The sequence below is a fragment of the Mycolicibacterium nivoides genome (assembly GCF_003855255.1).
Taxonomy (GTDB): Bacteria; Actinomycetota; Actinomycetes; order Mycobacteriales; family Mycobacteriaceae; genus Mycobacterium; species Mycobacterium nivoides.
Window position 1 is genome coordinate 4,213,920 of record NZ_CP034072.1, and the last position, 57,671, is coordinate 4,271,590.

Here is a 57,671-nt window from a genome sequence, read left to right on the forward strand (position 1 = left end):
ATCGCGGCGGCATTGGCGAAGCGGTAGGCCGGATCCCGCGACATCGCGCGCTCCAGCACCTGGATCAGCGCCGGATCGACGTCGGGTCGCAGCATCCCGATCGGCATCAGCGGGTCTTCGAGCACCGCGCGCATGGTGGCCACCGGATTGTCGCGTTCGAACGGAAGCCGCCTGGTCAATGCCTCGTAGCCGAGCACACCGAGGGCGTACAGATCGTCCGATGGCGACGCCGGCCGGCCGGTGATCCGTTGTGGGCTCAGATAATTCGCGGTGCCGAACACCATCCCGACGCGGGTGTGGGCGGCCCCGTCGGTCTTGGCGATTCCGAAGTCGGCGAGCTTGGCGGTCCCGGACGCGGTGATCAAGACGTTGCCGGGCTTGATGTCGCGGTGCAGGATGCCCGCCTCATGCGCGGCCGTCAGCGCACCGAGCAGGTCGGACAGCACCCAGCGCACGCGGTCGGCCGATAGCGGGCCGGCCTCGATCTCGTCCGCCAGGGTGGGCCCGGGCAGTCGTTCCATGACGATGTACGGCGTCCCGTTGTCTTCACCGCTGTCGTGGACCGCGACGATGTTGGGATGGTTCAGCGCGGCAGCAGCCCGCGCCTCGTTCTCGAAGCGCCGGCGCGTCACCTCGTCGGCAGCCAGGGCCGGATAGAGCAGTTTGATCGCCACCGGACGCGACAGCCTGGTGTCCCAACCGTCGTGCACCTCGGCCATGCCGCCGCGGCCGAGTACGCCGCGTAGCTCGTAGCGGCCGCCGAGCGCCGCCGTCATAGGTCCCCTCTCCGGAAATGCGCTTTGTATCCGAGTATCCCGCAGTGACGTTGTGCGGCATGCTGGCACCATGCCCCGATTCACGCTGGAATCCGCGGACGCCGATTTCTTCACGACGGCACCGCACATCTTCACCTATCAGAAGCGCTTCGCCGCACCGCCCGAAAAAGTATGGGAGTCGCTGGTATCCGACGAGTCGCTGGCCGCGTGGGGCCCGTCGATCACGGCAGTGAACTGGTTGACGCCGAGGCCCTTCGGTGTCGGCACCTCCCGTGAGGTGACACTGGCGCCCGGCGTGGTGCGGGTACACGAGACGTTCTTCCGCTGGGAGGAAGGCCGCAGGTACTCGTTCACGGTCGATCACGCCAGCATTCCGGCGCTGCGCCGGTTCGCCGAGGACTATCTCGTCGAACCCGTCGGCGACGGCCAGACACAGTTCACCTGGATCGTGGCGATCGAGCCGAAACCGTTGTTCGCGATTCCGTTCAAGGGCCTGGCGCCGGTGGTCAAGGCGGCGTTCGGGCGTCTGGCCTCCGACGGTCAGCGTTATTTCGCCAAGCAGGTGTGAGCGCCGTCCCAACCAAGCAGTTGATAGCCTCGGCCGATGGCCGCACTGAGCTGGATCGCCCAACTGTTGCAGTTCGATCGCCACGGCGATGACTTCTGCATTCGCGAGCCACGCCGAGGCGCGGTCGAGCGGTTGTTCGGCGGCCTGATCGCGGCTCAGTCGCTGGCGGCTGCCGGCGCCACGGTCGACGACGGCAAACTCCCGCAATCTCTGCACGCCTACTTTGTCCGCGGCGGACGCTACGACGCCGACGTCGAGTTCCACGTCGACCGCATCCGGGACGGACGCGCGTTCGCCACCCGCCATGTCACCGCCAGCCAGGGCGGGGCAGTGATCCTGGAGATGATCGCCTCGTTCCACCATCCCGAACCCGGACTCGACTGGTTCCCGCAAGCACCGCCCGCACTGGAGTTCGCGGCGGCAGTCCCCAAGGCCGAGGTGCTGGATTTCGGGGACAAGTTCGAACTGCGCACCACCCACGACGATGCCTCGGAGTTCGCCATCCCACCGTTCTGGGTCAGGGCCAGTACGCCAATCGAGGACGATCCGCTGATCCGCGCCTGCACGCTGACGTTCATGTCCGATCTCGGCCCGGTGCCCTCGGCGCTGCCACCGAATGTCCGGCTACGGTCCGATCTCGGCTTCGCGGCCAGCCTGGATCATTCGATCTGGTTTCACCGCCCGTTCCAGCCAGAGCGCTGGCATCGCTACGAGATCCAGCCGGCCAACCACAACGACTCGCGCGGCCTGGCGGTCGGTTCCCTTTACGACGCCGACACCACGCTGATCGCCAGCGTCACCCAGGAAGCCCTCTGGCGGATCTAGCGCGCGGGTTTGCGGCGCTCCATGGGCGGGCAGTCGGTGGCCATGAAGATCTCCGATGTCGCTTCCTGGCCAGTCCAGCTGGGTGCGGCGGCAAGGCACCGGCGGCTGTTCCACCCGAGCGGCGTACTCGCGCGGGGCAGTCTCGAGCGCACCTCGCCCATCGGCAGAGGTCTGCCGGTCTACTCGTGTGACGTCGTCGGGCGGTTGTCCAAGGGGGTCGGGACAGCGGATTCCCTGCCGGACATCGCGGGCCTGGCCTGGCGTCTGCCGCCGCAGTTGTCCGGCACGCCGTGGGATGTGCTGCTGGCCTCCACGCTGGCCGGAAATCGTTTTCTGTTGTGGCCGGCCAACTCCTGGGCGGGCATCACCTTCTCCAGCCTGATGCCGATGAGGTTCGAGGGAACGCTGTGGTGGCTCAGGGCCCGGCTCAACACGCAGTTCGACGGCTCGGGGCTGTCCCTCACCAGCGTGAATGCTCAGCTGGAACGCGGTGGCATGGAATTCGACATCGAACAGTCCTCGATCAGCGGCGAGTTCGAACCCTTGGCACGGCTGGTGCTGCGCGAGAAGCTTCCCCACGGTCGCGATGTCTCATTCGACCCCGTGCTGCACACCGCCGCCGGGGTTCGTCTGGTGCCGGATTGGTTGACCGATGTCCGGCGGGTCACCTACCATCGCAGCCGGATCGGCCGCTCCGCCGAATAGCCCGACCCGGAGTAACGCTCAGTCTGGTGGCGCGCCCCTTGCCTTTGGGCATACGCCTTAGAGCCGCGCCTTCACCGCGGCCGAAAGCCGCGCACCGTCGGCCTTGCCCGCGGCAATGGCCGTGGCGGCCTTCATCACCTGGCCCATCTGACGCATGCCGGGGCGCTCCCCGATCTGCTCGGCGACCTGCGCGATGGCGGTGTCGGCGACGTCGGCCAGCTCGGCGTCGGTCAGCGGGGTGGGCAGGTACTCGTCGATGACGCGGGCCTCGGCGTGCTCGTTGGCCGCCAATTCGCCCCGGCCGTTCTGGGTGTAGATCTCGGCGGCCTCGCCGCGCTTCTTCGATTCGCGGGCCAGTATCGCGATCACCTCGGCGTCGGACAGCTCCCGGGCCTGCTTGCCCGAGACTTCCTCGCTCTGGATCGCGGCCAGCACCATGCGCAGGGTGGCGGTGCGCAACTTGTCCTGCGACTTCATCGCGCCGGTCAGATCGGCGCGCAGCTTGTCCTTGAGGTCGGCCATAGCGTCAACCTACGCTGCGATCAGTCCTGGCCCGCTACGAATTTCGCATCGACCGACACCGCGACTTCGATATCGGCGGGTGAAAAGTCCAGTTCCGCCGCACCGCCGCCCTTGGGTGCGGCCATCGCGCGCATGGCCAACGGGGACGATGAGCCCTCCGGAGACCGGCCCAGCATGCCGGCATCGCCGATCGCCACCGGCCGGACCGGACCGAGGCCCAGTGCGTCGGAGAAGCGCTGGGCCCGGGTGACCGCGTCATGCACGGCGGCGGTGTGCACCCGGACGACGAGTTCGTCGCGATGCTTGGCGGTCAGTGCCCATTCGATTCGCGACAGCGAAAACCCGCCGGTTTCGGTGACGTGTCCGCCGACCCATCGCGCCATCGCGGTGAAATCGCTGAACTTGACCTCGAGCCCGGCGCTGGCATGGTGTACCAGGGGCAACTGCTTGCCCTCGTTGTTCCAGGGCCGGTCGGCCCAGGTGCGCACGTGGCCGGTGGACCACCAGGTGACCGGGCCGCCATCGGGGTTGTGCAGCGGTGCGATCGAGAACTTCACCGCGTCCACGTCGCGGACCACGCGTTCGTACACCGGCTCGATGGCCGGCCCCTCGTAGCCGACGGTGGCGTGCACGGTCGCACGCTCGGGCGGCTGAAAGGCGGAGAACGACCCACGCACGATGATCTCGGTCGACATGCCCACACGGTAGTTGCTGACGGGAACTACGGTGAATGCATGACGAGCGGCCGGCCATACCTTGCTCACGTATCGGCAGGGAACGTCATCCCGCTTCGTCCATTGAGCCTGACCGAAATCTTCAACGGCGCGGTCGCCTACGTCCGCACCAACCCCAAAGCGACGCTGGGGCTGGCCACCATCGTGGTGCTCGCCTCACAGATCATCACGCTTGCACTGCAAATCGGGCCGCTGTCCGCACTCGGCGAATTCGACTCCACGCTGCAGGGCGAGGCACCGTCGTCCGGGACCGTCGCGGTGTTCGCCGGTGGCGTGTTCACCGGCATCGTGGTCACGACCCTGGCCTCACTTCTGCTCAGCGGCATGCTCACGGTGGTGATCGGCCGCTCGGTGTTCGGTGGAAGCATCACGGTCGGTGAGGCGTGGCAGCGGCTGCGCGGCCGGTTACCGGCGCTGATCGGGCTGACGGTGTTGCAGGCCCTGGCTTTGGCTGTCGTCATTGCGGGCGTGGCGGTGGCGATCGCCGGTGCGGGCAGCATCGGCGGCGGGCTGGCCGCGTTCGCGATAGGTGCGCCGTTGGTGGCGCTCGCGATGGTCGGGGTGCTCTACGTGTCGACGGTTCTGCTGTTCGCCCCCGCGGTGATCGTGTTGGAACACCTAGGAATCGTCGCGGCGGTCAGGCGCTCATTCACGTTGGTGAACAAGGACTTCTGGCGGGTGCTCGGCATCTGGGTGCTGGCCACGATCGTGGCCGCGGTGATCGGCTGGGGTGTGGGTGCGCCGTTCAACGTCGCCGGGCAGATCATGACGATGATCGCCGACGGCCCCACGATGCCGGCGCTGGTCCTCAGCGCCGTCGGCTCCGCGATCGGGCAGATCGTCACCGCACCGTTCAGCGCGGGCGTGGTCGTGCTGCTCTACGCCGATCGCCGGTTCCGGGCCGAGGCGTTCGATCTGATGCTGCAGACGGGCGCGGGTGCACCGGCCGAAACCGCCGACCAACTCTGGCTGCCTGCCCCGGTACAGCTGAGGTGACGAGCATCGAAATCGACCGTGACGCCGCGCACGACGCCGCGCAGAACGAGCTGACCAAGCCGATCTACCCCCGGGCTTCACCGGCTGATCAAATCGTCGACTGGCTCAGGGATCTGCTGTACCGGATCACCGCCGCCGGCTCGGCGATCCCCGGCGGCTGGTTCACCATCTCGGTGCTGGTGATCCTGTTCGTTGTCGCCGTCGTGGTGGCCGTGCGGATCGCGCGGCGCACGATGCGCACCGCCCGCAGTGCGAACCAGGCCCTGTTCGGCAGCCAGGAGCTCAGCGCCGCGCAACACCGGTCGATCGCGGAACAATATGCCGCACAGGGTGATTGGTCGGCAGCGATCCGGCACCGGGTCCGCGCCCTGGCACGCCACCTTGAGGAAACCGGGGTACTCGACGCCGTCCCCGGGCGTACCGCGACCGAACTCGCCCGCGACGCCGCGGCAGCGCTGCCCGCTCTGTCCACCGAACTGTTCAGCGCGGCAAACACATTCAACGACGTCACCTACGGTGAGCGGCCGGGCACCGAATCGGCCTACCGGGCGATCGCGGCGCTCGACGAGGTCCAGGCGCAATGAGCCCCAGTTCGATAAGACACAGTCTCCGCACGGCCCGCTGGGTGCTGCTGACATTCGCCGTCGTCGTCGCGGTGGCTATCGCGACCGTCTATCTGACCGCACCGCGCCCGGGCGGGGCGATGGATCCCGAGTCCACGTCGCCGGAGGGCACCCACGCATTGGTCAGCCTGTTGCGCGACCACGGTGTCGAGGTGATCACCGCCGCCAACGTCGACGAGGTGGCGCGCGCCGCCCGGCCCGGCGCCCTGCTGGTGGTGGCGCAGACGATGTTCCTGTCCAGTGAGAAAACCGTTGCCCGGCTGGCCGATACCCCGGGCGACCTGCTGCTCGTCGCACCGATCGGGCTCACCCGCGAGAAGCTGGCCCCGCAGATCCAGCTCGACAAGCCCACGGAATTCGGCGGCGGAGAGCCGGATTGCGAACTGCCCGAGGCGAACCGGGCCGGCACGGCACAGTTGGGCACCACCGACACCTATGCGGCCGCCGGCGGTACTCCGGTGACCCTCTGTTACGACGGCGCACTGGCGCGCTACCACGACGGGCCACGCACCGTGACCGTGGTCGGCGCGGGCGACTTCATGACGAACTCGCGCCTGCTCAAAGAGGGCAATGCGGCACTGGCGATGAATCTGGCCGGCGCCGCACCCCGGGTGATCTGGTATGCGCCACAGCATTTCGAGGCCAGCTCGACGGCGAACGGCAAGCTGTCGGATCTGATGCCGCCGCAGGTCCGGTGGATCGTGCTGCAACTCTGCCTGGTGGTTGCGCTGCTGGCGGTGGCCCAGGCCCGGCGTCTCGGTCCGTTGGTCGCCGAATCCCTGCCGGTCGTGGTCCGCGCCTCGGAGACCGTCGAGGGACGTGGACGGCTCTACCGTTCCCGCCGGGCGCGCGACCGGGCCGCCGACGCGTTGCGCACCGCGACGCTGGGCCGGCTGCTGCCCAGGCTCGGGTTGACCACCTCGGCGGCACCGCAGGCCGTCGCGGCCGCCGTCGCCGCACGCTGCGGCACCGCCGCGAACTCGGCCGGCCACATCCTGTTCGGGCCGCCCCCGGTCTCCGACGCCGAACTCGTCCACCTCGCACACCAACTCGACGACATCGAAAGGCAGGTCGCACAGTCGTGACTCAGCCCACCTCCGAGAACGCCCGTGAAGCCCTGCTGGCCCTGCGCAACGAGATCGCCAAGGTGGTGGTCGGCCAGGACGCGGTGATCAGCGGCCTGGTGGTCGCGCTGCTGTGCCGAGGCCACGTGCTGCTCGAGGGGGTCCCCGGCGTGGCCAAGACCCTGTTGGTGCGCACCCTGGCCGCGGCGCTGCAGCTGGAGTTCAAGCGGGTGCAGTTCACACCGGACCTGATGCCCGGCGACGTCACGGGCTCCCTGGTGTATGACGCACGCACCGCCGAGTTCGAATTCCGCAGCGGCCCGGTGTTCACGAACCTGCTGCTGGCCGACGAGATCAACCGGACACCGCCGAAGACCCAGGCGGCGCTTCTGGAGGCCATGGAGGAACGTCAGGTCAGTGTCGACGGCCTACCTCGCCCGCTGCCCGACCCGTTCATCGTGGCGGCCACCCAGAACCCGATCGAGTACGAGGGCACCTATCAGCTGCCCGAGGCCCAACTGGACCGCTTTCTGCTGAAGCTCACCGTGCCGCTGCCGCCAAGGGATCAGGAGATCGCGATCCTGAGCCGGCACGCGCAGGGCTTCGATCCGCGCGACCTGTCGGCGGTGCGGCCGGTGGCCGGTGCGGCCGAGCTGGCGGCCGGACGCGACGCGGTGCGCCAGGTGCTGGCCGGTGACGAGGTGCTGGGCTACATCGTCGACATCGTCGGTGCCACCCGGCATTCCCCGTCGCTGCAGCTCGGTGTGTCACCGCGCGGCGCGACGGCCTTGCTGGCCACGGCAAGGTCGTGGGCCTGGCTGTCCGGCCGCAACTATGTGACCCCTGACGACGTGAAGGCGATGGCCCGGTCGACGCTGCGCCACCGGGTGGCGTTGCGCCCGGAGGCCGAGTTGGAGGGCGCCACCTCCGACGGAGTGTTGGACGGCATCCTGGCTGCCGTCCCGGTGCCGCGCTGATGGTTCTCACCGGCCGCGCCGGTCTGGTGGCACTGGTCTGTGTGCTGCCGATCGCGTTGGCCCCTTGGCCGGCAACGGCTTTCGTCATTCTGGCGGCGCTGTTGGCTGCGGCGGTGGCCGCCGATGTCGCGCTGGCCGGCGGCACCGGCGGGCTGCAGGTGACTCGTAGCGGCGAGTCCACCGCGCGCCTGGGTCAGACCGTCGATGCGGTGTTGACCGTGCGCAACACCGGGCGCCGCCGGGTGCGCGGCGCGATCCGCGATGCCTGGCCGCCCAGCGCGTCGGCGCGACCTCGCGCCCACCAGGTGAACATCGAGGCCGGAGAACGGGTTTCCCTGGCCACCCGGTTGCACCCCGTGCGCCGCGGTGATCAACGGTGCGAGCTGGTCACGGTGCGCTCGATCGGCCCGCTGGGACTGGCCGGCCGGCAACGCTCACGGCAACTGCCCGGGCAGGTGCGCATCCTGCCGCCGTTCCTGTCGCGCAAGCACCTGCCGTCCCGGCTGGCCAGGCTGCGGCAGTTGGACGGCGCGATCCCGGTACTGATCCGCGGTCAGGGCACCGAATTCGACTCGCTGCGTGAATATGTGGTCGGGGACGACGTCCGCTCGATCGACTGGCGGGCCACCGCCCGGCGTGCGGACGTGGTGGTGCGTACCTGGCGTCCGGAACGCGACCGGCGGGTGGTGATCGTGCTCGACACCGGACGCACCTCGGCGGGCCGGGTCGGGGTGGACCCCACCTCGCTGGATCCGGGCGGATGGCCGCGGCTGGACTGGTCGATGGACGCGGCGTTGCTGCTGGCAGCCCTGGCCTCGCGGGCCGGGGATCACGTCGATTTCCTGGCCATCGACCGGGTGACCCGCGCCGGGGTGTTCAATGCCTCGCGCACCGAACTGCTGGCCACGCTGGTCTCGGCGATGGCGCCCCTGCAGCCCGCTCTGGTGGAATCCGATGCGACCGCGATGGTTTCGGCGGTATCGCGCCGGGTGCGGGGCCGGGCGCTGGTGGTCCTGCTGACAGACCTGAATGCCTCTGCGCTCGACGAGGGTTTGATGACGGTGCTGCCGCTACTGTCGGCACGCCATCAGGTGCTGCTGGCCGCGGTCGCCGATCCGCGGGTGGACCAGTTGGCGGCCGGCCGTTCCGACGCCGCGCAGGTGTATGACGCCGCCGCTGCCGAACGGGCCCGTAATGACCGTCGCGCCATCGCGTCACGGCTGCGCGGGCACGGCGTCGATGTGGTCGACGCCCCGCCCGAAGACCTGGCGCCGGCGCTGGCTGACCACTACCTCGCGATGAAGGCGGCGGGAAAGCTCTAAGCGGTGGGAACCAGATCGGGTGCGTCTTCGAGGTCGCCGCTGTCCCCCGCCCGCACGGCCTTGCGCCCGAAGTGGAACACATAGCCCAGGAAGGCCAGTTCGGCCGCGACGCCGATACCGATCCGCATCCAGGTGGGCAGCGGAGAAGGGGTCACCAGGGCCTCGATCAGACCGGACACCAACAGCACGACGGCCAGTCCGACCGCGGCGGCGACCACTGCCCGGCCCTGTTCGGCCAGCACCTGCGCCCGCGGCCGGTTGCCGGGCGCGATCACCATCCAGCCCAGCCGCATCCCCACCGCGGCGGCCAGGAACACGGCGGTCAGCTCGAGCAGTCCGTGCGGGGTGATAAGGCCGAGGAAGAAATCCCCCTTGCCCGCGCTGAACATCAACCCGGCGATCAGGCCGAGGTTCGCCGCGTTCTGGAACAGCACGTACGGGATGGGCAGCCCGAGCAGGATCGCGAAGGCGATGCATTGGGCGGCTACCCAGGAGTTGTTCACCCAGACCTGCAGGGCGAACGACCCGGCCGGGTGCTCGCTGTAGTAGGACTCGAAGTCGTGGTTGACCAATTCGTCGATCTCGCTGGGGGTTCCGACGGCCGCGTGCACATCGGGGTTTCCCGATACCCACAGCGCCAGCGCCACGGTCACGATGAAGAATGCCACCGCGGATCCCAGCCACCAACGCCAGGACCGGTAGGCCACCACCGGGAAGGACACCGTCCAGAACCGGACGAACTCACGCCACAGCGGGGCGTGCGCTCCGGTCACCGCGGCGCGTGCCCGGGCCACCAGCCCGGACAGCCGTCCCACCAGGACCGAATCCTGCGAGGCCGATCGCACCATCGACAGGTGCGTGGAGACCCGCTGATAGAGGTCGACGAGCTCGTCGACCTCGGCACCGGTCAACCGGCGGCGTCGTTTTACCAACTGCTCCAACCGGTCCCAGGTGGGGCGATGGGCCACGACGAACGCATCGACATCCACCTGGCAAAGCGTAGTCGGTAGCGTGTGTCGGTATGGTTTGGCAGCCCGCGCCGGTGGTGACCGGGGACGCCGTCGTCCTCGACGTGGCGATCGCCCAGTTGCCCGTGCGCACCCTGGCCGCATTGATCGACATCGTGGTCATCGCCGTCGGGTACGTGGTGGGCGTGGTGTTGTGGTCGATCACCCTCACCCAGCTCGACGAGGCATTGTCGGCCGCGATCCTGATCATCTTCACGGTGCTGACCCTGGTGGGCTATCCGGTGCTGATGGAGACCGCGACGCGTGGCCGGTCGCTGGGCAAGATGGCGTTGGGCCTGCGGGTGGTCGCCGACGACGGCGGCCCGGAACGTTTCCGCCAGGCGCTGTTCCGCGGCCTGGCCGGGTTCGTCGAGATCTGGATGCTCACCGGTGGGCCCGCCGTGATCTGCAGCCTGGTGTCGGCCAAGGGCAAACGCCTCGGCGACATCTTCGCCGGGACCGTGGTGATCAGTGAGCGCGGACCCAAGCTGAACCCGCCTCCCGTCATGCCCCCGGCGCTGGCCTGGTGGGCCGCCTCGCTGGAACTGTCGGGCCTCGGCCCCGAGCAGGCCGAGTTGGCCCGGCAGTTCCTGTCGCGGTCGGCTCAGCTCGATCCGCGGATACGCCATGAGATGGGGCACCGGATCTTCGGTGAGGTGGCCTCGCGCATCTCGCCGCCGCCACCGCCCGGCGCACCGGCCGAATACGTGCTGGCAGCGGTGCTGGCCGAGCGGCACCGTCGCGCACTGGCCCGGCTGATGCCGCAGGCCCGTGCGGCGGCGTATCCGGCGGCCTATCCCGGCTATCCCCCACCACCGCCGACCAGCGGTTTCACCCCGCCCAGCTAGAGTGTGGGACATCACTGTCCCATTTTGGCCCGATCGTGCTACATTTTGATCCATGACCAATTCGGCAGCGACGCACAGCGGGCCGCGCGAGCGCACCCGCAAGGCGATCCTCGATGCCGCGATGACGGTCCTGGCCGACCATCCGACGGCGTCGCTCAGCGATATCGCGACCGCCGCTGACGTCGGCCGCAGCACAGTGCACCGGTACTACCCTGAGCGCACCGATCTTCTGCGCGCCCTCGCCCGGCACGTCCACGAGCTCAGCACCGCCGCAATCGACCGCGCGGACCCCACGCACGGGCCGGCCGACGCCGCGCTGCGCCGCGTGGTGGAATGCCAGCTCGATCTGGGCCCGATCGTGCTCTACGTCTACAGCGAGCCGACGATCCTGGCCGATCCAGAGCTGGCCGCCTATCTGGACACCGGCGACGAGGCGATCGTCGAAGTACTCAACCGAGCGTCAGTCGACAGGCCCGAATACCCCCCAGGGTGGGCCCGGCGCGTGTTCTGGGCCCTGCTCGACGCCGGCTATGAAGCCGCCAAGCAGGACGGCACCCCGCGCCACCAAATCGTCGACGCCATCATGACCAGCCTGACCGCGGGCACCATTCAATTTCCGCGCGGCTGACCCCAAACTTGCTTGGAGAAACCCAATGTCCACCTGCCTCGACGGCAGCCCGGCTGTGACGCCGACCCCGAAACGCGCCTGGGTGGCGCTCGCGGTCCTCATGCTGCCGGTTCTGCTGATCGCCATCGACAACACCGTCCTGGCCTTCGCCCTTCCGGCGATCGCCGAGGACTTCCGACCCGCGGCGTCCACTCAGCTGTGGATCGTCGACGTCTACTCCCTGGTGCTGGCCGCGCTGCTGGTCGCCATGGGCGGCCTCGGTGACCGGTTCGGCCGGCGCCGCCTGCTGCTCATCGGCGCCACGGGCTTCGCGATCGTCTCGGCCGCCGCGGCCTTCGCGCCGAGTGCGGCCTACCTGGTCGCCGCGCGCGCGGCGCTCGGCGTCTTCGGCGCGATGCTGATGCCGTCGACGCTGTCGCTGATCCGCAACATCTTCGTCGACGCGTCCGCGCGCCGGCTCGCGATCGCCATCTGGGCCTCGTGCTTCACGGCGGGCTCGACGCTGGGCCCGATCGTCGGCGGCGCGCTGCTGCAGCATTTCCATTGGGGCTCGGTGTTCCTCGTGGCCGTGCCGATCCTGCTGCCGCTGCTGGTGCTGGGTCCCCGACTGGTACCGGAATCGCGTGACCCGAACCCGGGCCCGCTGGATCTGGTGAGCGTGTCCCTGTCGTTCACCGCGATGCTGCCGTTCGTGTGGGCGATCAAGACCGCTGCCCACGACGGCTTCTCAGGTGGCGTCGTCGCGGCGTTCGCGATCGGCATCGTCTCCGGCGTGCTGTTCGTGCGCCGGCAGAACCGCAGTGCCACACCGATGCTCGACATGGGCCTGTTCTCCTACGCGCCGTTCAGCGCGTCGATCCTGGCGAACTTCCTGTCGATCGTCGGCCTGATCGGGTTCATCTTCTTCATCTCGCAGCACCTGCAGTTGGTGCTCGGCCTGTCGCCGCTGGCGGCCGGCCTGGTGACACTGCCGGGTGCGGTGGTGTCGATGATCGCCGGCCTGGCGGTGGTCAAGGCCGCCAAGCGGTTTGCGGCGGACAAACTGATGATCTTCGGCCTGGTGTTCGTCGCTGCCGGGTTCGGCTTGATCCTGGCCTTCCGTCACGATCTGTCGGTGGCCGCGGTGATCGCGTCGTTCGTGGTACTCGAGCTGGGTGTCGGCGTCTCCCAGACAGTGTCCAACGACACCATCGTGGCATCGGTGCCCGCGGCGAAAGCCGGTGCGGCGTCCGCAGTCTCGGAGACCGCCTACGAGCTGGGCGCCGTGGTGGGCACCGCGACGCTCGGCACGATCTTCACGGCGTTCTACCGCAACAACATCCAGGTTCCGGCCGGACTGACCCCGGCGCAGGCCGCCGACGCCGGTGAGAGCATCGGCGGCGCCACCTCGGTGGCCGCGGATCTTCCTGCCGAAATCGCGCAGCGCCTGCTGGATTCGGCGCGCCTGGCGTTCGACTCCGGCATCGCTCCGACGGCGATCATCGCGGCGACGCTGGCACTGGCGGCCGCCGGGATCGTAGCGGCGGCGTTCCGCAGGCAGGCTCAGCGGTAACGCAGGCCGATCAACAGCAGCACGGCGCCGACGAACCCTGATGCGGTGCGCACGTGGTTCCAGGCGGTCCAGGTGGTGAAGTAGGCCTGCCATTCGGCGGCCGCATCGGCCAGGTCGATCTGGTCGAGGTGGTTGTTGAGCGGCACGTTGAACGCCATGGTGATCACCACACCGAGGACGCCGAAGATCGCGCCGGCCAGCAGATACCAACTGCCCGGCCGGCCGATCTGGGCCACCGCGATCACGCCGACGATCACCGACAGCATCGCCGAGCCCAACAGGAACAGCAGGAACGGTGCGTTGGCGTTGGCTTCGGCGTTCATGCCGCGCATGGCGGTGACGGCGTCGACGGGGCCGGTGCGGTCGAGGCCGCGCATCACGAAAGTGGAGAACGCGTAGAAGATTCCACCGGCGGCGGCACTGCCGAGGGCGGCGGCTGCGGTGAGGACGACGACGGGGCTGATGGTCATGGCTTCAGTCAACGATGCCGAGGTGAGACGTTCCATTGCCGAGAATCCCGATTCCATACGCGATCGTCTCGCTTGCGTCGCACTGCCAAGATGGATCCGTGACGTTCGACGAATTGGTGGCCGAAGCCGACGCGGCCTCGGTGGACGGCTGGGACTTCTCGTGGCTGGAGGGCCGGGCCACCGAGGCCCGGCCGTCCTGGGGCTATCAGCGCTTGATGACCCGGCGGCTGGCCACGGTGTCCTCGGCGCTGGACATCCAGACCGGCGGCGGGGAGGTTCTCGCCGGCGCGGCGATGTTCCCACCTGCCATGGCGGCCACCGAATCCTGGCCGCCCAATCTCGACCGTGCGACCCGGCTGCTGGGACCCCGCGGCGTCGTCGTGGTCGCCGATCCCGACGAGCCGCCGCTGCCGTTCGCCGACGCGGCATTCGACCTGGTGCTCAGCCGGCACCCGGCCACCGTCTGGTGGGGCGAGATCGCCCGCGTGTTGATCCCGGGTGGCACCTACCTGGCCCAACACGTCGGCCCGGCAAGCGTTTTCGAGCTGACCGAGTTCTTTCTCGGGCCACAGCCCGAGGCTCGCAGGGCCCGTGACCCGGAAATCGAGTCCGCCGCCGCGCGGACTGCCGGCCTCGACATCGTCGACCTGCGTGCCGAGCGGCTGCGGGTGGAGTTCTTCGACATCGGCGCGGTGGTGTACTTCCTGCGCAAGGTCATCTGGATCGTGCCCGGCTTCACGGTTGACACCTACCGCGGCCAGCTCGAGGCGCTGCACCGGCAGATCCAGGCCGACGGTTCGTTCTTCGCGCACTCGTCGCGCCACCTGATCGAGGCGCGCAAGCCGGGTTGAGCGCTACCCTACGGTCGTGGACGCCCTGGTCGGACTGCTCGACGGGGTACGCGCGCGGGGCGCGTTCGTATTGCGGTTGCGGATGGATCCGCCCTGGTCACTGGCCATCCGCGACGAAGCACCCCTGGCACTGATCTGCCAGACCCGCGGTGACGCGGTCATCGTCGGCGATCACAGCGGCACGTTCCGGTTGGGTGCGGGCGACGTCGCACTGACCCGCGGCACCGAAAACTATGTCTTCGCAGAAGATCCGGCCACACCGCCGAGCGTCGTGATCAATCCCGGCCAGCGCTGCACGACCCTGTCCGGCGAAGATCTGCAGTTCGAGATGTCGCTGGGCCTGCGCAGCTGGGGCAACAGCGCGACCGGATCATCGGAGTCGATCGTCTGCGCCTACGAGGGCCGCAGCGAGGTCAGCGCCCGCCTGCTCGACGCGCTGCCGGCGGTGCTGGTGCTGCGAGCCGACGAGTGGGACACCCCGCTGATCGATCTGCTGTCCGTCGAAGCGGGCCGCGACGGACCCGGGCAGGAGGCCTACCTCGACCGCCTGCTCGACCTGCTGCTGATCGGCGTGCTGCGCACCTGGTTCGACCGGGACGGCAATGCTCCGTCGTGGTGGCAGGCCGAACAGGACCCTGTCGTCGGACCCGCGCTCAAGCTGATCTACAACAATCCGGCACATCCCTGGACCGTGGGCAATCTTGCTGCAGCCGTTGGATGTTCGCGTGCGGTGTTCGCCCGCAGGTTCGCCGATCAGGTCGGCGAACCGCCGATCGCGTTCCTCACCGGCTGGCGCCTGGCGCTGGCGGCGGACCTGCTGCGCGGCAGCGAGGCCACGATCGCCGCCGTGGCCCGGCAGGTCGGCTACTCCACACCGTTCGCGTTGAGCAGCGCGTTCAAGCGGTCCTACGGGGTCAGCCCGAACGAGCATCGGGCGGTGTGACCGCACCTGCGGCCCGGCGCGCAGCGAGCGCCCCGGCGATCGACGTGGTGGCGATGGTGAGCAGCGCACCGAGCATCAGCGCCGCGGGCTCGCCCGGCGCCAACAGGTGCTGCTCGGTACCCAGTGTGGCGGCGGCGACCGGGACGCCGAGCTGGGCAGCGGAGAACACCGCGAGTGTCACGGGCTGGCCGAACAGCCTGCCCGCACTGTGGGCGAGCACCGCACCGAGGCCCAAAGCCACACCGAGCACGATGAATTCGGGATGGTCGGCGAGTTCACGCACCTGCAGCGAGGCGCCCAGCCAGACGAAGAACAGCGGGCCGAAGAACCCGTCGGTGATGCCGAACAACTGCCTGGCCAGCCGGCGGGGCTCCCCGATCGCCGACACCACCAGGCCCAGCGCGAAACCGGCGAGCATGATCGAGACGTGGGTGGTCACCGCGACCGCCGACAGCCCGAACAGGAAGATCAGGCTGAACCGAAGTTCGAGCGCGAACTTGTGCTTCGCGGAGTAGTGGTGCACGCGGCGGCGCAGGCCCCGCGCATACCCGGCCCGCAGCACGAGGAACAGCACGCCCGCGCAGCCCGCGATGGCCAGCGCCCCCAGGGCCGCGCGCGGCGCCCGCTGGATGTCGATCACCAAGGGCAGCAACACGATCGATGCGGTGTCGGCGATGGCGATCTGAGCGGTCACGGACAGCACGGGCGGCCCCTCCAGCCGCAGGCCGTCGATCACCGGCAGGGCCAGGGCTGCCGAAGACGAGGCCATCACCACGGCATACAACGCCGCATGCCCGGTGCCGAACGCGCGCGCGATCACCACGCCGAGCACCGCGGCCACCGCACCCACGAAGACCGCCCGCAGCAGCGCCTTGGGGATCGCGGTACGCAGCGTGGCGTCGCGTACCGGGACGTGGGTGCCGACGACGAACATCACCAACGCGAAACCGATGTTGGCCAGCAGGGTGAATGTCGGGTCGCTGTGATCGACGATGCCGAATCCGGTTCTGCCGACCACGATCCCCGCGAGCAGCTCACCGATGACCACCGGGATACGCAGCCGCGGCACGGTGGCCAGCGCCGGTCCGGTCAGGCCGATGACCGCGACCAGCGCCAATGTGTCGAACCCGAACCCTGCCACGGGCTCACATTAGGCGCTGATCCAGTTCGAGTGGAACCCAATCCAGGCAGTTTGGCAGTCGGGATGGTCGACCACGACGGGACCTGTCGCGAAGGCCACATACTCAATAACGTCGGTAGACGTGTAGGAATGGTGCGCTATCCGTTTGGCTGTCGCAGATGCTGAGTGATCGCCGTGCATCACGGCACAGACGGCGATTGCGCTCACGACGAGAGTCGCCAGAATGCGGATCCTCATCGCTCGGGCCTCTCGTCGTCGTCGTTGTAGTCGAAGGACCTGGCGGCGCGGCCAGCGGCGATTGCGACATAAATGCTGATGCCGATGAATGTTGCGAACAGCGCGATGCCGATGAACATGATTGCGCCGATGGAGAATGCACGTAGAGCACCCACCAGCAATGCCGCACAGGCCACAACTGCACTCACCACGTACAGCGGCACCAGTCGAAGCGCGGCTCGATGTCCGGCGATCCAGGCATGATCACTGTGCATCGTTGACGGCGTACGGATTCCAACCCATTGATTACGCGCGAGGCTTCCAGATGCGGCACGTGCGGTGACACCGGCCATCAGTATCGTGAGGCCAAGGTGAGTGATGCCGAAGATGACCGCGACCACTATTGTCAGGTAACGGTCAGCGTTCATCGGGTACTCCTTTCGCCGGACTCGTTCCCCGGACTTGTGCAGACTGCAAATGTCTTACTGGATTGGGGGGGATTCCACCGCTACGGCAATTTGACACGTCGATGGTGCCGCTCATCGCCTGATCCGGTTGTACAGCACCGGGGTGAGGCAGTCGGCTTTCGATACGGTGTCGGCAGTGATCAGCAAGCACTGGCCGTGCGTCCAGTCGTGATCGAGACACAAAGTGCCACAACGTGAACGTCGACGCACAAACAGGACATGCACTGCAATACAACTGCACACAACGCTATCAGCGACATCGCCGCTCACTGGACCCGCCGCAGCCGCCGGCATTGCGTAGGCGTCGCAACGCTCAGACTAGTCGCGATGATCCGCTTCATGGGCGTTGTGTTCACGCAGTCAAAGCCCGAAGATACCGGCGACGGAAGTAGCGCTGCGCAACCAGCAACGCCGGAAACAGGACCCGCCAGGGGCCCTGAGGTGCCGGCCGCGTGAGGGAACGTAGCGTCAAAGACACTGCACCGGAGCCATCTCGGTGCACAACGAATGCCTCCTCGCCACACACAGGGTGACCGCGTTTCGTGCCATAGGCGAACCCGCAACGATCGTCATCATCGACGACCGCGACCACCTGGACTGGCTCGCGCACGACGATTGGCCACCAGCGTGCGGTGATGCAATAGCCGGCACCTTCCGACACAAGGACATCTGGCGCGACATGAAACCCGCTGCGCCGCTTGATTCCCCACCTCATCACTTCGGCTGCCGCAAACGTCCACACGCTATCTCCGTGACCTAGGACAACGGTGCGTTCGAAGCGCCGGAAGCTCCTCGGTGCGGCTGTCCAATTTGCGCACGCGGGCGCTGTGAGGCCCGCCTCGTCATAGGTCAGTTCTGCTGGAGAATCCGGCATGGAACGAATCGTACGAGCATGTCTAAATGGCAGGCCGCGACTCGAAACGCACGGGTCGACAACCGCGGTACGGCGCACCCGAGCAGCGCACAAGAAACTACTGTTTCGGCAGTTCGAGCTGGAACCCGTCGAGGATGGTCTTCTTGTCTTTCAGATAGGTCGGATTGTCAGGCTCGGCCGTCTGAACCGTGAGCGTCGCAGCGTAGAGCTTGTCGTTGTTTTTAGCGGCAACGATCAATGCGGTCGCCGGCCGGCCTTGGATTCTGTAGTCGGCAATCACTGCCGGCTGCCCGCAGTGCGTTGAGGGCGTTTGCGACTCGATCGTGCCCCCCACCTGAGCAACCCCGTTGAGCTCAGCGTCGAAGGCTTGCTGCGGCGTCTCCACCTTGCCGGTGAGATCTTCCAGCGTCACTCCGGCGTTTGGGGAGAAATCGTTGGCCCGCAAAGCGTCGTTGACGATGATGCCGCGGATTAGCTCCGAGTCCAGCTTCGTCGACCGCACCCATCCATCCGGTTGCGGGAGTGCCAGCTCGGGCTCTCCAGGTGCCTGAGACTTCAGCTTCAACAACGGCGCCGCGCTTTCAGCACACGCCCGCGGCTCATCATCGGAAGCCGGCACTGCCGACACCTCCGAAGTCTGCTGCGAGACCGCAACGGGATCACCATCGGACGCAGGAGGCGACGAACATCCCACCGCCGACAGACCTATCACCGAGACGAACAATGCCAGCTGACGAAACTTCCCCATAGACCCGCACCTCTCCTATTGAACGATCGGAATTCTGACGGCGCCAGTCCGAGCACACCCGCGGGTTCGCGCATGTCCCGGTCGGCAAACCAGAATCACCATCCATGCGCCGCCCCCGACACCAGTCCAACAATCGAGTTTGCTGCGACACAAGCAACAAGCTACACGACCACGCCATATATGAGCCCACCATGTTCACTGACCCGAGTCACCTCGGCAGCCCTACGTCATCGACCTCGCCTACTAAACCGGCCGAATCCGGCCGGTTTAGTACGGTTCGAACCGCACCGTCTACGCCCCGGATGAGTTGCCGGCGATCGTGGCCGAGCACATCCGGTTGCACTGCCCGGGAGACGATCCCGCGCAGTGGTTTGTCCGAGAAACCATGGACCGCAAGGGTCCAATTCACGCGTCCGACCGGACCCGCAAGGCTGCCGGCGAGCTCCTCTGAGGCCTCAAGGACCGGCCCTGACTAGGCGCTGATCCAGTTCCCGTGGAACCCGTAGGGCACGCGCTGTGGCAGTTTGATGGTGGCGACAGGCGTCCCGCCGAAGTCCGACGCATCCAGGATCACGAGGTCGCTGCCGTCACGCTCGGGGTTGTAGACGTAGCCCAGATACCACCCGTTGCTCTCGTCGGCCGGGCCCGCCCCCGGGACGAAGACGGCTTCTCCGGGTCCGCCGGATCCGAGTTCGTGACGCGCGCCGGCACCGGTGGTCAGGTCATGGCGGATCCAGGCGTTGTCCGCGACAGATACCGAGTACCGGGCGGGCAGGCCGGCCAGCCGGTCGTCGATGCGGGGGAACTCCACCCCGAGATCGTCGAGCTGACGCTCGCTGACCGTCCCGGCCGTCAGGTCGATTCGCCATTCCCACAGCAGGCCCTCGACGTCGAATCCGCCGTTGTCGCGCCACAACTCGGGATAACGAACCGCCTGCAGCACAATCGAATTGCCGTCATCGTGGGCGTTGGCCACGTGGAATACGTAGCACGGGTCGATGTCGAACCAGCGGATCGGCGCGTCGGGGTCGTCACGGCGCAGCACACCGAACCGGGCGCCATAGTCATCGCTCCAGCGGTAGGGCATGTCACCTTCACCCTTGACCGCGATGTCCAGGTCGAACACCACGGGCAGGTCCATGAAGATCACATGGCCCGCGGTCATCGCGAAGTCGTGCATCATGGTGTGCGCCTTGACATCCACCGGCCGGTTGATGGTCAGCTCACCGTTGGCGTCGGCGCGGTGATAGGTGACGTAGGGCTCGAAGATGCTGCCGTATCCGAAGAAGTGCAGCTCCCCGGTCGTCGGGCAGATCTTGGGATGCGCGGTCATCGAGTCGACGAGTTTCCCGCCGAAGTCGTAGGCGCCCACGGTTTCCAGGTCGTTGGTGATCTCGTAGGGCAGCGAGGACTCCACCAGCGCCAGGGTCTTGCCCGCGTGGTTGACGACGTGGGTGTTGGCAACGGCGGACCGCAGGTTGCGCGTGCCGTCGGCGTTGTACAGCGGGAAGTCCTTGACGAAGCTGTCGGTGCGGACCCAGCGGTTGCGGTACCACTTGGCCGCGCCGTTCTCGATGCGGACGCCGTGGATCATGCCGTCGCCGGTGAACCAGTGTTCGGTCGCCTGGCGCGGGTTCGGGCCGTTGCGCAGGTACCAGCCGTCGAGCTCGGCGGGGATGGCGCCGTCGACGGGCAGGTCGTACTCGGCGAGTTCGTCGGCAACGGGTGCGTAGTTGCCGCGCCGGAAGAAGTCGGTTTCGCCGATGGGCAGGGCTGAAGTCATGCACTCAACCGTGACATTCCATAACTGACATGTCAATAGTGGACGGTAGACTGCCGGGCATGAGTCTGCGCATGGCGGCACTTGGCCTGTTGGCACAGCACCCCGGCAGCGGGTACGACCTGCTCAAACGGTTCGAGAAATCGATGGCGAACGTCTGGCCCGCCACCCAGAGCCAGCTGTACGGCGAGCTCAACAAGCTGGCCGCCGCCGGCCTGATCGAGGTGTCGGCGATCGGCCCGCGCGGCCGCAAGGAGTATCGGATCACCCCCACCGGCCGCACGGAACTGGAGCGCTGGATCACCAATCCGGCCGATGACCCGCCCGAGCGCAGCGCCGGGCTGCTACGGGTGTTCCTGCTGGGCGAATTGCCCCGCGACCAGGCCCGCGAGCACCTGACAGCGCTGGCCGCGCACGCCGACTCCGAAGTGGTGCGGCTCAAGGAACTGGAGTCCTCCATCCCTTGGTCCGACACCGACGAGGACCTCTACGGCCACGCAGCCTTGGAATACGGCCTGCGCTTCAACGCCATGCAGGCCGAGTGGGCACATTGGCTCACGAAAGCTATCGACAACCGATAGGTTCCGATATATCGTTGACGCATCGGAAGCACGAACCGGCGCTTCCTCCACGACAACGAAGGATTTACTCCAATGACCCACCCATTCAATTCACAAAACGGCGGCTTCGGATTCGTTCCACTCGGCCGCGAAGAGGCCCGCATCATGTTCCGCCAGGCGCGACAGGCCCGCCGGGACATGCGCGAACAGATGCGTGCACAGGCGGATGCGACCCGTGAGCACGGCGTCGACGCCACCTGCCAGACCGGCTTCGGCGGCCCGGGCTTCGGGCCCGGACGCGGCTTCGAATTCGGTTTCGAGCCGCGCGGCGGCTTCGGCTTCGGATTCGGCGGACCCCGGGGGCGGGGTAGCCGGGGCGGACGCCGCGGTCGACGCGGCGACGTCCGTGCCGCCATCCTGACCTTGCTGGCCGAACGGCCCATGCACGGCTACGAGATGACGCAGGAGATCGCCGCCCGCAGCCACAACCTGTGGAAGCCCAGCCCGGGCTCGGTGTACCCGACCCTGCAACTGCTGGTCGACGAAGGTCTGATCACCCCGACCGAAACCGAGGGCAGCAAGAAGACTTTCGAGCTGACCGAGGAAGGCCGTCAGGCCGCAGCCGGGATCGAGACCGCGCCCTGGGACCAGATCACCGAGGACGCCGACCCCGCCGCCATGAACCTCCGCGGCGCCCTCGGCCAGCTGATGGCCGCCGTCGGGCAGTCGAGCTTCACTGCCAGCGAGGACCAGCAACAGCGCATCCTCGACATCGTCAACAACGCCCGCCGCGAGGTCTACCAGGTCCTCGGCGAGGAGTAGCGGCCCGTAGGCTGCCTTTGTGAACAGCCTCGTGACAACCATCGCGCCGGCCGTCGTCGCAGTCTTGACCGCGGCCGGCGCGGTCATCGGACTCCAGTTCCGTGATGTCGACGCCTACGAGCGCCGGCGCAACATCTGGCAGTGGCTTCTTGTCCTGCTCGCCGCCGCCGCGACATTGGGGGCCGTCGGATCGGCCTCCGGTGTGGGAAGCCTCGTCGAGGCCACCATCATGACGGTGGTCGGGGTGGCCGCCGTCGTCCTCGCACACGTGCTGTGGCGGCGGCGTGTTCCCGACGCCGAACCCCGCAACGTCGCGATCGCGACCGCCGCCGCCGCGTGCGCGGTCCTGGTCATCGTCGGCGTCACGACACTGACCTACACCGGGAACAAGGGCTGCCGTCAGGCCGATCCGCTGGTGCAGTCCAGTCGCGCGAGTTCGGGCGCTCTCATGCCGACGATCGAGGCCAACCAGGGTCCGACGGTCGGCGACTTCACCGACTGGGCCAAGATCATCCGCGAGCAGGCCGATCAGGTGACCGACGGCGATGTCGCGCAGCATGCGCACCGAATGGGCGAGCTGGCAGGACAGATCGCCGAGTCGGTCAGGAGTAACGACAAGGCCCAGCACGCACTGCTCGGCAAGGAGTACTACGACGAACTCGGGGCGATCCTGAAGAAGTGCCAGATCCAGGTGACCCGCTAGATCTCGACCCAATCCAGGGTTCGCGAAACCGCCTTGCGCCAACCGGCGTAACCCCCGGAACGCTGCTCGTCATCCCACTGCGGGCTCCACCGCTGACCCTCCTGCCAGTTCGCCCGCAGGTCGTCGGCGCTCTCCCAGAACCCGACCGCGAGCCCGGCCGCATATGCCGCGCCCAGCGCCGTGGTCTCGGCCACCACGGGCTTGACCACCTCGACTCCCAGCACGTCAGCCTGGATCTGCATGCACAGCGCATTCGCGGTGATACCGCCGTCCACCTTCAGAACCTCAAGGTGCACACCGGAATCGGCTTCCATGGCCTCGACCACGTCGCGGCTCTGGTAGCAGATCGCCTCAAGGGTGGCCCGCGCCAGGTGAGCGTTGGTGTTGAAGCGCGACAGGCCGACGATGACGCCCCGCGCGTCGGAGCGCCAGTATGGGGCGAACAGCCCGGAGAACGCCGGAACGAAGTAGACGCCGCCGTTGTCGGCCACCTGCCTGGCCAGCGCCTCACTCTGCGCCGCACCGCTGATGATGCCCAGCTGATCGCGCAGCCACTGCACCGCCGAGCCGGTCACAGCAATCGAACCCTCAAGGGCGTAAACCGGTTTCGAGTCGCCGAACTGGTAGCACACCGTGGTGAGCAGTCCGTTCTCCGAACGCACGATCTTCTCGCCCGTATTGAGCAGCAGGAAATTGCCTGTGCCGTAAGTGTTCTTGGCCTCACCGGGCTCCAGGCACACCTGCCCCACCATCGCGGCCTGCTGATCGCCGAGGATTCCGGTCACCGGCACCTGCCCGGCCAGGGGACCGCTGTCGCGGGTGATCCCGTACGAGGCCGGGTACGACGACGGCTTGATCTCGGGCAGCATCTGCCGCGGAATCGAGAAGAACGACAGCAGTTCGTCGTCCCAGTCCAGGGTTTCCAGGTTCATCAACATGGTGCGGCTGGCGTTGGTGACGTCGGTGACGTGCACGCCGCCGCGGTAACCGCCGGTGAGGTTCCAGGTCACCCAGCTGTCGGGCGTACCGAAGATCGCGTCACCGTTCTCCGCATCGCGCCGGACGCCCTCGACGTTGTCCAGGATCCACTGGATCTTGCCGCCCGAGAAATACGTCGCGGGCGGTAGCCCCGCCTTGCGGCGGATCACGTCACCGCGGCCGTCGCGGTCCAGGGCCGCGGCGATACGGTCGGTTCGGGTGTCCTGCCAGACGATCGCGTTGTGGTACGGCCGCCCGGTGTGGCGGTTCCAGACCAGTGTGGTCTCCCGCTGATTGGTGATGCCCAGCGCGGCGAGGTCCCCGGCCACCAGGTTGGTCTTGTTCAGCGCGGTCATGATCGCCGCGGAGGTGCGTTCCCAGATCTCGACCGGGTTGTGTTCCACCCACCCCGCTTTGGGCAGGATCTGCTGGTGCTCGAGTTGATGGCGCCCCACCTCGGCACCGGCGTGATCGAAGATCATGCATCGGGTACTGGTGGTGCCCTGGTCGATTGCAGCTACGAAGTCCGCGGACATTCGTACATGATGGCTTACATGGCTCCCGACCCCTCAGATATCGACCGGATGCCACGGGGCGGGTTCCGCGCGTCGTGCCTGGACCGGCTGCTCGAGACCGACCGGCCGGAGTACCTGGACCGCGACGATGTCGACAGTTCCGTGAAGAACCAGGTGATCGGGGCCCTGGACTGGACCGGCCGGTTCTTCAAGAACCATCAGCGCTTCGCCGCGATCGCGCTCGATCTGGTCGCCGAGGTGCCCGATCCTCGAATCCTGGAGTTGGGCGCCGGACACGGCGGGGTGTCCCGCCAACTGCTGGCCGATCACCCGTCGGCACGGGTCACCGTCACCGACGTCGACCCGCAATCGGTCGCCCGCATCGCCGCGGGTGACCTGGGCAGCCATCCGCGCGCCGAGGTCCGCCAGATGGACGCCACCGCGATCGACGCCGCCGACGGCAGCTACGACCTGGCCCTGTTCGCGTTGTCGTTCCACCACCTGCCGCCGGCTCAGGCCGCGCGGGTGTTCGCCGAGGGCACCCGGGTTGCCGACACCCTGTTGATCATCGACCTGCCGCGCCCGCCGGCCCCTCTGCACCTGCTGCGCCTGGCGACGATGCTGCCCGCGGCGGTGGTGCTCCCGTTCGCGCACGACGGTGTCATCAGCTCACTGCGCAGCTATAGCCCCTCGGCATTGCGCAGCCTTGCCCGCCACGCCGACCCGTCGATCGAGCTCAAGCTGCGCAGCGGACTGAACCTGCCCCAGATCGTCGTCGCCAGACGCGCCCGGTGAATCTCCTCAGGCGCGCCGCTTGACCTGCGGCGCCACCGAGAAGAGATCGGCGACGGTGGAGGCCAGCTCCAGGAACGCCTGCCGGGTGGCCCGGCTCAGGAAGCCGAGGTCCACCTCCGCGCCCTCGGCGAGGTGATCGTCGAACGGGATCACGTGCAGCGCCCGCACCCTGGGCAGGAAATGGTTGGACAGCTGCGCCATGTCGAGCCCGAGCGCACCCGGCCTCGACGCGCTGACCACCACGACCGCCTTCGGCACCAGATGTGAATAGCCGTTGCGCTCAAGCCAATCCAGGGTCGCGAGCGCACTCCGCGCCGAGTCGATGGCAGGCGATGCGACGATCACGATCGCATCCGCCGCGTCGAGCACGCCCGCCATCGCCGAGTGCACCAAACCGGTCCCGCAGTCGGTCAGGATGATGTTGTAGAAGCGCTGCAACACACTCAGCACACCGCGATAGTCGTACTCCGAGAAGGCCTCTGAGGTGGCCGGGTCCCGCTCGGACGCCAAGATCTCCAGACGGCTGGTGCTTTGGGAGGTGTGGCGGCGGATGTCGGAGTAGCGCGATATCCCGTCGTCGAGGAGCACGTCGCGCACGGTGGAATCGCATTCGTTGGGCCCGCGCTGGGCCAGCGTGCCGAAGTCGGGGTTGGCATCCACCGCGATCACCCGGTCCCCACGGGTCGCCGCCAGCGTCGCGCCCAGCCCGATGGTCGTGGTGGTCTTGCCCACCCCGCCCTTCTGGGACAGCAGGGCGATGTTGAACGGTCCGCCGACCACGGGCTGGTTGACCCGATCGATGAGGGTCCGGTGAGTGGACTCCTGCTCGGAGACTCCTGGATTCAGACCGGTGGCCCGGTAAACGGCCTTGCGCCAGCCCGACTTTGGCGTCGGTGCGGCACGGACCAGACCGAGGTCTCCGTTGCTCGGCACCACCGATGAGGGCTGACTCGCTGCGCTCCCCGGCTTGATGGACGTGAACGGAGTCGGTTCCGGCGGCCCGAGCGGGAGCCGCTCGTCATTGCTGTCGGTCATGGCCCTTCCTTCCGTCAACTCGATGCCGTCATGCCGAGCACCTGCTTGAGTGCCGCCCGCATGTCGGCCGGCTCGATCCGCATCAGTTGCGCCTCGTCGAGTTCCGCCAGGTTCGTACCGTGGATCTCGCTGAGCCGGTATTCGCGTTCCTCCTCGGCCGCCTCGATCACGTTTCGCACGAACCGGCCGTTGCCGGCAAGGTCGATACCGGGGCGCAGTTGTCCCGTCGAGTCGAGTGCCTCGCTCTGGCACAGCGTGACGCACGAGCTGACGAGTTCCTCGTAGGCGGCCTCGGACAGTTCCGAATCCCTGGTGCGGGCGACCAGCTTTCCGATGTCCCCGAGTTCGTGGGGACCGTACGAGCCGAACCGGATTCGTTTGGTGAAGCGTGACGCCAGACCGTCATTGGAGGCCAGGAAACGATCGATCTCGGCGTCGTACCCGGCGATGATCACGACCAGGCGGTCGCGATCGTTCTCCATGCGGGCCAGCAAGGTGTCGACCGCCTCACGACCGAAGGCGTCGCCGCCGGACAGCCCGGTCTGGATCAGCGTGTAGGCCTCGTCGATGAACAGCACCCCGTCCATCGCAGAGTCGATCAGCGCGGTCGTCTTGATCGCCGTGCTACCGAGATGCTGGCCGACGAAATCGTGACGCTTGGCCTCCACGATGTTCGGTGTCCGAAGCAGCCCCAGCCCGCAGTAGGTCTGGGCGACCACCCGGGCGATCGTGGTCTTGCCGGTCCCCGGCGGGCCGGTGAACGCCAGGTGCAGGCTGCGCGCCGCCGAGCTGAGCCCCTTGTCTCCGCGAACCTTTGCCAGCATTGCTGCCGACTTCAGTTTGGCGACTTGAAGTTTGACCTCTGACAGGCCGATCTGCCGGTCCAGTTCCTCCTGCGCGGCCCGCAGGTATTCGTTGCCGCGCTCGGACAGATCGTCGGCCATCAGGTCTTCTGCCGACGGCACACTGGCCGGGTCCCAGCGGTCGGAGCGCGAGTCGACGATCTCCTTCGAGGTGATCACCAGGCGGTACTTCGGATCGGCCAGCGCGGCGGCGTTCGCCTCGAATCCCGGGTCCTCGCTGTAGATACGTTCGAAGATCACCCGGGCGTCCTGCTCCTCGCCCATCTCCCGCAGGGTCAGCCCCTTGCAGAACTCCGCAGCCCGCCGGGCCCCCGGTACCGGGCCCTCGATCGCCCGGTCGAGCCGACGGATGCCCTCTCCGAACAGTCCCATCTGCGCGCACGCCGACCCGACCATCAGATCGGCTCCGGCACCGATGTAGCCGTCGGTGAACGATCCCGACCTGCTCAACGCACTCAGTACGTCGGGCCAGCGCTGCGTGGTGAAGTGCAGTACCCCGCGGATGTACGCACAGATCTCCCCGGTGTCACCATCCGCCGGCGTCGTGGTCTGTTCCAGCTTGTCGAGAACCTGCTCGGCTTCGTCGAAATCCTTGGCCTGAATCATGCTGGCCGCGTATGCGAGCCACATCTCGGTCTTGGTGCTCAACGGGTAGTCGAGGTACAGACCGGTCTGGAAGCGTCCACTCAATGCCCGTTGCGGCAGACCGAGTCGGCGCTGCTCGCGGAACAACGAGAGTGTGCTGGTTCGGTACAGGTGGTAGATGACCTCGGGGCTGGTGTCACCGGTGGCGGCGCGACCCAACCACGCATCGCACATGTCCGGGTCGTACTCGGTGGCCCGGCGGAACGCCAGCGCCGCGTACTGCAGGTCGCGCTCGGTCTCCAACCCGTCGATGGGAATGCCGAGCGACAGCACCCCGGCATCGAAAACCCGCTGCGCATCGGTAGATCCACTCATCGGAGGTGACACATCTCCTCACTGCACGGTCAGCCGCGATTCGCCCGCGAGTGTACTAAGTTGAGCAGAATGGCACAGCCGGTGCAGTCACCGGGCGGAACGATTTCGGTGCACACGACCGAACGCGGTCTGCCCATAGCGCTACGCCTCGACCCCGTCGAGTTGAAGAAAGCGCCTGCGCAACTGGCCGATGAGATCATGGCACTGTGCCGCTTGTCGGCGGCGCGCGCCCAGGTCGAGCGCAGGCGGGAGCTGGCCGAAAAGGGTTACAGCACATCGGTCATCGACCCGCTGCGGCTGGCGACCGAAGACGAATTGGCCCGTGCCGAGGACGAGGTCCTCGGTGACGAGGACGACCTTCCGCCGACCTGGGGCAGGTCGGTATGACCAGTCTCGCCGACTCCCTCCTCGCCCGCATCCGTAAACAGCGTGACCTGGTGCAAGCCATGGATGAGCACTGCCAATCGATTTCGGCGCGCGTCACCAGCCGTGACGGGAACGTCAGTGCCGAGGTCGACGGCATGGGAGCGATGACCGGGCTCTGGCTCGGGCCCGGCGCGCACAAGCTGGGCGCCGACGCGCTTGCCAAGCTCATCGTCGAAACCGCCGGCGCCGCTGCACAGGTCGCGTCGGCACGGCAGCAGTACCTCACCGAGGAGTTTGCCCAGCGCATGCAGGAACTCGGCCAGGCGCCGCTGACCCGTTGGGACGGCGGCTCTTTCGAACCCGAGCGTCAATAACCGCCGGGCAAACGAGTTGCGCGGACGGGATGGCGACTGCGCCGCAGTTCAGGGCGCCCAAGAATTGCTTATCCAGCAATTTTTGCCGTTGCACTAATTACCAGTACGAACGATCTACACGTGTAATTCGCACAAAATTCAGTTAGCTGCGGTCGGTCAGCGCCGCTATAGTTTATTGGTCTCGTGCCCACACAACCCCCGCTTCCAGCCGGAAAGGTAATAGCACGATGAGCGACATTTTCGCCGCCCAACCTTCGGGAATGGCCACCTTTTCCGCTGCCAACGAGGCAGCCGGATCCGCGATAACCACAGTCGGTTCTGCCGACTCGGCGGCGATGCTCATGTCCGCAGCGGCCGCGCTCGGCCCGATCGGAGCGGTCTATCTCGCCGCCTTCGGCCCAGCTCAAGCCAACAATCTGGCAGGGACACTGTTGGTCGGCGGGGTACATGCCGCCACAGGTGCCGCCACCGAAATGTCGCGGTCCGCCGTGCTGTCCAACGACGACGCCTAGGGCTGACGCACTATGCCGACAGTTTTGCCTCCCCGCCCGGTGACCCCGGTAGGTCAGCTAGCTCAGCAGGTTCCCGGCTACGACGCCACCCCGGTTATCGCTGCTCAAGAACAGAACCTGCAAGATTTTCTGAATTTGCCAGTACGACAAATTCTTGAACGCCTGGGTTTGCCACCAATTGCCGATCAAAAACCCGCAGAACAACCGCCGCCCGAGGGCCAACCCGAGCAGCAGCCACCGGCCAATCCGATGGATCCGAGCGCTTTGATCAGCCCGGTCACCGATGCGCTGAGCAGCTTGGGCAGCGGCTTGTTCGAGGGCGTCGATCCGACGACGATGCTGCAGTCCATCTCCAAGATGTTCGACTCCACCGGCGGGTCCATGTCCAAGTCGGTCAGTTCGGCAGGCGACGCGTGGCAAGGCGCCTCCGGTACGGCCGCGGCCGCCAAGACCACCGCCGCAATTTCCGACGGCGCTGCGGTCGGAACCCAATCCGACGCCCTCAGGGCCAGTTTGTCCGCTGCGGCAACCAACGTCGGGCAGGCTCGGGTCCGGCTCATCGAGATCATCACCGAATTCGCCGCGACGATCGCGGCCATCGGGCCCATGATCATTTTTCCGTGGGGCTGGGCAGCCGCAATCGCCGCCGCCAACAAGGCAATTGCCACCACGGCCGAGGTGATGACCGAACTGCAGACTTCGCTGGCCACCCAGGCAGCTCAGGTCACCACAGCCGGTGCACCGGTGGGCATCACCGCTGCGCCCGAGGGTGCCTCGTCGCTGGCCGGCCTGGCCTCCCTGATGCCGATGGCGATGAAGGGCGCCGAGGCCGGGGTGCAGGCCGGCACCGGTGCAGCGTCGGCGGCCAGTCAGGCCGCCGCGAATCCCGCGATCGATCCATTGGACCCGGCCGCTGCCGATGCGGCCGAGGCCGAAGGCGGCCCCGCGATCGCGGGCGCGGGAATGGGCGCAGGTGGCGGTGGCGGTGGCGGTGGCGGTGGGATCGGCAGCGGCGCACTGGCACCGCGCTCACTACCCATGTCATCGATGCTTCAAGCGGAAAGCGCAAGTGCCCCAGCGCAATCAGCTGCACCACGGGTGGGCGGCGTCGGCGCACCGGGCATGATGGGCGGCGCACCCATGGGGGCGATGGGCGCCGGGCAGGGCGCGAACGCCTCATCGAGCAACAACCACACCTCGGCATCGTTCCTGCACACCACCGATCAAGGCAGCGAGATCGTCGGCGATCTCGGTACCGCGGCACCCCCGGTCCTCGGGGAGGCCGACCCGTATCAGACCCCGGACGTCGAACTCCGGATCTAACCAACCCGATAAGGAGAACCGTGATGGCCGACAACGCCGGTATGTCCATCCAGCCCGGAGAGGTCCAGGAGATCAGCCGTCAACTCGACGAGCTCGCCAACCGTGTCCAGCGGGTGATGACCGACGAGGCGCCCAACCTCACGGTGACGCCGTCCGCCCGCGATGAAGTGTCGCAACGAATTGCCCAGACCCTCAACGAGGTCCACACCTCGTTCGGTACGTCCACCGATCAGGGCATGACCGAGGTTCACGAAGTGGCGGCGACGCTGCGCGGCCATTCGTCCAACATCGCGGCTTCCGAGGACTTCGCCGGCTGATATCAGCACGACCATTCGAGTTCTGTCGACGAGGGGAGGTTTCCGGGCGTGGGGTTCACCGACGTTGCGTGGGAGTCGCGCAGCACCGAACAGCTGGCTCGCGACCTCACCGAGGGGCCCGGTCCGGCGTCGGTCGGCGGAGCCGGTGCGGCCTGGATCCGGGTTGCCAACGAATTGGCAAACGTCTCCGTTGATTTCGACAAGCTGGTGGCGCGCCTCCGGACTGTCTGGGACAGCCAGGCCTCCGACGCTGCGGCGCAACGCCTGGAAGAGTTCGGTAAGTGGTTGCAGGCGATCAGCCTCAGCGCGGCCGGCAACGGGCAGCGCGCTGAGGAAGCAGCAGTTGCCAACACCGTGGCGGTGCTGGCGATGCCCAGCGTGGCAGAGGCGATCGAGACGAAGACCGCCCAGGACATGATGGCCTCGCTGGCGGCTTACAACGGCGCCGTGCTGACCGGGACGTTCGCCGAGTTCGACGCGGCCGCCACCGCCGATGCGGCCAACGCCGCGGCTGTCATGCAGCAGTACGAGGAGGCCGCTGCTCCCCTGGCCCAGCCGTGGGAGCAGCCCGTGCCTCCCCAGGTGTCAAAAGGCAATGCACTCAAGGCCGAACAGGGTGCCGACAGTGCGGCCGGTGCCGGCGGTGGGGCGGCCGGCGGCGTCCCGTCGGTGCCACCTCCGCCGCTGGCACCCATGTTCGCGCCGGTCATCAAGTCGAGCGGCGACCCGAAGGCCCTGCAGAAGACCGGGTTCACAGGCGGGGGCGGCGGTGGCTCGGGCACCGGGATGAGTGGTGCCCCCTATGCGCCGATGGCTGCGATGGGCCGCGGCGACCAGAACCGCGACTACGAATCCGTGCAGCCCGCGGCGGCTCTGGACGGGGCGGGTGAACCGGGTGCCGGGGTGTCCGACGCCGGGCAGGCCTGGCTGCCGGCCGCGCAGCAGAACGATGCACCGTTCATGGTGTCGAATGTCAGTTGGGGTCCCGATACCGCGGTGTTCGACGAACTCGCCGCCCCCGAGGTGCCCGCCGGTGAAGGTTTCGCCGATGAACCGGAGCGCACTCTCGAGCAGGTGGACAACCGCTGGGTCACTCCTCCCGTGATCGGCGTCGACCGGGGGCTCAACCTATGACGGCATCGCTCGCTGGACAGTTCGTCGTCACCGACGACGAACTGCATGTTCTGGCAGCACGTCTCGGTGTCCAGGCGATGCCGTTGGTGCTGGACCTTCGGCCGCGGCACCCCACCGAGACCGCCCGCGCCGAGGCGCTCTGGCAGGCCACCCGGAGCCTCACCGAGCGCGGCCTGCTGGCGGCCGGGGAGGTGAGCGCGGAACTGTCCGCGGTGGTGCAGTCGCTGCAGCGGCCCGACCGCGAGCTGGCCATGCGCCTGGTGACCCCCGATGGGTTGGCCCGTGTCACAGTCGTGCGGGATGGCACGCAATGCATTTCGGCCTGCCGGGTGGGTGACGCGATCACATTGGAGACGATCGACGACGGTGCGAACCTGTCCAGCGCGGCCGGTGCCCTGCTCCGTCGGCTCCCGGCATCTGCGCCCGCCGAGATCAGTCCGGTCGGCGCTCCGCTCACCGAGGTCAGCCAGGCACTGTCTGATACCCACGACGCCACGGTGCTGTCCGACCGCATCCGGGCGCTCGGAGCCGATCCCCGCTCCGCGATGACCCTGGGTTCGGCGCTGGCGGCGCGGTTGGCGTTCGCCGAGATCGTCTACTACGCACTCGATGACGACGTCGACCGAATTTCGCGGTCCGCCGGGGCGGTCGGCATCTTCTACACCAAGCGCGGGCGGATCGTGGGCGCGCCCAGCGCATCGCCCAGCGGCCAGTTGTGGACCACCCTCAAGCCGGGATCGGACCACACGATCAAGCAGGCCGTCGGCCAACTTGTCGAGCTGTCCAGCTACAGATGGGGGGACTGCTAGATCCGCTCCGTGTTCACTAGCGAATTCTCAACCACCATCCGGCGATTCACGCCGGGTATGACAAAGAGAGGTACGGCATGACGCTTCATCTGACGCCCGCGGAAGCTCAGCAAAAGATCGAGAACATCGACAAACAGATGATGGATGTCCGGCGACTGGCGGCCCAGATCCTGGACCAGACCGAGTCCATGACGGCCAGTTCGTGGACGGGCGGCAAGGCTGCGAAGTTCCGCGGCATCATGACGCAGCATCACGAGGACTTCAACTACGTCATCAACAACCTGCAGCAGATCGTCGACAAGGGAAAGTCCGACATCAACGCACTTGTCAGCCACGACGCCGACTAGACACGAGAGGTTTTGACCAATGGATACGGATAGCATTCGGTACCAGTACGGAGCCAACTACGCATCCCTGGACGACATTCAGGGAGCGACCAACAACGCGCAGGCGATGCGCGAAGAGGTAAGCCAGGTCTTCGCCGCACTGCAGGGCGTTTACGAGGGCGACGCCGCGGCGACGCTGCATCAGAAGCAGACTCAGATCCTGCAGCAGATGGACGCGATCCTCAACGAGATCACCCAGACCCGGACCGGGGGCAATCAGTCTCAGGAAGACGCCGCGGCGCTCGACGCCCATCTTGCCGGCGGCTTCTAGGACGGCAGTATCGTCGGCGGGCTCGGTTGTCGGCTCCATCGCGACCGAGCCCGCTTGCGCGTCCGGTTTTCCAGCGGCCAGAAAGAAAGGGGCTCAACATGATCACTGATGAGGTAGCCCCGCTTCGCCATGGGCTCGAGCCGTGGTTCATGAGCGGTTTCGAGTTCCGTTGCATCTGGGAGGCACTCGGTCTCGACCGCCTGCCGTCCCCGCTGTCCTACCGCCACCGCGGACCGAAGTTCATGTCCGAGGTGGAGGCCGACCGCCGCGAGGCGCTGGCCCGGTTACGCTCCGGACTGAACCCGAATCGTGTTCGTATCCTTGAGGCTTTGCGGTACCCGGCATACCTCCTGCAGGGATTCGGCCAGATCGAGACCGGCCAGGTCTACCGGCTGCTCGGAGTGATCGGCACGACGGGTTACTGCGCGGTCATCACCCAGGATCCGAGCGAGCAGCTCATCTTCGGCGAAGACGTCCAGATCATCGGCTGTGTGAACATCGACTTTCCCCAGGTCGTCCTGGAAGCGCTCCCTGCCTACAAGCCCGGCACCCGGCCCCGCAAGGAAGAACTGCTCGAGGACGAGACCCCGACCTCGGCGCTTCGGGACACCAAGATCACCGGATCGATTCTGCTCAGCGGTTCGCCCGAGTTCACGATGGACTATCAACTGCTCAACGCCGACCACCTGACCGTGATCAACATCGCCGACGACGGTGCGTACGTGGTGAACGAGGGCGCGAAGTCATTTCAGATCATCCCGGCGACGGTGCCCAATCTCATGCAGGTCTTCAAGAAGGTCGAGAAGCGGCAATCAGAAGCACTGGCGGAGAAGCTCTCTGCCGAGAAATCGGACCGGGATTTCGATGCCCTACCTTGACGCCGTGTCCGTCTACGTGCCTGCGGGTACGGACAGTCAAGGCCGCCCGAAACATCTCGCGACCGCCGCTTCCGAAATGCAGTCGGTCCACGAGATGGTGGAACTGGCCGGACGCCAGATCGACGGCTCCGCACTGTCCGCGGCGGCCGACAGCATGGCCGCCTCCTTCCATTGCGGCACCCTGTATCAGGGCGAACATTTCTGGCCGATACAGAATTCACTGCAACAGTCCCTGCTGGGCAGAACGTCTGCCGGATCCGCCACAGAGATCCGCCAGTTCTGTTCCGGTGGGCTGTACGGCGTGATGCTCGCCGACGCGGTGCTGCAGGCCGGCTGGGCCGGCGACTACGCGATGGTGACGGGCGGCGACAGCATCTTCTACTTCGACCGGCATGAGTATGCCGCCAGCCCCTCCACAGAGGGTTCGCTGCTCGGCGACAGCGGTTTCTGCGCGCTTCTGAACCGCGACCACGGGTTCGCCCGAGTCGTATCGGCTGCCGCACGCTCGCACAACCCGTCTGCCGGCATGATGCACGGCAGGGCTGACGGCGCCATCGACGATCCGAAGTTTCCGACCTTGGAAGACTGGATCGCCCGGTGGGAAGACTATGACCGACGCGGTCTCGGGACGGTGCGAGACAACGCGATAGCCAGTTTTCGGGTGGCCGTCCAAACCGTGACCGAATGCTATGAGCGCGCGGGCGTTCAGCCCGACGAGATCGATTGGTTCGCCCCGTCGTTCATCGAGCCGAGCTACGTCACGGACATGCTGGCGAAGCAGACCTTCCTGCAACCCACACCCGGTCTGTACTCCTTCGCCGCACAATTCGGGCATCTGACCGTCTCGGATTTCGGCGTGAATCTCGCCTATCTGATGAACAACAAGATCGCCAAGGTGGGCGACCTGGTGCTGCTGTTCGCCGCCGGGAATTTCGTCAACTGCGCCGCGGTGCTGCTGCGTATCGAGAAAGAGGTGACCCTCCCATTCAACATGCCGGCGTGACATCGCGATTCACATGAACCACCACCGCAGAGGAGAAGACTGATGACCAACCCGTGGGGCGGCCTGGACGCCGACACCGTGAACAAGAAGCTCTACCTTGATCCGACCGTCATCTCGGAGGTCAACAGGGTCTTCGAACCGTACGAGGAGAGCCTCGAAACCCTCATCGGCGATTCCCTCGACGAGACCACGGGGTACTTCGGGACACCGGAAAACCCGCTGGCGGTTCTGGTTCAGAAGGTCTTCGATGCCCGCGGCAAAGAGTTGACCGACTACCTGAAGGAGCAGTTGTCGCAGACGCAGGGCTTTGTGAAGACTGCCCGGGATGCGGCGGAGGCCATGCGGACCTCCGAGAACGACTAGTCACAGCACGGACGGGACGGCGTAGAACACCATGAGCGGCTTCGGCAACTACCTCGGCGCCACGATGGGCACGAGCACCAACGAAGAGGGCAAAAGTGGCGCCGTCTATGACAATGCCTTCGTCACCAACTCGAACTACCCCAAACGCGCTGCGCTGATCGGCGACGACGGCAAGTTCGTCCAGCTGGACTCAGATCTCCAGGACGAGAACAAGGTCGCCAAGTACCAGCCGAACAGCGCCCTTCTCGGCGAAGTCCCCGGATTGATATCAGACAACAGCACGTATCTGGAGGTGCAGGACAAGCTCTCCGGTCCCGAATCCCTCAACTGGGAGGGCAAGTCGTTCGTCTTCATGCGCAAGGAGAGGGACTCGCTCAATCCCGGCAAGATCGCACAGCTGGGCAAGGACTGGACGGAACACGGCGACACCCTGAAGACGACTTCCAAGGATTTCAAGGAAACCGTCAACAAGACGATCGAGGGAAAGTGGTCCGGCGAGAGTGCCGCGGCCGCCGAAGCCGCGTCCAAGCAGGTCACCAAGACCTCGATCTACGACTTCACGCTGGCTTCCGACGCGATAGCCGACAGGCTCACCGTGCTCCACGACGCGTTCACCAGTCTTCGGGACCAGTTCCCCACCTATGCGAACGACCAGTTGATCGAAAAAGGTGATTTCGACAAGGCGAAGCTCGACGCGAAGATCGCCGATTTCAATTCCAAGTACCACATCGACGGCAGCGGCTACCTGCGCAACAACGATGACGGTTACGTGACCGCGGCCGACGCACTCAAACAGCTGGACGAGATCAACCGCTCCATCGACGCCTATCAGAAGGCGGTTCAGCTGTTTCAGAACATCTACAACCCGACCGTCGAGGCGGTCACGAGAAACTTCCCCAACCTGCCGACCCCGCCGAACATGAAGTACGGGGATCCGACCGCACCCGGCGGACCCGGCGGACCCACCAGCCCCGGCGGACCCGGTGGTGGCACCAGCCCGTTCAAACCGGGTGGCGGCAGCGGCATCAAGCCTTTCGACAAGTCGGACTTGGACAAGCTGAAAACAGACAAGCCGACCGACCTCGACAAGTACAAGCCGATCGACCAAAAGCCGACGGACCAAAAAGATTCCACGACCGATCCCACCAAGGACGCCCTCGACAACCTCAAGGATCCGATCAAGTCCGCGATCGACTCAGCGACCAACGCCGCCAAGGACGCGCTGGGCCAGGCCATGGACGCCGCCAAAAACGCCGCAGGGCAGAACCCGCTGGGGCAAGGGCTCGGGGGCCCACCCGAGGGCGTCCTCGGCCTCGGGCCGCAAGGGCTCGGCGGCGCGGGTGCGGGCAAGGGGGCCGGCGGCGCGGGTGGCGGAGTCCCGTTGCGCGGCATGCCGAGTGGCCTTCCGACCACAGCACCCGTGACCACCGCGGCGAAGGTGACTGCCCCGGCCGCCGCGGCCGGCCTGGGCGCGGGAGCGGGCAGCCCCGGAGCAGGTGCCCCGGCTGCCGGGCAGCGCGGCGATCAGAACGGGAAGGGCCACCAGGTCAACAAGGCACTGCGCCGCAAGAAGAACGGCAAGGACGTCATCGGCGACGCGGATGCATCGGTGCCGGTCGTCGGCGCGAACGAGGAAGCGGACCAGCCGGAGAGCGCGCCGGTCGAGCAGTCCGAGTTCCGTCGCCGCGTTCCGCAGCGGGACGGCACCTGGCAGCCCAACTCGGCGGTGCAGCCCGGTCCGGCTCGCTCGGCTCGCTCGCAGCAGTTCACGCAGGAACGCTCGGAGTGACGCGTCAGGGTGTGTCTTGTTGTTCCAGAGCGTCGGCGGTGATCCGCAGGCCGTCGGCGTAGTAGTCGAGCAGGTTGGTCTTGGCGGTGATCGAACCGTCCACCCAGTCCAGCTGCGCCTTATAGCCTTTGGAGCCGTCGGCGAACTTGTTGCCGATCTTGTCGTGGCCCCAGGCCTCTCCCTCACCGCCGAGCATCTGCATCAGCGCCGAGTGCACGGCTTTCATATCGTTGCTGACAAAGGCGAGATACTGCGCGGTACCGCGCAGCTCGGAAGGCGTGACGCCCAGCGGTACGGTCATCGCACACTCCTCACAGTGGGGTATTCGTCTGGTTCTCCTTCACCGTCGTGATGCCGCGCCGGCACAGCGGGCGACAACAGATCCCTGATGTCGGGAGCACCGTCGACGATGTCGGACAGCGAGGGCATCTCCTCCCGTCGCTGAGCCAGCGGCGCAAGGAGTTCCGCGACTCTCCACTCGACGTCGCGGGCGGCCTCCTGGGCCGCGGCGGTGATGTGCCATCCCAGATCGGTCAGCTCATGGTCATCCAGATAGGATTCGCCGACCGCCGTCCGGGTGACGACGCCGTCGGCGTTCACAGTGACCGTGACTGTCCCGTCGGCCCGAGTGGCTGTGGCGGACAACGCCGCCCGTGCTTCCTCGACGGCGGCCAGCTCGGCGAACTGTTCCTGCACGAGTGCAAGAGCATTGATGAGTTCATGCCGCGCCGCATCGTTGTCCATGCCTAGTCCCCGTCTCCCCCACTGGCCGCCGATGCGCCACCCCCATCGGGCGTCGAAGCCTTGGTGCTGCGCGCCGCAGCTCTGCCCCGCACGCCGCCGGTGACGGATGTGGGCACCGACCCGAGGACTGAAACGGGATCGATGTTCTGACCGGTGGCCAGTGCGCCTGTCACCTTCTTGGACATGCCGGCGACGTACCCGACGGCAGCCCCCTTCAGAGCCGAATTGCCCAGTGCACGCTGTCCGTAGATGCTGACGGTGCCCTGCGTCGCACCGCCGACCGTGTTGGCCAGTGCGACCACTCCCAACCGATCCCAGTCGACTCCGTTCTGGTGCCCCTTGGACTGCTGGACCCCCTGGATGAACACTTCTTGTCCCAGGGCTTCAGCCGCCTCGACACCGGCCTTCTTGATGATCCGGTGCACGGTTGTCTTCGTCATCGCCTTGCCCAGGTCGGTCATGACGTCTTTGAGCAGCACCGACACCATCCGCTGGATCGCGGCGGATGTCGTCGTCTCGATGATGGGGATCTCCGCCGCCGATGCGCCGAAGGTCACCGAGGTCTGAGCCAGTGCCCAGGAGATCTCGAATGCCGCGATCGCCAGCGAGGTCAAGATCTGGAGCTTGGTGTATTCGATGTTCTTGCCGGTGCTTTCGGCAAGCGTGCCGAGCGCCGCCATCGCATCGGCGAGTTTGTCGACCGTGGCGTCACCGTCGAACAACATCGCGAACTGCTTGTCCGCGGCCCCAGCCGTAACGCCCTGCAGGACTGAACTCGTGCTGGCCCGCATCCGGTTCAGTTCGGGTATCAGATCTCTCAATTGTTCGGCGCGGTCGCCCCATTCACCGCCGATGCGGTACATGGCGTCCTCGTCGCCTTTGGGCCATTGCGAGCCGACCAGGTAGGACACCCACTGTAAAGGCCCGGGAATCTGCAGGGTCACACGATCCCCCATCGGCGAAAAGTTCCATGCAGCATTGCAATTCACGCTATTGCGTGCTACCGCACTCCGCCATTTCTGACGGCCTTGTTCGCCGAGAGTTCAGCTACCCGCCAGTTCTAAGTCAGAAGACCCGCCAAGCTCAGCTGGTTGGCCGCGGCATAGACCTGTGCATCGGGACGATCACCGAAAATTGCCGCGACGTCATCGACGGTGGCGGTGCGATCGGTGGCAACCTCCAACAGCGCCTGGCAGCGATCGACCGAGGTGGCGCCGGTTTGGGACACCATGTCGGCGACCGTCGCCTCCGGGGTCCAGATGGCCGGGAACGGCACGTCGAGCTCGCTTGAGGTGTCGGTTCCGCCTCGATACCACCGGCCGTCCGACCACCAGAAGCAGAAACTCAGCAGCCCGTTGCGATTTCGGGTGTTCAGCACCGAATCGTTGACCCACGCGGGCGCTCCCCCATACAGGTCGGGCAGCGGACCGCCGCCGTTGTAGGCGGCCTCTAGCAACTCGGAATTCCACTTGCCACCGGAGAGCACCGCACGGTCACCGGGCAGCAGGAACAGCGTCGACCCGCTGCGCACATCGCTCTCGAACCAGGCGTACCCGGGATAGATGCGTGGCCCCCACCCCGACCCGCTACCGGCGTAGGCAGCCGACAGCACCGCCCAGCGGGCCAGCAGGTCGGGAAGCGGCGGGATCTGGTCCGTGACGACGGCTTCGCGGCCGGCATCCTTGTCGGCGGCTGCCGCGGCCGCGGCCCGGGCGGCGTCGCGCCCCTGTGCGTCGGGCCCGGCGGTGTAGCCGGCCAGCCACACCGGCACCTGCGCACGTGGGTAGGCGTCGAGGTCGTTGCGGTAGTGGTCGGCCGCGACGATCTGGTCGTCCGGGAACGGCTCGTCGCCGTAGTCGTAGTCGACCGTCGCCTCACCGCGATTGGTGACGTTCAGCAACAGCCGCCACCACGGCCCGGCACTCATGCGGGCCGCGACCTCGCGTTGTTGCCGCACCAGGTCGGCGATCGACTGGGGCACCGGGACCAGACCGGTGCGGTCCTGGGCCCAGAACTGCACCTGGGCGATCTGTGAGGTGACGGTGAAGGCGAACACCGCGGAGAACTCGTCCCAGCCTTCCGGCCCGAGCTGGGCCAGCTGTTGCACGATCGAGTCGATGAGGCGGGAGGCCTCCTCGGCCGTCGCGGTGTCTGAACTGGTCGGGGCGTCGCCCACCGGTGCGGGCGGCTCGTCGACGATCGTGAAGTCGGCGATCGCGCCCGGGTCGTCGGCGGCCGCCAACCGGAACTGCTTCTCGAACTCGGCCATGAAGGCCGCCTCCTCGGAGTCAGCGCCGTTGGACTGAGCTCCGCCATTGGTTCGGACCGCGGGTTCCTGTGCGGTGAACGCATCCCGGGCCTGCTGCGGCGGGACCGACGACGACACCTCTTCGATGCGCCCGGAATCACCCACCAGGAAGATCGACCGTCCGACCGGGATGTCGAGGAAGGCCATCGGGTCGCTGTCATCGATGTCGACCGGTGCGTACACACTCCAGCCCTTGTCGAAGCGATCAGCCGCCAGACCTTCGGTCGGATAGTCGAGCCCCCTGGACCTGATCCAGTTCGTGACCAACGAGATTGCCTGTGCCGCTTCCATTGCCCCCTACCTTCCCAGCTTCTGCTGTTCGGCTTCGATTTCGTCGGCCAGCGCCGAGCGCTCGGCTTGTTGGCGTGCCAGCAGCTGCGCACTGAACGCGGTCCAGGCCGCATCCTGCTCCGGCGTCATCTGGGCGCCGTGCACCTCGGATTCGACATCCGGGTGGTCTTCCAGGAACTTGTTGAACAGCGCGCCCATCTCCCGGCTGTGCTTGCGGTTGAGCTCAATCCGTCGCGGGTCCATGCCTACTCCTCGTCACCTTCGTACAGCGCCAACTGGTCGAAAACCACCAACGCCACCCGGCCTGGGTCATCGGTCGGGTGCACCCGCAGCGTGTGGTGCGGGTTCGGTGCATCGTCGACGATGATCACGCTTTTTATCCCGGCCGGGAGGTTCGCCGGCCAGTCGATCTCGTCGGTCGGCTCCTCGACCAGGACGTGCGCGCGCTTTCCGCGCAGGCCGGTCTGGTCGTACCGCAACGGCGTGGGCTTCTGGCTGGTCATGTGGTGTCCTCTTCCTGATCCTGCGGACGGTCGTCGTCGGGCCCCCTCATGGGCGGCAGATCGGGCGGATTGTCCGGATCGATGCCGAGACCTGCGTTCACACTGCCACGGCTGCGGGTGGAGCTGGCAACGATGGCCTCGTAGATCTCGTCGCCGACCCGTCCCTTGGCGCGGTTCCGTTCCACGAGCTCGTCGAAGGTGGGGTTCGGTTCGTTCTCGTTGAGCCATTCGGCCAGCTGCCGGTCCGACATCAGGGAGCGGGTCCAGCTGCGGATCGTCGCTCTCATCCCGTACATCGTCCTGGCCCGTTCCTCGGCGCCGACGCCGTCGCGCAGGAGTTGGTCCCGAAGCTCCCGCATCCGCAGTTCGTACGTGGTGTAGACGGTGCGGGTCTCCTCGTCGGACAAGGTCCCGGCCGCATAGTGACTGTGGGTAGCACCGTCGATGATGGCTTGGTAGACGCCATCGCCCGACAGCCCCTTACGTTCGTAGCGGGCGACCAGATCCTCGAACGAGGGATTGCTCTCGTTCGCCGACAGCCAGTCGGCGGCCGGGCGGTTCTCCATCAGTTCCCGGGTCCAGGCCCGCAGCGAGCTGCGCAGACCCGCCAGGGTCCTGGCCCGGTCCTCGATATCCACGCCGTCCCGGACCATCTGCTCGCTCAGTGCCCGCAGCCCGAGCTCGAACTGCGAGTAGATCGCACCGGTTTCGATGTCGGAAAGGCTGCCCGGGGCCAAACGACTGTGGATGGAGGTGTCGACGATCGCTTCGTAGATCGCATCCCCGGTCAGGCCCCGCTCGGCGTTGCGCGCGACCAGGTCCTCGAAGGTCGGGGTGGTTGTGTTGCGCGAAAGGAACTCTGCGGCGTCCCGGTTGCTCATGAGCTGATAGGTCCAGGTGCGCAGCGAGTTCCGCAGTTCCGACAGCTGCCGGGCACGTTCCTCGGCGCTGACGCCCTCGCCGATGAGTTGTTCGTTGAGCTCGTGCATCCGGAGTTCGCCGTCGCTGAACAGCGTTGTGGCCTCTGCCATCGAGAGCGTGCCCGGCGTGTGTACGGGTACGCCCAGCCGCATGAGCGGATCCCCCTCGGCGATCGGCAGATGCTTGACGAAGTCGATCGAGGTGCCCTCCAGCAGCCGACGCCCCAGGTCCGGTTCCTCGGTGGTGGTCAGGTTTGCCAGGTCGATGGGCTCCGGTAGCCGGGGGTGGTCGACTTCCAGCCGCGCCACCATCGCGTCCAGCACCGACTTGGCCTCGGGGCTGACCAGGTCGCGCAGATCCTGGGCCCGCATTTTGATCTGGTCCAGCGCGCCCTGGAGGTGATGGAGATCAGGACCCCAGGTGAATCCGCGACGCGCCCACGCATTGCTGCCCTGCCAGTCGGAGACCAGCTCGATCCGGTCCACACCACAGCGCACGAAGTAACGCTCCAACTCCGACGTCAACGCCTTCGAGAACCCGTGGCCGCGGTACTGTCCGCTGTCGATGCTCAGCAAGCCGTTATAGGCGACGAGGTTGCCGTCATCGTCGCGGTCGAACGACCAATCGATCGAACCTATTTCGGTGTCGCCGTTCAGGATCACACCTGACAGCGCAACCCGGTCGCTTCCCGGAACCGCCTCGGCCTCAAGTTCGAGCCGGTAAGGCCCGTACACGCCGGACAGGTCGTCGGCGAACTGCTGGCCTCGAGCCGGGTCGGGATGGTCGACCAGTCCTGAAAGCGGCTCGGCGAAGCTGGTGTCAACTTTGCGGGTAGTGCGATCCTGGGAGCGGTACTCCTGTTGTCTCCGAACGAAATCCGGCTCTCCCGGTAGGCCCCTGACGTCTCCGACGGCATCTGCCGCGGCAAGCTGCAGAGCCACATCACCGAGCGGGTCGACTGGGTTGCCGTCGGAGTCCAGATAGCCAACCGCGGTGCGGTCCACCGCGACCTGCCCCCAGTGCGGTGGCCACCCAGCACGCTCCCCGCTGCGCCTGTCGACCAGGTAGATCTCACCACCGTCATTGACCGCGAGGTAGGCATGCCCACCTTGCCGCACGCCGGACCACCGCGATGCGAGGACCGCTGACGATCCCGGCCCCAACTGCTTCAGTCGTTCGGCCACTTCGGCGTAGGAAGCGAACTCGGCGCTGGAGCCGAGGGCTTCGAACAGCGACCGCGCCGCCACCCCGGACGGCGACACTTTTGCAGCGATCCGGAACGCGCGGCCATATCTGTGCGACAACACATCCGCGACGCCATAGGCACAGTTGTCGGCGGGATCGGCGACAGGAGGCGCAACATCATCGAGTTGCGCAGAACGCATCGCCGCCGGGTCCCGGACCTTCGCTGCCTGATCAGAATTGGTCACGAGGGTGCGGTGGGCTTCGAATTGGATGCGCTCGATGTGCCCGACGATCACACGGCCGAAATTGGCCAGCGATTCGTTACGTACGCCGGCATCCTTGTCAACGAACGTGCTGTAGAAGTTGTGGATGTCGTAGTCGCCACCCCGGGTCATCGCGGTCAGCGGGAATTCCGAGGTGATGCGCTGTGCCCCGAAGAAATCCATCGTGGGGTCGACACCGTAGCCGTCCCGGAAGTCACCTCTTGAGCCGGGCGTGGTGCCCCCGTGCCGCGTGAACGGATCGGTCGACGCCGTCGCCACATAGACGTCGACTCCCGAACCGAACTCACCGGCGTGGTTCATCGGGCCCAGGCCGGGAGATCCGTAGAGGGTCACCGTGCGGATTTCGCCGTCCAAGCGTGCGTTATCACCGGCATGGCCGGCCACGGTCGATCCCTGGCAGTGTCCGAATACGTGGTTGTTGCTGAACCTGGTGTCGCCTTCCGACCACGCAGTGCGGCCGGCGTTAAAGGCCCGGATGTCGTTGAAGAGCGCATCGCCACCGGTTTGTCCGCCATCGTCGAGCATCGTGTCGTAACCGATCCAGGTCATCGAGGACACGGACGCGGTCGGGTTTTCCAGCAGCGCTGAACTCGCATGGTTGAGGGCTGTTCCCATGCCTGGGCCCAGTTCCTGGATGGTCATTCCGCGCCCGGGGACGTTCCACACCACCGACTCCGCGAGATATGGATCGACACCGAAGCCGACGACGGCCATCCCCGCGCCGTGGAAGGCGTTGGTGTCGAGCCTCAACAGGTACGGACCATCGACTCCGGCCCGTCGGGCCGCCACAGCTCCCCGCTCCAGGGCCGCCTCAATGCTGTTGATACGCAGTAATTCCAGTTTCTTTTCGTAGCCCAGCCTGATGTCGCTGTCGAGCTTGGCCTGCAACCCGTCGCGATAACTCAGCCAATCGTGCAGCACCCGGGTGTTCGCCTCATGTCGGGCCAGCGGCGGAATACCTTCGGCGTTGCCGATCTGCACCGGATATGCCGCGATCAAGGCTTGCCGCTGATCTGCGCTCAGCCCTTTCCACCACGTTGCGTTGGCCCGCGCTGTCTCGACCGCTGTACCCGGATCGCCGGCGGAGCCCACCAGATCGGCGATGCCCACTGGTGGAGTCCGTTGCGCCAAGGCCTCGTCGGCCAGTTGAGCCGGTGACGGGGGGTCGGCGGCCGGCAAGCCTTTGACATCACCTACGGAGTCGGCCGTGCCGAGCCTGAGTGGGACGTCGTGCAGCGGGTTCACCGGGTCGCCGTTGCCGTCGAGGTAGCCGACCGCGGTGCGGTCGACCGCTCCCTGGCCCCAGTGCGGCGGCCATCCCGTGCGCTCTCCGGTCGCCGGATCGATCAGGTAGATCTCGCCGCCGTCGTTGACCGCCAGATAGGCATGTCCGCCGCTGCGGCCGCCCGTCCAGCGCGAGGTCAACACCGCCGACGAACCGTCACCGAGGCGCCGCAGAGAAGCTTCCACTTGGTCGTAGGAGGCGAAGCGCGACGAGGAACCGACGGCTTCGTACAGCGCGCGTGCCGGGACACCGGTGCGAGAGGGTTCGACCTCGACCCGGAAAGGCCGCCCGTATCGTGCTGACAACACGTCGGCCACCCCGTGCGCGCAGTTCTGCCCAGGTGTTTGCGTTTCGGCGACGGCAGGGCTCGGCAGGTACTTCACAAAGTGAACCGAGGTGTTGTTCAGCAACTTTCGGCCCAGCTCGGGTTCCTCGGCCGTGGCGAGGATCGCAAGGTCGATCGGTTCGGGTAGCCGCGGGTGACCGACTTCGAGCCGCGTCACGATGCCGTCGAGAACCGCCTGAGCCTCGGTAGCCACATGTGGGCGCAGTCGCAGCGCGGCGTCTTTGATCTCATTGAGGGACTGATCAAGGTGATAGAGATCGGTGGACCAGGTGAACCCTCGACGCGACCACGCGTTGCTGCCCTGCCATTTGGACACCAATTCGATGCGATCGACACCGGAGCGCACGTAGTACTGTTCCAACTCCGAGGTGAGCGCTTTCGAGAAGTCCCGCCCGCGGTATTCCTTGTTTTCGATTCTGATGATGGTGTTCTCGACCACGAGGTTGCCGTCCTCGTCGCGTGAGAACTGCCGCGACAGGTAGCCGATCTCCGTGTCCCCGCTGCGAATCAGTCCGTACAAGGTGAAGCGTTCGCCGCCGACGATCCGCTCGGGCGAGAACTCGACGTGGTACGGCCCATATCGCCCCGACAGGTCCTCGGCGAGTTGGCGGACATCTTCTCGGTCAAAGCTGTCGACCACTTCTCGCAGCTGCTCGGCGTAGCGGGTGTCGGCGCGTCGGGTTGCTGGATCCTGTGACCGGTATTCCTGTTGCTGCTGAGCGAAATCAGGCTCGCCGGGGTGCCCCTGGACGTCACCGACGGAATCGACGGCCTCGACGTCGAGGTACCTGACGGCATGCCAATTGGTATTGGTGAGTAACTTCTGGCCCAAATCGGGATGGCCTGGGGCACTGAGGCGCGCCAGATCGAGGGGCTCTGGCAGGCGCGGGTGGTCCGGGTGCAGCCGCTGGACAACCTCGTCGAGAACGGCCTGCGCCTCGGGACCGACCTGTGCCTGCAACTTCTGCGCTGAGTTTCTGATGCTGTCCAGCGAACTCTGCAGTTTCACAGGGTCCGGCGCCCAGCTGAAACCCCAGCTGGCCCAGGCATATGCACCGTCCCAGGCTGCTTCCATCTCGATCCGCTCGACACCCGAGTGCGCATAGAGGGGCTCCAATTGTTTGGCCAGGGCCTTGGAGAATCCCTTTCCTCGATGGGACGCACTGGTGATCTCGATCATCCCGTGCTCGGCGACCAGCTTGCCCGCGGCGTCCCGGTGGTACGACCAGTAGATCATTCCGATCTGCTTACCGGCGCTCATTATGTAACCGGCGATACCCGTGGCCTCGTCTGGAACCCGCTGCAGCTCAACGCGGAACGGGCCGTAGACGCCGGAGAGATCGGCTGCCAGCTGATGTACCCGCTGTGGGTCGGACGCATTGTCCACCACGTCGCCCACCGGTTCGGCGTAGCGGCTGTCCACCGCCCTGTCGGCCGGATCCTGTGCCCGGTATTGACGTTGCCTGTCCAGGAAGTCGCCGTCGTCCGGATGTCCCTGGACGTCCCCCACCGCGTCCGCTGGGGAACCTGCGATCTCATCGATGTACCTGATGCCGTACCAGGCTGCGCGGCGCAGCAATTCGCGGCCGAGCTCAGGATGGCCCTCTGCGGTGAGACTCGCGAGGTCGGCGGGTTCGGGCAATCGGGGATGGCCCGGCTCCAACCGCCCGATGACCTCTTCGAGAACCGCCCGGGCCTCGGGGGTGACCGAACTCAGCAGCCGTTGTGCGGCACCCTTGACCGAGTCGAGGGATTCCTGCAGTTCATCGGGACGTAGATCCCAGCTGAATCCCCGCCGGGCAGACGCGTAGGCGCCGTCCCGAACAGCCAGCAACTCGATGCGGTCGACTCCGGAACGCGTGTAGTACACGTCGAACGCGGACAGGAACGCCTTGGAAAAGCCCTTGCCCCGGAAGGCCTCGTCCTCGATCGTCATCTCGTTGTGGTTTGCGACGAGCTTTCCGCTCTCGTCGCGGATGAAGATCCGGTCGATTTCGCCGATTCGCCTATCGCCGCTGAAGATTTCCCCCGTGAGCTGCAGTGCGTTCGGCAGCGCTTCACCGCTGAACTGCACGCGGTAGGGCCCGTACACACCCGACAGATCGTCAGCGAGTCGCTGAGCCCGACCCTGATCCATCGACTCGCTGATCACGTCACCCAGGGGTTCGGCGTGGAGGATGCCCTGCGCGTCGCCGACCGCCTCGGCGCCGAGGTACTTGACGCCACTCCAGTACGTATCGGTCAACAGGTCACGGCCCAGATGGGGTTCCTGTTTTGTAGCCAGTGCCGCCAGGTCGATGGGTTCGGGTAGGTCGGGCCGGCTCGGATCGAGCCGCCGCATGACGTCGTCGAGGACTGCCTGTGCCTCGGGACTGACCTGACCACGCAGTCGAAGAGCGGAGTTTCTGACGTTGTCGACCGATGCCCGCAGCTTCGCCGGGTCGGGATTCCAGCTGAAACCCTGACGGGCCCAGGCATAGCCGCCGTCCTGCTCGGTGCGCAGCTCGATTCGGTCGACTCCGGAGATCGCGTAGTACTGCTCCAGCTGTGCAACCAGCGCCTTGGCGAAGCCTTTGCCGCGGAAGGCCTTGTTCGGGATGTCCACCACGTTCTGGTGAGCGACCAGGTTGCCGTCGCGGTCACGAACGTAGGTCTGCTGGGTGAAGCCGATCTCTTCGTCACCGCTGATGATCGCACCGCCGATGATGACCTCACCGGTGCGTTCGTCGGCAACGGCCCGGAACATCTCGACCCGGTACGGGCCGTATACCCCGGAAAGATCCGCGGCCAGTTGCTGTACCTGATCCGCGTCGAAGCTGTCGACGATCTGGCCCAGCGGTTGGGCATAGGTCGAGTCGACGCGGCGGGTGGTGGGGTCCTGGGCGCGGTACTCCTGTTGCCTCGCCGGGAAGTCATCGGCGGCTGGATGGCCCTTGACGTCGCCGACGCTGTCGGCGGCGTGCAGCGAGATCTGCTGGGGCGCATCGCCGATCCGGTTGAGCGGGTCACCGTTCTCGTCGAGGTAGCCGACGGCGGTGCGGTCCACCGCGTTTTCGCCCCAGTGCGGCGGCCACGGCGAGTACTGCCTCGTGCGTGGGTCGTACAGCTGCACCCGCCGGCCATCGGTGACGGCGAGGTAGGCGTGCCCGCCCTGACGCCCACCGTCGGCCGCCCAGCGCGACACCACGATTGCCGACGACCCGGCCGGTCTGCCCAGCAGTTCGGCCTCGATGTCGGCATAGGTCGCGAACTGGGAGGTCGAGTCCGCGGCCCGGAACAGTGCCCAGGCCGGTACCCCCGTACTCGTGGGGGCGACGGAAAGGTCGAAACGGCCGGGATAGATCCTCGACAGCTCGCCGGCCACGCCGTAGGCACAGTTGTCCAGGGCCGCGCGCGAAGTGGGGTCGCGCCCGAACAGATTCTGCAGCCACCCCTTCAGACCGGTCCGGGCCGGAGCAACCGATGCCGGGTCAAGGTATTTGACGTAGTGCACGCCGTTGCGGCCGTACACGGCGCCGGTTCCGTCGAGCAGGAGCTGACCGAGATTCGGTTCTGCGGTCGTGGCCAGATTCGCCAGGTCGATGGGTTCCGGCAAGCGCGGATTGCTCGGATCCAACTGTTGTACAACCTGATCCAGAAGTTCCTTGCCTTCGTCGCTGACGATCTCACGTAGCTCGCGGGCCGACTGCTTCACCCGGTCGAGCGATTCCTGGATCTGCACGGGCCTGGGATCCCAGGCGTAACCTCTTCTGGCCCAGGCGAAGCCGCCCTTGTCGTGGGTGGTCAGCTCGATACGGTCGATACCCGAGCGCACGTAAAAGCGCTCCAGCTCGGAGGTGAGGGCCTTGGAGAACCCTTTGCCGCGCAGGTTCTCGTCCGTAATGACCAGGCCGGTGTGGGCGGCTACCAGGGTGCCGTCAGGATCCCGGTTGAACTGCCGCGAAATGGTGCCGATCTTCTTGTTGCCGTCGAAGATGTCCCCGGACAGTAAGACCACGTCGGTCAGGTTTTCGGCTTTCAGCTGAATGCGGTAGGGCCCGTACACGCCGGACAGGTCCCGGGCGAGCTGTTGGACCCGGGCATGGTCGGAGGCGTTGTCGACCACGTCACCCAGTGGCTCGGCGTACCGGGTATCCACCACCCGGGTGGCCGGATCCTGCGCCCGGTACTCGGCCTGCTGCCGGGACAAGCCCGGATCCCGCTGGGGGCCTTGAACATTGCCGACGGCATCGGCAGCGTCGAGCTGTAGCGGCACGTCGGCGGTCATCGGCCCGACCGGATCGCCGTTGGTGCGCAGGTAGCCGACGGCGGTCTGGGTCACCGCGTGCTGGCCCCAATGTGGTGGCCACGGCGAGTACTGCCGGGTGTGCGGATCGTAGAGCTGCACGCGGCCGTCGACCTTGACCGCCAGGTAGGCGTGTCCGCTCTGCCGCCCACCGGTCCACTGCGATGTCAGCACGGCCACCCGCAGCGACGGGTCACCCAGCAGTCTGGCCTCGACCTCGCCGTAGGTCGCGAACGTTGCATCGGAGCCGACGGCCTGGAACAGCGCCCGCGCCGGCACACCGCGCCGCGACGGGGTGGCATCCAGACCGAACTTCCGGCCGAACAACGAGGACAACTCCTCGGAGACCGTGACGGCGCAGTTGGGCGGCCGGCGCCACAGCGCGTTCCAGAACCGCCGGCCCCCCACTCGATCTCCGGCGGGTTCGACGGTGCGCAGCAATGGCTGTTGGCGGCTGCGTCCCATCTCGGTGCGGCGCTGCTCTGCGACGACGCGGTCCGGATGCCCGGCGGCGACGCGCCCGAGATTCGTCGTCGCTTCGGTGTTCAGGAAGTAGGCGTGATGGGTGCCGCCCGTGAGCGGGCGGTTCATGGATGCCGGCGGCTCGGCGGTGACCCGCACGGCGCCAAAGGAATCCATCGCCGGATCGGTACCGAGGCCGATGCCCAGGATCCGGCCGTTGGAGGCGGAGGTACGGCCCCCCAACGCGGTGACCACATCTCGTGATGAGGAGGCGACGAACACGTTGTCTGCGCCGATACCGAACTCACCGGCGGTACGCACCGGACCGGCACCGGGTGAGCCGACCAGGGACACGGTTCGGACCTGCCCGGCGAGTCTTCCGTTCTGACCGGCGTATCCGGTGGTGGTCGATCCGTAGGAGTAGCCGAAGACGTGGTTACCGGTGAAGTGGCTGCCATCGTCGGCGAGTGTGTCGCGGGCGGCGTTGAATGCCGTGATGTCGCTGTAGAGGATGTCGCCGCCGGTGCGGGCCATACCGTGCCCGGCGGCACGCAGCGTGCTCCAGCCGCTGGGCGCGTCGTAGCCGACCCAGGCGATCGATGCCGCCGACAATCCCGGGTTCTCCTGCTGAACAGCCTGAAGGTGATTCAGTGCGGAGGTGGTGTTGAAGCCGAGCAGCGAGTCCATCGTGGTGCCGACGCCCGGCACGTGCCAGGACACCGAGTCCGCGGTATACGGGTCGGCGCCGTAGCTGAGCACGGCGCGCCCGTCACCGCCGAACTCCGATGCGTCGAAGGCCAGCAGCAGCGGTCCGTCCACCCCGGCCTGTGCGGCGTCGACCGCTGCCTTGCGCAGCGCGAGATCGAGTTTGTCCATCCGGCGGAGGAATTTCTTCTCTGCGCCGCTGAGCCGCTCCCCGCGATCCGCCTTAGACTGGACGGCATCCGCCTGCTCCCGCATCTGTTGCAGGACATTGCGGTTCGCGCGGTCGCGGTCCGCAGCGCTGATGCCTTCTGCGTTACCGATGTGCTGCGGGTATGTCTCGATGACGGCGCTGCGTTGCTCCTCGGTCAGGCCGGACCACCAGCGGGCATTGTTGGCCGCCCGCGCCGACGCCTCCTCGGCCGGTCCCATCGGATTGCGCAGTTCGTCGGGCCGCACCGGCGGAATCCGCCGTGCCAAGGCATCGTCGGCCACCTGCCGAACCGTCTCACTGAGGGCGGGTTCCGGTGCGGTCACGGAACTTTCATGCTCGGTGGACGATCGCGTTGGTGTATCTCCGAGCATGTTCCCGGTTCGGCCCGGGTGGTCGGTGGCGACCCAGTCCACGCCCAGGTCCCGGGCGAACTGCACGTCGGCCTCGTTGTTGACCGTCCAGCAGTAGGTGGCCAGTCCTCGCGCCGCGGCCGCGCCGACGAGTTCGGGATTGTTGCGCAGAGTTTCGATGGACGGCCCGATGGCCGTGGCACCCACTATGCCGGCCAGATAGCGGGCCGACGGGCCCAACAGAACCGTGGGGACGTTCGGCGCGGCCATGCGGACCCGCACCAACGCATCGGGGTAGAACGAGATCACCGCCGCCTTGACCAATTGGTCCGGTCCCGGGTTCGCCAGCCCGTGCCGTTCCAGCGCGGCGACCACCTCGCGCTCGATCTTCAAGCCCTGCTGCGCAGGATGTTTGGTCTCGATGAACAACGTCACCGGACGCTCGGCGTCCTGGGCGAGCTGGATGAACTCGTCGAGGGTGAGAATGCCGTGACCGTCGAAGTCGAGCGCCTGCAACTCGGCCAGCGTCATGTCGCCGACCCGGCCGGTGCCGTTCGACGTGCGGTCCACGGTCTTGTCGTGAATGAGCACCAATTCACCGTCTTTGGTGAGCCGGACATCGCATTCGAGGGCGCCCGCGCCCTGCCGTAGCGCTTCGGTGTACGCGGCCCGGGTCTGCTCCGGGAAGTCGTGGGAAGCACCCCGGTGGGCGACCACCTGGGTGCCGGACTCGCTGCGAACAGGCGGGCCCGCTTGGGTGACAACATGATTGCCGGTGAACGGCCCCGGCTCTCCCAATGTCTGACGGGTCGCATGGAAGGCGGCCAGGTCCCGGTGCAGCGCCCCGGTGTCGCCGATCCAGGCGATGGCCGCCGCGTCATGCGCTCCGTTGGAGGTTTGCAGCCCGTCGAGAGCGCGGACGGTCACGGTGCCCAGCTGCTCGATCGATCCGCGTGCGGTCTGCCAGGTCACGCTCGTGGCGTGGTAGGGATCGGCGCCGAAGCTGATGACGGCGTGGCCACCGCCACTGAACGCCGAGGTGTCCAGGGCGAGCACCAGCGGGGCTTCGAGGCCGGCTCGGGCCGCGTCGGCGTCGGCTTGCCGTACCGCGAGGTCGAGCCGGTCGACGCGCTCCAGGAAGGCACGTTCTTCACGGGTGGCCGGCCCGAACTGGTCGAGCTTTGTCCGGATGTGGTCGGCCCGGTCCCGATAATGCTGCAGCAAAGCGCGATTCGCGGCGTCGCGGTCCGCGGCCGGCCTGTTGTCGATGTTCCCTTGGGCCAGGCCGTCTGGGAGCCCCTGGACCCGGCCGATGGCGGCCGCGGCGAACTGGTTGTGCCACCGCCCGCGCTGGACGGGATCACCGTTGCTGTGCAGATAGCCGACGGCGGTTTGAGTCACCGCGTCCTGGCCCCAGTGCGGGGGCCATCCCGAATACTGCCGGGTGTGAGGGTCGAACAGGTACACCCGGCCGTCGATGTTGACCGCCATGTACGCGTGCCCGACGGGCTGCCCTCCGCTCCAGCGCGACGCGATCACCGCCATCGAGCCCGAGGGCCTGCCCAGCAGCGTCTCTTCGATCTGTGCGTATGTCGCGAAATCCGCGCTGGACCCGAACGCTTTGAACATCGCCCGCGCGGGTGTCCCACGGCGTGACGGCGCGGTGTCGAGTTGGATGTCCCGGCCGGTCCGTGCCGACACTTCCCCGGCCAGAACCTGGGCGCAGTCATTGCCGCGGGTCCAGCGCGGGATGGCGTTCCGGTTGTGTGTGTCGGTCGGGTGAAAGACACCGGGATCGTCGTCGAGCCGCATGACCGGCCTGCCCGCCGCGGGTTCTACGGTGCGGGAGCCGTTCTCATCGACAGTTCGGTGCGGTTCGGTGTGAACGTCGTCGTAGTTCCCGGCTGCTATTCGGCCGATGTTGGTCAGGGACTCCGTGCGAACCGCGTGCGAAGGGGTGACCAGCCACTGCCGGGTCCCCGGACCGTCGGTTTCCAGATGGTCGAAGTAGGCATTGTGGGTCGTCAGGGTGTCCTTGCGATCCATCGACGCGGGGAATTCGGCGCTGATGCGCTGCCCGCCAAAGGTATCCATCGCGGGGTCGGTGCCCAGACCGATGCCGAACCGGCCCTGCGAATCCGAGGTACGCCCACCCAGTCCGGTGACGAAGTCTCGGGACGACGAGGCCACGAACACGCGGTCCGTACTGATTCCGAAGTCACTGGCCTGCTGCAGTGGCCCGGCGCCCGGTGATCCGATCAGCGTCACCGTGGTGATGTGCGGCGCCAGCCTGCCGTTCGCCCCGGCGTAGCCCGTGGTGGTCGACCCGTACGAATGCCCGAACACATGATTGCCGTTGAAATGGCTTCCGTCACCGGCGAATGCGTCGTGCACCGCGTTGAAGGTGCTGATGTCGGTGTAGAGCATCTCGCCGCCGGCGCGGGCCAGGCCGGGCCGGGCCACGCGCGCCGATGCCGAATCGTTCGGTGCGTCGTACCCCAGCCAGGCGATCGAGGCTGCCGACAGTGAGGGGTTCTCGGTTCGCGTCGACTGCAGGATGTTCAACGCGCAGTGCATGATGTAGTCGAGCTTGTCCAGCTGGGAACCCAGGCCGGGCACGTACCACGACACCGATTCCGCCGTGTACGGGTCGACTCCGAAACTCACCAGCGCGCGTCCGTCACCGCCGAACGCCCCCAGGTCCAGCGCCAGCAGCAGCGGATGCCCGACTCCGGCCTGCTGGGCAGCCACTTCCGCTCGCTGCATGGTGGTTTCGAGCCGGTTGATCCTTCGCAAGAAGTCCAGGTCGCGATTGCCGGGGTCCTGACCGGCATCGACCTTCGCCTGCACTGCTGCTGCCCGCTCGGCGTGGCGCCGCAGCATCTCCCGGTTGGCCGTGTCGCGAACGGCAGCGGGAATACCTTCGGCGTTGCCGATCTGCTGTGGATACTCCTGGAGCAGAGCTTGTTGCTGCTCCTGCGACAACCCCGACCACCACGCGGCGTTGTTGCGAGCTCGCGCCACCGCTTGCGGTTCCCTACCCAGGGGATGTGCCAGGTCGTCGACAGCCAGCGGCGGAATCCGTTGCCCCAGCGCCTCGTCCGCGACCACACGCGCCACTGACGGCTCGATCTCTCCCGCACGCCACCGCGGATTCCACGGCCGTCGCGGGCCTTCGTGCTCTGCCTGGGTGTCGCCGTCCAATCGCAGTGGCCGTCCGGCCGCGGGATCTACCGTGCGGCCGTCGACCACCCGACGATGCCCTTCGAGGTCCAGCCTGTCGGTGCGCCCCGCGGCGATCCGCCCGGAATTGGCCAGGGATTCGGTCCGCACCGGCGGACCGTCGCCCTCGCTCACATGGTGGTAGTAGCTCTTGTGTGTCCCGACGGTGCTCGCCGTGTTCATCGACGCCGGGAACTCGGAGGTGACCCGGACTGCCCCGAATTCGTCCATCGCCGGATCCATGCCCAGCCCGCGCCCCGCGAAGCGGCCGTTCTGCTCCGCTCTGCGCCCACCGAAGCCGGTGACCGGATCCCGCGACGAGGACGCGACGAACACGTTGCCGGGGTCGAGCCCGAATTGACTGGCATGGTGCATCGGTCCGGCACCTGGAGAGCCCAGCAATGTCACGGTGCGGACGTCGTTCGCCAGGCGTGCGCCCCGGCCCGCGTAGCTCACGGTGGTCGAGCCGTAGGAGTGGCCGAAGATGTGGTTTCCGTTGAAACGGCTGCCATCTCCGGCCACGGTGTCGCGGGCGACATTGAAAGCCCGGATATCGGAGTACAGGATCTCGGCACCGGCGCGCGCCAACGCAGGACTCAGCACCCGGCCACTGGCCGCGCCGTTGGGCGCGTCATAGCCGATCCAGGCAATGGACGTGGCCGCGAGTGTGGGATCTTCGCGCATCGTCGACTGCACGTGGTTCAGCGCGTTGCGCATGTTGCCTTCGAGCTTGTCGACCGTCGTCGCGAATCCGGGTACCAGCCACGACACCGAATCCGCCTGATACGGATCCGCACCGAAGCTCACGACCGCCCGGCCGTCACCACCGAACTCGAACGGGTCCAGTGAGAGCACCATCGGGCCGCCGACCCCGGCCTGCGCCGCGTTGGCCGCCGCTGCCTGCAAGGCGAGGTCCAGACGATTCACCCGCAACAGATTGGCGAGGTCGTTCTTCCCCGGCCGCACACCACGGTCGATCATCGACTGCACGTGATCGCGGAAACGCTTGATCGCCAGGCGGTTCGCGGCGTCCCGGGCTGCCGGCGGGATACCTTCCGCGTTGCCGATCCGTGACGGATACGACTCGATCAGCGCCTGTCGCTGCGCATCTGTCAGACCCGACCACCACACGGCATTGCCGCGGGCCCGCGCCACCGCGTCCCCGGCCCTACCCAGCGGATTGACCAGATCGGCTGCACCTGCGGGCGGAACCCGCTGCGCCAGAGCCGCATCCGCCACCGCCCGGGTTGCCGTGTGCTGGGTCTCGCCGCTGGACGGAGTCCAGGTCGGTTCGGTGACGGCGTGCCGTGGGTCGACTTCGATGTCGGCATCACGCCACCGCGGATTCCACCAGTTGCGGCCCTGGTTGTTGTTCCGTGCCCCCGCTGGTTCGACGGTTTCCCTGCGAGTTCCGAAGAAGCGCCCGGGCCGCTCCGCCATGGTGCGGTGTGGTTCGAGATCGAGTCGTTCGGTGTGCCCGGAAGCGATGCGGCCGACGTTGGCCAGCGACTCGGATCGGACAGCGTTCGCCGGAGTGACCAGCCACTGCCGGGTGCCCGGGCCGTCGGTCTCCTGGAAATCGAAGTACGCGTTGTGGGTCGCCGTGGTGTCCTTGCGGTCCATCGACGCCGGGAACTCCGCGCGGATCCGCTGCGCGCCGAAGGTGTCCATCGCGGGATCGGTGCCCAGACCCCGGCCCCACCTTCCATGCGAATCCGGCGTACGCCCACCGATGCCCGTCACGAAATCCCGAGAAGACGACGCCACGAACACGTTACGAGGGTCGATCCCGAAATCACTGGCGCTCTGCAATGGGCCCACGCCAGGAGAACCCAGCAGCGTGATCGTGCTGACGTGCTCCCCCAACCGGCCGCCACGTCCGGCATAACCAGTGGTCGTCGACCCGTAAGAATGCCCGAAGATGTGATTGCCGGTGAAATGGCTACCGTCCCCGGCGAACGCGTCACGCGTCGCGTTGAAGGCGCTGATGTCGGCGTGCAGGATGTCACCGCCGGCCTCGGCCAACTTCGTACTGCCAACTCGGACCGTCGCCGAGTCATTCGGTGCGTCATAACCCAACCAGGCGATCGAAGCCGCCGATATGGACGGGTTCTCGGTTTGCGTCGACTGCAGGATGTTCAATGCGCAGTGCATGATGTAGTCGAGCTTGTTGATCTGCGACCCCATGCCGGGCACGTACCACGACACCGAGTCCGCCACGTACGGGTCGACGCCGAAGCTCACCAGCACACGTCCGTCGCCGCCGAATGCCGGAGGGTCGAAGGCGAGGACCAGCGGCTCCCCCACACCGGCCTGCTGAGCGGCCACATGCGCCCGTTGCAGAGCACTCTCCAGCCGGTTCACCCGCAGCAGGAAGTCGAGCTGTGTGTCGTTGGGTTGGGTACCGGCATCGATCTGCGCCTGGATGCCGGCGGCACGGTCCAGATAGCGTTGTAGCACACGGCGATTGGCCATGTCGCGGTCGGCGGCCGGGATGCCTTCGGCATTGCCGATCTGGAAGGGGTACGCCTCGATCAGATCGGCCCGCTGCTGCTCGCCCAGTCCCGACCACCACGCCGCGTTGGCTCGTGCGCGGGCCACCGCCTGAGGCTCGTTCCCCAGTGGAGTGACCAGATCTTTGATGCCCACTGGCGGGATCCGTTGCCCCAGCGCCTGATCCGCTGCCACCTGCGCCGCTGACGGCTCGACCTCGCCCGGATGCCACCGAGGATTCCACCGGCGTGGCTCCCCCGGCTGGTGGGTGTCGATATCACCGTCCAGCCGCAACGCCCGCCCGGCGGCCGGTTCGACGGTGCGCCCGTCGACGACTGTGCGGTGCCCTTCCAGGTGCAGTCTCTCGGGATGCCCGGCGGCGATCCGGCCGAAGTTGGCCAGCGATTCCGTGCGCACCCGTGGATCGGTGTCACCGTCCATGTAACGGTAGTAGCTTCGGTGGGTGCCGACGCTTCCGCCGTCGTTCATCGATGCTGGGAATTGGGCGGTAACACGCACCGCCCCAAACGTATCCATCGCCGGATCGAGGCCGAGACCGCGTCCGAAGAACCGGCCGTTCTCACCGGCTGTGCGCCCACCCAACCCGGTGACGGGGTCCAGCGAGGAGGACGCGACGAACACATTGTCGGCGCCGATCCCGAAATCGCGGGCATGCCGCATCG

The 57,671-nt window shown here is 66.8% G+C and carries 49 protein-coding genes and 1 pseudogene (1 of these 50 only partly in view); 30 read left to right on the forward strand and 20 right to left on the reverse strand.

Annotated elements, in window-relative coordinates; all coding sequences use genetic code 11:
• The coding region (locus tag EH231_RS33955; protein WP_164480965.1) for a serine/threonine-protein kinase at positions 1-776 on the reverse strand (776 nt) is incomplete at its 3' end.
• Positions 777-846: 70 nt separating this feature from the next.
• Between EH231_RS33955 and EH231_RS20530 the strand changes: the two genes are divergently transcribed.
• Genes EH231_RS20530 through EH231_RS20540 form a run of 3 tightly spaced genes read left to right on the forward strand, consistent with a single transcriptional unit; the run spans position 847 to position 2,874 of the window.
• Positions 847-1,344 carry an SRPBCC family protein gene (locus EH231_RS20530; RefSeq protein WP_124713199.1) on the forward strand — a complete coding sequence of 166 codons (498 nt, stop codon included), beginning with the start codon at positions 847-849 and terminating at the stop codon, positions 1,342-1,344.
• A 36-nt stretch (positions 1,345-1,380) separates the two neighbouring features.
• Positions 1,381-2,169, forward strand: coding sequence for an acyl-CoA thioesterase (locus EH231_RS20535; RefSeq protein ID WP_090430293.1), 789 nt, complete (start codon positions 1,381-1,383; stop codon positions 2,167-2,169).
• 42 nt (positions 2,170-2,211) lie between these two features.
• Positions 2,212-2,874 carry a phosphodiesterase gene (locus EH231_RS20540; protein ID WP_124714340.1) on the forward strand — a complete coding sequence of 221 codons (663 nt, stop codon included), beginning with the start codon at positions 2,212-2,214 and terminating at the stop codon, positions 2,872-2,874.
• Between the two features lie 57 nt (positions 2,875-2,931).
• Here EH231_RS20540 and EH231_RS20545 read toward each other — a convergent pair whose 3' ends face one another.
• Together EH231_RS20545 and EH231_RS20550 are read right to left on the reverse strand one after the other, a co-directional pair.
• Entirely contained in the window at positions 2,932-3,396 is a 465-nt protein-coding gene (locus tag EH231_RS20545; protein WP_090430289.1) for a GatB/YqeY domain-containing protein, read from the reverse strand.
• A gap of 20 nt (positions 3,397-3,416) precedes the next feature.
• Positions 3,417-4,091, reverse strand: coding sequence for an SIMPL domain-containing protein (locus EH231_RS20550; protein WP_124713200.1), 675 nt, complete (start codon positions 4,089-4,091; stop codon positions 3,417-3,419).
• A 39-nt stretch (positions 4,092-4,130) separates the two neighbouring features.
• Between EH231_RS20550 and EH231_RS20555 the strand changes: the two genes are divergently transcribed.
• From EH231_RS20555 to EH231_RS20575, 5 genes are read left to right on the forward strand one after another with little or no spacing between them, the layout of a single operon-like run.
• The gene (locus EH231_RS20555) at positions 4,131-5,126 is read left to right on the forward strand and encodes a DUF7847 domain-containing protein (RefSeq protein ID WP_124713201.1); all 996 of its coding nucleotides are present in this window, start codon (positions 4,131-4,133) and stop codon (positions 5,124-5,126) included.
• Positions 5,123-5,710 (forward strand): DUF4129 domain-containing protein, encoded by a 588-nt coding sequence (locus EH231_RS20560; RefSeq protein ID WP_124713202.1) that lies wholly within the window; start codon positions 5,123-5,125, stop codon positions 5,708-5,710. Before EH231_RS20555 ends, EH231_RS20560 begins: the two co-directional genes overlap by 4 nt.
• On the forward strand, positions 5,707-6,834 hold the full coding sequence (locus EH231_RS20565; protein ID WP_124713203.1) for a DUF4350 domain-containing protein: 1,128 nt from the start codon (positions 5,707-5,709) through the stop codon (positions 6,832-6,834). Before EH231_RS20560 ends, EH231_RS20565 begins: the two co-directional genes overlap by 4 nt.
• Positions 6,831-7,790, forward strand: a complete 960-nt coding sequence (locus EH231_RS20570) for an AAA family ATPase (RefSeq protein ID WP_090430281.1) — start codon at positions 6,831-6,833, stop codon at positions 7,788-7,790. Before EH231_RS20565 ends, EH231_RS20570 begins: the two co-directional genes overlap by 4 nt.
• Positions 7,790-9,112, forward strand: a complete 1,323-nt coding sequence (locus tag EH231_RS20575; RefSeq protein WP_124713204.1) for a DUF58 domain-containing protein — start codon at positions 7,790-7,792, stop codon at positions 9,110-9,112. Before EH231_RS20570 ends, EH231_RS20575 begins: the two co-directional genes overlap by 1 nt.
• Here the strand turns inward: EH231_RS20575 and EH231_RS20580 are convergent.
• The gene (locus tag EH231_RS20580) at positions 9,109-10,101 is read right to left on the reverse strand and encodes a stage II sporulation protein M (RefSeq protein ID WP_090430277.1); all 993 of its coding nucleotides are present in this window, start codon (positions 10,099-10,101) and stop codon (positions 9,109-9,111) included. The genes EH231_RS20575 and EH231_RS20580 overlap by 4 nt on opposite strands.
• A gap of 32 nt (positions 10,102-10,133) precedes the next feature.
• On the opposite strand from EH231_RS20580, the gene EH231_RS20585 reads away from it, so the two are divergent.
• Genes EH231_RS20585 through lfrA form a run of 3 tightly spaced genes read left to right on the forward strand, consistent with a single transcriptional unit; the run spans position 10,134 to position 13,147 of the window.
• On the forward strand, positions 10,134-10,967 hold the full coding sequence (locus EH231_RS20585) for an RDD family protein (protein WP_090430275.1): 834 nt from the start codon (positions 10,134-10,136) through the stop codon (positions 10,965-10,967).
• Between the two features lie 52 nt (positions 10,968-11,019).
• On the forward strand, positions 11,020-11,595 hold the full coding sequence (locus EH231_RS20590; RefSeq protein WP_090430273.1) for a TetR/AcrR family transcriptional regulator: 576 nt from the start codon (positions 11,020-11,022) through the stop codon (positions 11,593-11,595).
• 25 nt (positions 11,596-11,620) lie between these two features.
• A complete protein-coding gene (gene lfrA, locus EH231_RS20595) occupies positions 11,621-13,147 on the forward strand; it encodes an efflux MFS transporter LfrA (RefSeq protein WP_090430271.1) in 1,527 nt (508 codons plus the stop codon).
• Here the strand turns inward: lfrA and EH231_RS20600 are convergent.
• A complete protein-coding gene (locus tag EH231_RS20600) occupies positions 13,138-13,617 on the reverse strand; it encodes an anthrone oxygenase family protein (RefSeq protein ID WP_124713205.1) in 480 nt (159 codons plus the stop codon). The genes lfrA and EH231_RS20600 overlap by 10 nt on opposite strands.
• A gap of 98 nt (positions 13,618-13,715) precedes the next feature.
• Between EH231_RS20600 and EH231_RS20605 the strand changes: the two genes are divergently transcribed.
• Positions 13,716-14,468, forward strand: coding sequence for a methyltransferase domain-containing protein (locus EH231_RS20605; protein ID WP_124713206.1), 753 nt, complete (start codon positions 13,716-13,718; stop codon positions 14,466-14,468).
• Between the two features lie 16 nt (positions 14,469-14,484).
• Complete coding sequence (locus EH231_RS20610) at positions 14,485-15,411, forward strand: AraC family transcriptional regulator (protein WP_124713207.1); 927 nt, start codon at positions 14,485-14,487, stop codon at positions 15,409-15,411.
• On the opposite strand, the gene EH231_RS20615 is transcribed toward EH231_RS20610, so the two are convergent.
• The 5 genes from EH231_RS20615 to EH231_RS20635 form a co-directional block, all read right to left on the reverse strand.
• On the reverse strand, positions 15,383-16,552 hold the full coding sequence (locus tag EH231_RS20615; RefSeq protein WP_090430263.1) for a cation:proton antiporter: 1,170 nt from the start codon (positions 16,550-16,552) through the stop codon (positions 15,383-15,385). The two genes, EH231_RS20610 and EH231_RS20615, sit on opposite strands and share 29 nt — an antisense overlap.
• A gap of 233 nt (positions 16,553-16,785) precedes the next feature.
• Positions 16,786-17,196 carry an SdpI family protein gene (locus EH231_RS20620; RefSeq protein ID WP_124713208.1) on the reverse strand — a complete coding sequence of 137 codons (411 nt, stop codon included), beginning with the start codon at positions 17,194-17,196 and terminating at the stop codon, positions 16,786-16,788.
• A gap of 391 nt (positions 17,197-17,587) precedes the next feature.
• Positions 17,588-18,109 carry a DUF1990 domain-containing protein gene (locus EH231_RS20625; RefSeq protein WP_124713209.1) on the reverse strand — a complete coding sequence of 174 codons (522 nt, stop codon included), beginning with the start codon at positions 18,107-18,109 and terminating at the stop codon, positions 17,588-17,590.
• Between the two features lie 97 nt (positions 18,110-18,206).
• A complete protein-coding gene (locus EH231_RS20630) occupies positions 18,207-18,857 on the reverse strand; it encodes an LpqN/LpqT family lipoprotein (protein ID WP_124713210.1) in 651 nt (216 codons plus the stop codon).
• Positions 18,858-19,329: 472 nt separating this feature from the next.
• Complete coding sequence (locus tag EH231_RS20635; RefSeq protein WP_124713211.1) at positions 19,330-20,640, reverse strand: carotenoid oxygenase family protein; 1,311 nt, start codon at positions 20,638-20,640, stop codon at positions 19,330-19,332.
• 59 nt (positions 20,641-20,699) lie between these two features.
• On the opposite strand from EH231_RS20635, the gene EH231_RS20640 reads away from it, so the two are divergent.
• The 3 genes from EH231_RS20640 to EH231_RS20650 all read left to right on the forward strand — a co-directional run bounded on the left by EH231_RS20640 (position 20,700) and on the right by EH231_RS20650 (position 22,722).
• Complete coding sequence (locus tag EH231_RS20640; RefSeq protein WP_124713212.1) at positions 20,700-21,218, forward strand: PadR family transcriptional regulator; 519 nt, start codon at positions 20,700-20,702, stop codon at positions 21,216-21,218.
• Between the two features lie 72 nt (positions 21,219-21,290).
• Positions 21,291-22,019, forward strand: a complete 729-nt coding sequence (locus EH231_RS20645; RefSeq protein WP_090430255.1) for a PadR family transcriptional regulator — start codon at positions 21,291-21,293, stop codon at positions 22,017-22,019.
• 19 nt (positions 22,020-22,038) lie between these two features.
• Complete coding sequence (locus EH231_RS20650; protein ID WP_090430253.1) at positions 22,039-22,722, forward strand: hypothetical protein; 684 nt, start codon at positions 22,039-22,041, stop codon at positions 22,720-22,722.
• Here EH231_RS20650 and glpK read toward each other — a convergent pair.
• Positions 22,719-24,236 carry a glycerol kinase GlpK gene (glpK, locus tag EH231_RS20655; protein WP_090430251.1) on the reverse strand — a complete coding sequence of 506 codons (1,518 nt, stop codon included), beginning with the start codon at positions 24,234-24,236 and terminating at the stop codon, positions 22,719-22,721. The two genes, EH231_RS20650 and glpK, sit on opposite strands and share 4 nt — an antisense overlap.
• A gap of 9 nt (positions 24,237-24,245) precedes the next feature.
• Here glpK and EH231_RS20660 point away from each other — a divergent pair, with 9 nt between their 5' ends.
• A complete protein-coding gene (locus EH231_RS20660) occupies positions 24,246-25,010 on the forward strand; it encodes a class I SAM-dependent methyltransferase (protein ID WP_124713213.1) in 765 nt (254 codons plus the stop codon).
• A gap of 6 nt (positions 25,011-25,016) precedes the next feature.
• Here EH231_RS20660 and EH231_RS20665 read toward each other — a convergent pair.
• Positions 25,017-26,030 (reverse strand): annotated as a pseudogene (locus EH231_RS20665) (MinD/ParA family ATP-binding protein); the annotation flags it as partial.
• Positions 26,031-26,059: 29 nt separating this feature from the next.
• Positions 26,060-27,868 (reverse strand): type VII secretion AAA-ATPase EccA, encoded by a 1,809-nt coding sequence (eccA, locus tag EH231_RS20670; protein ID WP_124713214.1) that lies wholly within the window; start codon positions 27,866-27,868, stop codon positions 26,060-26,062.
• 69 nt (positions 27,869-27,937) lie between these two features.
• Between eccA and EH231_RS20675 the strand changes: the two genes are divergently transcribed.
• From EH231_RS20675 to EH231_RS34630, 13 genes are all read left to right on the forward strand, one after another.
• Complete coding sequence (locus EH231_RS20675) at positions 27,938-28,255, forward strand: hypothetical protein (protein WP_090430244.1); 318 nt, start codon at positions 27,938-27,940, stop codon at positions 28,253-28,255.
• Complete coding sequence (locus EH231_RS20680) at positions 28,252-28,608, forward strand: YbaB/EbfC family nucleoid-associated protein (RefSeq protein ID WP_090430242.1); 357 nt, start codon at positions 28,252-28,254, stop codon at positions 28,606-28,608. The genes EH231_RS20675 and EH231_RS20680 overlap by 4 nt, the downstream gene beginning before the upstream one ends.
• Before the next feature lie 227 nt (positions 28,609-28,835).
• Positions 28,836-29,120 (forward strand): hypothetical protein, encoded by a 285-nt coding sequence (locus EH231_RS20685; RefSeq protein ID WP_090430241.1) that lies wholly within the window; start codon positions 28,836-28,838, stop codon positions 29,118-29,120.
• Between the two features lie 249 nt (positions 29,121-29,369).
• Positions 29,370-30,443, forward strand: a complete 1,074-nt coding sequence (locus EH231_RS33960; protein WP_164480966.1) for a hypothetical protein — start codon at positions 29,370-29,372, stop codon at positions 30,441-30,443.
• A 23-nt stretch (positions 30,444-30,466) separates the two neighbouring features.
• Positions 30,467-30,760: a PE domain-containing protein gene (locus EH231_RS20705; RefSeq protein ID WP_090430822.1), complete on the forward strand. Its 294-nt coding sequence runs from the start codon at positions 30,467-30,469 to the stop codon at positions 30,758-30,760.
• Positions 30,761-30,808: 48 nt separating this feature from the next.
• Entirely contained in the window at positions 30,809-31,894 is a 1,086-nt protein-coding gene (locus tag EH231_RS20710) for a PPE domain-containing protein (protein ID WP_124713215.1), read from the forward strand.
• On the forward strand, positions 31,891-32,703 hold the full coding sequence (locus EH231_RS20715) for an ESX secretion-associated protein EspG (RefSeq protein ID WP_124713216.1): 813 nt from the start codon (positions 31,891-31,893) through the stop codon (positions 32,701-32,703). Before EH231_RS20710 ends, EH231_RS20715 begins: the two co-directional genes overlap by 4 nt.
• Positions 32,704-32,780: 77 nt before the next feature.
• Positions 32,781-33,050 (forward strand): WXG100 family type VII secretion target, encoded by a 270-nt coding sequence (locus EH231_RS20720; protein WP_090430231.1) that lies wholly within the window; start codon positions 32,781-32,783, stop codon positions 33,048-33,050.
• A 19-nt stretch (positions 33,051-33,069) separates the two neighbouring features.
• Positions 33,070-33,360: a hypothetical protein gene (locus tag EH231_RS20725; protein ID WP_090430229.1), complete on the forward strand. Its 291-nt coding sequence runs from the start codon at positions 33,070-33,072 to the stop codon at positions 33,358-33,360.
• Positions 33,361-33,458: 98 nt separating this feature from the next.
• Complete coding sequence (locus EH231_RS20730) at positions 33,459-34,238, forward strand: ESX secretion-associated protein EspG (RefSeq protein WP_124713217.1); 780 nt, start codon at positions 33,459-33,461, stop codon at positions 34,236-34,238.
• A gap of 4 nt (positions 34,239-34,242) precedes the next feature.
• Complete coding sequence (locus tag EH231_RS20735) at positions 34,243-35,241, forward strand: 3-oxoacyl-[acyl-carrier-protein] synthase III C-terminal domain-containing protein (protein ID WP_164480967.1); 999 nt, start codon at positions 34,243-34,245, stop codon at positions 35,239-35,241.
• A 42-nt stretch (positions 35,242-35,283) separates the two neighbouring features.
• Positions 35,284-35,604, forward strand: coding sequence for a hypothetical protein (locus EH231_RS20740; RefSeq protein WP_044521190.1), 321 nt, complete (start codon positions 35,284-35,286; stop codon positions 35,602-35,604).
• Between the two features lie 31 nt (positions 35,605-35,635).
• A complete protein-coding gene (locus EH231_RS34630) occupies positions 35,636-37,393 on the forward strand; it encodes a hypothetical protein (RefSeq protein ID WP_124713219.1) in 1,758 nt (585 codons plus the stop codon).
• Positions 37,394-37,397: 4 nt separating this feature from the next.
• Here the strand turns inward: EH231_RS34630 and EH231_RS20750 are convergent, their stop codons facing one another.
• The 7 genes from EH231_RS20750 to EH231_RS34725 form a co-directional block, all read right to left on the reverse strand.
• Entirely contained in the window at positions 37,398-37,694 is a 297-nt protein-coding gene (locus EH231_RS20750) for a WXG100 family type VII secretion target (RefSeq protein WP_090430221.1), read from the reverse strand.
• The gene (locus EH231_RS20755) at positions 37,691-38,137 is read right to left on the reverse strand and encodes a YbaB/EbfC family nucleoid-associated protein (protein WP_090430218.1); all 447 of its coding nucleotides are present in this window, start codon (positions 38,135-38,137) and stop codon (positions 37,691-37,693) included. Before EH231_RS20755 ends, EH231_RS20750 begins: the two co-directional genes overlap by 4 nt.
• A 2-nt stretch (positions 38,138-38,139) precedes the next feature.
• The gene (locus EH231_RS20760; RefSeq protein ID WP_090430216.1) at positions 38,140-39,093 is read right to left on the reverse strand and encodes a WXG100-like domain-containing protein; all 954 of its coding nucleotides are present in this window, start codon (positions 39,091-39,093) and stop codon (positions 38,140-38,142) included.
• A 104-nt stretch (positions 39,094-39,197) separates the two neighbouring features.
• A complete protein-coding gene (locus tag EH231_RS34370; RefSeq protein ID WP_241177781.1) occupies positions 39,198-40,736 on the reverse strand; it encodes a hypothetical protein in 1,539 nt (512 codons plus the stop codon).
• 6 nt (positions 40,737-40,742) lie between these two features.
• Positions 40,743-40,979 carry a hypothetical protein gene (locus tag EH231_RS20770; protein ID WP_090430214.1) on the reverse strand — a complete coding sequence of 79 codons (237 nt, stop codon included), beginning with the start codon at positions 40,977-40,979 and terminating at the stop codon, positions 40,743-40,745.
• Between the two features lie 2 nt (positions 40,980-40,981).
• Positions 40,982-41,239: a DUF7161 family protein gene (locus tag EH231_RS20775; RefSeq protein WP_090430212.1), complete on the reverse strand. Its 258-nt coding sequence runs from the start codon at positions 41,237-41,239 to the stop codon at positions 40,982-40,984.
• On the reverse strand, positions 41,236-57,671 hold the 3' portion of the coding sequence (locus EH231_RS34725) for an alpha/beta hydrolase (protein WP_124713220.1). Its footprint extends 4,372 nt past the window's final position; the window shows 16,436 of its 20,808 coding nt (coding positions 4,373-20,808); its start codon lies beyond the right edge, outside the window; it ends in the stop codon at positions 41,236-41,238. The genes EH231_RS20775 and EH231_RS34725 overlap by 4 nt, the downstream gene beginning before the upstream one ends.

Bases quoted from the DNA above. Each gene is read 5' to 3' on its own strand.
- EH231_RS20530 (WP_124713199.1), top strand. From the start codon at position 847: ATGCCCCGATTCACGCTGGAATCCGCGGACGCCGATTTCTTCACGACG.
- EH231_RS20535 (WP_090430293.1), top strand. From the start codon at position 1,381: ATGGCCGCACTGAGCTGGATCGCCCAACTGTTGCAGTTCGATCGCCAC.
- EH231_RS20540 (WP_124714340.1), top strand. From the start codon at position 2,212: ATGAAGATCTCCGATGTCGCTTCCTGGCCAGTCCAGCTGGGTGCGGCG.
- EH231_RS20545 (WP_090430289.1), bottom strand. From the start codon at position 3,396: ATGGCCGACCTCAAGGACAAGCTGCGCGCCGATCTGACCGGCGCGATG.
- EH231_RS20550 (WP_124713200.1), bottom strand. From the start codon at position 4,091: ATGTCGACCGAGATCATCGTGCGTGGGTCGTTCTCCGCCTTTCAGCCG.
- EH231_RS20555 (WP_124713201.1), top strand. From the start codon at position 4,131: ATGACGAGCGGCCGGCCATACCTTGCTCACGTATCGGCAGGGAACGTC.
- EH231_RS20565 (WP_124713203.1), top strand. From the start codon at position 5,707: ATGAGCCCCAGTTCGATAAGACACAGTCTCCGCACGGCCCGCTGGGTG.
- EH231_RS20575 (WP_124713204.1), top strand. From the start codon at position 7,790: ATGGTTCTCACCGGCCGCGCCGGTCTGGTGGCACTGGTCTGTGTGCTG.
- EH231_RS20585 (WP_090430275.1), top strand. From the start codon at position 10,134: ATGGTTTGGCAGCCCGCGCCGGTGGTGACCGGGGACGCCGTCGTCCTC.
- EH231_RS20590 (WP_090430273.1), top strand. From the start codon at position 11,020: ATGACCAATTCGGCAGCGACGCACAGCGGGCCGCGCGAGCGCACCCGC.
- lfrA (WP_090430271.1), top strand. From the start codon at position 11,621: ATGTCCACCTGCCTCGACGGCAGCCCGGCTGTGACGCCGACCCCGAAA.
- EH231_RS20600 (WP_124713205.1), bottom strand. From the start codon at position 13,617: ATGACCATCAGCCCCGTCGTCGTCCTCACCGCAGCCGCCGCCCTCGGC.
- EH231_RS20620 (WP_124713208.1), bottom strand. From the start codon at position 17,196: ATGAACGCTGACCGTTACCTGACAATAGTGGTCGCGGTCATCTTCGGC.
- EH231_RS20625 (WP_124713209.1), bottom strand. From the start codon at position 18,109: ATGCCGGATTCTCCAGCAGAACTGACCTATGACGAGGCGGGCCTCACA.
- EH231_RS20630 (WP_124713210.1), bottom strand. From the start codon at position 18,857: ATGGGGAAGTTTCGTCAGCTGGCATTGTTCGTCTCGGTGATAGGTCTG.
- EH231_RS20635 (WP_124713211.1), bottom strand. From the start codon at position 20,640: ATGACTTCAGCCCTGCCCATCGGCGAAACCGACTTCTTCCGGCGCGGC.
- EH231_RS20640 (WP_124713212.1), top strand. From the start codon at position 20,700: ATGAGTCTGCGCATGGCGGCACTTGGCCTGTTGGCACAGCACCCCGGC.
- EH231_RS20645 (WP_090430255.1), top strand. From the start codon at position 21,291: ATGACCCACCCATTCAATTCACAAAACGGCGGCTTCGGATTCGTTCCA.
- glpK (WP_090430251.1), bottom strand. From the start codon at position 24,236: ATGTCCGCGGACTTCGTAGCTGCAATCGACCAGGGCACCACCAGTACC.
- EH231_RS20660 (WP_124713213.1), top strand. From the start codon at position 24,246: ATGGCTTACATGGCTCCCGACCCCTCAGATATCGACCGGATGCCACGG.
- eccA (WP_124713214.1), bottom strand. From the start codon at position 27,868: ATGAGTGGATCTACCGATGCGCAGCGGGTTTTCGATGCCGGGGTGCTG.
- EH231_RS20675 (WP_090430244.1), top strand. From the start codon at position 27,938: ATGGCACAGCCGGTGCAGTCACCGGGCGGAACGATTTCGGTGCACACG.
- EH231_RS20680 (WP_090430242.1), top strand. From the start codon at position 28,252: ATGACCAGTCTCGCCGACTCCCTCCTCGCCCGCATCCGTAAACAGCGT.
- EH231_RS20685 (WP_090430241.1), top strand. From the start codon at position 28,836: ATGAGCGACATTTTCGCCGCCCAACCTTCGGGAATGGCCACCTTTTCC.
- EH231_RS33960 (WP_164480966.1), top strand. From the start codon at position 29,370: ATGGATCCGAGCGCTTTGATCAGCCCGGTCACCGATGCGCTGAGCAGC.
- EH231_RS20705 (WP_090430822.1), top strand. From the start codon at position 30,467: ATGGCCGACAACGCCGGTATGTCCATCCAGCCCGGAGAGGTCCAGGAG.
- EH231_RS20715 (WP_124713216.1), top strand. From the start codon at position 31,891: ATGACGGCATCGCTCGCTGGACAGTTCGTCGTCACCGACGACGAACTG.
- EH231_RS20720 (WP_090430231.1), top strand. From the start codon at position 32,781: ATGACGCTTCATCTGACGCCCGCGGAAGCTCAGCAAAAGATCGAGAAC.
- EH231_RS20725 (WP_090430229.1), top strand. From the start codon at position 33,070: ATGGATACGGATAGCATTCGGTACCAGTACGGAGCCAACTACGCATCC.
- EH231_RS20730 (WP_124713217.1), top strand. From the start codon at position 33,459: ATGATCACTGATGAGGTAGCCCCGCTTCGCCATGGGCTCGAGCCGTGG.
- EH231_RS20740 (WP_044521190.1), top strand. From the start codon at position 35,284: ATGACCAACCCGTGGGGCGGCCTGGACGCCGACACCGTGAACAAGAAG.
- EH231_RS34630 (WP_124713219.1), top strand. From the start codon at position 35,636: ATGAGCGGCTTCGGCAACTACCTCGGCGCCACGATGGGCACGAGCACC.
- EH231_RS20750 (WP_090430221.1), bottom strand. From the start codon at position 37,694: ATGACCGTACCGCTGGGCGTCACGCCTTCCGAGCTGCGCGGTACCGCG.
- EH231_RS20755 (WP_090430218.1), bottom strand. From the start codon at position 38,137: ATGGACAACGATGCGGCGCGGCATGAACTCATCAATGCTCTTGCACTC.
- EH231_RS20760 (WP_090430216.1), bottom strand. From the start codon at position 39,093: ATGGGGGATCGTGTGACCCTGCAGATTCCCGGGCCTTTACAGTGGGTG.
- EH231_RS34370 (WP_241177781.1), bottom strand. From the start codon at position 40,736: ATGGAAGCGGCACAGGCAATCTCGTTGGTCACGAACTGGATCAGGTCC.
- EH231_RS20770 (WP_090430214.1), bottom strand. From the start codon at position 40,979: ATGGACCCGCGACGGATTGAGCTCAACCGCAAGCACAGCCGGGAGATG.
- EH231_RS20775 (WP_090430212.1), bottom strand. From the start codon at position 41,239: ATGACCAGCCAGAAGCCCACGCCGTTGCGGTACGACCAGACCGGCCTG.